We start from the raw sequence: 57671 nt of genomic DNA, 5'->3' as shown, positions 1-57671 counted from the left end.
CGAGAGGCCGGTCGGGCCCGACACGGCGCGGTGGTCGTGCTCGTACCGACCGAGATCGACCTGCGCCGTCTTCTCGAACCCGGCGTGGCCGAACGCCTCGCCGAGCGTGCCGACCTCCAGCCCCCAGTTGCGCTCGACGCGGAGCGAGCGCGCGAGGTCGGCGGTCAGCCCGAACTCCCCCGCGAGCGCGTACCGGAACGCCGCGAGGTAGTCCAGCACCGCCGCGTCCGGGTGGGCGTCCGCCAGCGCGCGCACGAGCGGGGCGTAGAACAGCCGACACAGCCGACCGTACAGCCGGCCGTTCTCGACCCGGGCGTAGTAGCCCTTCGTGAACTCGTAGTCGCCCGCGAGCGGCGAGAGGAGTCGCGCCACGTCGGCCGACTCGTACGTCTCGGCGTCGGCGTCGTGGACGACCACGTACTCGCGTCGCGCCGCGGCGACCCCGAGCGCGAGCCAGACGTCCCGGCCCTTCCCCGCGTCGCCGTTCAGGCCGTGGCCGTCGAGCAGGTCGGACACCCCCGGGCCGTTGCACCAGACGACCGACAGCGGAAGGTCGAATCCGGAGAGCCACTCGCGGAAGTCGCCGACCTTCCCGGCGGGCGCGCGCAGCGGAACCACCACTTCCCCGGGTGCGAGCGTCTCCAGTGCCGAGAGGACGCGCTCGGCTGCGAGCCCGGCGTACTCGCGCTCGGTCATCGGAACCACCACGGCCGCGCGGTCGGTCGGCGCGTCGGGCACGTGACCCGCCAGGTCGTGGAGGGTGGCGATTCGCTCCTGTCCGTACTCCATCGACTCGGGGTTGGGAGCGCGAGATTGAAAAGGACGCGGAAGTGCCACTGCAAGGGAGCCGTCGAGGTCAGGGCCTGAATCCGAACAAGATGGCGATTATCGGAAGGAGGAACACCTGCACCACGCCGAGTAGCACGACGATGATGGCTGCACTCCCCAACTCCACGAGTGACAGATCCGGAAACGCGAGCAGTCTCGGAAGGACGTACCCGAAACCCAGCCCTCCAAGCAACATCAGGTCCGCAAGAACGAACGTCGACCCCATGAGGCGGGCTACGTGCCGAGCACCGGCCTCCTGGGACGCCTCTACGTTGCTCATGTCTGTTCGACCTCTCTTCGTCTGACTCGTGGTAATATTCCCATCATGTTAGTTCTGTTCCTCCGTTTCGTCCGACGCGTCGGACCCGTGGCGAAATCGTTCGCGAATCTCGACAGTTGCACTGGCCGCAACGCCGACAAGAGACGCCAAGAGGCCTCTCGCAGGCTTCAGCAGATTTCGCGACGCGAGAACGATCATCACCGGTAGCTGAACGCCGAGTAGCGTGATCGTTCCCAGCGCCATTGCCAGCAACAGCGGCATCGAGTTCGCGTCGATCAAGTACACCGCTACGAGAACGAACGAGACTGACAGCAGCATCAAGAGCCCCATTCCGGTGACCAGCCCCTGCAGTGCTAACTCCTCGGCGTCCACCGCCCGGTGCTGTAGCTGGAGCAACAGCGCCACCACCGGGAACAGGAGCGCGATGAGTTCGAGCAGCCGAAACGCCGCGAGCGAGGTGTCGACCATGCCTTCGGGACTCTTTCGTCCCGTCCTCGCATTTCAACATTTGGACGAATGGAGCGTCGTGCTCCGGAGTTCAGTCCCCGCGGACTACGCTCGGGTCCCGGCCGCCCTCCGGCAGCAGGTCGGCCAGCCAGAGCATCACCAGCACGCCGAGGATGACCACCAGACCGACACCGAACGTCCGGAACACCGCGTCGTACGCGTAGTCGGCCGCGACCAGTTCGCCGAGGACCACGCTGCCCAGCGCCTGCACGATCATCACCACGCCGCTGTACAGCGCGTAGGCGCTCGCGCGGTTCTCGTCCGGGAGCGAGTCGAGCAGGTAGGTGTCGATGGCGGGGAAGATGCTGTGGACGACGTAGCCCAAGATCGCGCTGACGACAGCGACGACGAGCAGTCCCTGCGCGGCGGTCAGCGCGAACAGCGATATCACGAATCCCAGCAGGATGGCCAGCAGGAGCGGGACGTGGGGGACCCGGTCGGCGAGTCGGCCGGTGAGCCAGAACGCGGGCATCCCGGCCGCGAAGATCACCGTCAGGAGGTTCCGACCGGTCGCGGGGTCGAGCCCCTTCGTCGCGGTCACGTAGTTGACGTAGAAGTTGAACAGGCCGTTCCAGACGAACCCCGTCGCGCCGAGGATAGCGACGCCGCTCAGGATGATGGGCCACTGGCGGCGCGCCGCCGCGACGAAGTCGCGGTCCTCGCTCCCCGCGTCGGGGAGTTCGGTCCGGCGCGCGGTCCGGTAGAACAGCGCGGTCGTGACGGCCGCGACGAGCGCGACGATCACGAACACCGAGCGCCACGAGGACGTGAACAGTACCGCGCCCACGAACAGCGGCGCGACCACGGAGGCCAACTGGCTCGCCGCGCCGTGGATGCCGATGGCCCGCCCGACGCGCTCGGGGTACAACTCGGTGACGAGCGGGTTCGCGGCGATGAAGTACGCGCCGCTGGCGGTCCCCATCAGGAACGCGCCCGCGCCGAGCATCACCACGGAGTCGGCGAACGCGGTGAACGTCGCCGCGCCGGTCAGCACCGCGCCGGTCCCGAGGACGACCCGGTGGCGCGCGAGCCGGGTCAGCAGGTAGCCGACCGGGATCCGCGGCAGGGCGCTGCCCAGCCACGCCAACGTCGCGACGAGTCCGATGGTCCCCTCGTCGATGGCGAACGCGGCCGACAGCGGGTCCAAAAGCGGCGCGAACACGATTCTGGCGAGGTTCACCAGAAACACCATCGAGCTCAACGACGCGAGGAGCCGGCCACGTGACACGAGCGGGGCTACTCTGGGGGTACAGTCAAACCTTCCGAAACCGGCGGAATGGAACCTGTGGCCCACTTTCGATCTAAGTGACCTTTCGGAACAGAGCTGAGGGCGACCCTCGCTACTCGAACACCGCGTCGAAGGCGTCCGCGCCGAGCGGATCGAACCGACCGGCCGCGACGTTCTCTTCGACGTGTTCGGGCCGGCTCATCCCCACCAGCGCGCTCGTGACGCCGGGCGCGCTCCGTGCGAAGTTGATGGCGCGCTGGACCGGCGAGTCGCCCTGTAGCTGGTCGCTCACGTCGGCCGGAATCTCACCGGTGAGGTCGCCCTGCGCGATGCTGGCGCTGGTGAACACGTTCAGGCCCGCCTCGCGGGCGAACCAGAGCGCGCTCTGTGGTCCGTCTGGCCCCTCGTGGACTTCGGCGGTGAACGCGTCGGCCATGAAGACGTTGAACGGCAACTGGATCGCCCGGAGATGCGTCGCGGTGTTGCCGGCGGCCTTGGCGGCCTTGCGGGCGCGCGAGGCGACCTCCGGGAGCGCGAGGTAGTCGTCGGCTCCCTCCGCGACGCGGAACGCGTTCCACGTCGCGACGCCGTAGGCTCCGACGTCGCCGTCGGCGACGCGCTCTTCGAGCCGGGTGAACGCGGCTTCGAGTTGGTCGTACACGTCCTCGCGCGAGCGGGCGTGGAGCTGCGTCTCGGGGTTGTGGACGTAATAAAGGTCGATCTGGTCGACAGCGAGGTTGTCGAGCGACCTGTCCAACTGGTCGTCGAGGAAGTCCGGTGCGATGGCGTGCTGGCCGCGAGCGAGGTCCTCGCGCGCGACGAGCCCCGAATCCACGAACTCGCGCGTGACGTACTCGCCGGGATTTTCGGGGCGCTCGCCGTCGAACGGAACGAACCCGCCCTTGGTCGCGACGAACACCGCGTCGCGGTCCACGTCGGCGTCATCGATGGCCTTCCCGACCGCGCGCTCGCTGCGCTGGTTGCGGTAGTTGATGGCCGTGTCCACGACGTTGACGCCGCTTTCGAGCGCGGTGGCAACGGCGTCGCGGTACCGCGCGTCGACCGCGTCGGTGGGGTCGCCGAGGTAGCTGCCGAGACCGAGGGAGGAGACCGCGAGCCCGTCGAACCGCCGGAAGTAGGTCCGACCGAAGTCGTCGCCGTGCTGAAGCTTGTACTCGTAGGTGCCCTCGTCGGTGGCCATGCGCGAAAATTGGTCTGGCGTCGGGATAAGGTCGCGGGATTCGGGTGTATCGGGCGAGTGATGAAAATGCTGAGTCGAACGATTCTGCACGCACTGGACTGGTGTTCTATCCTGCGTGAATTGGCTCGACTCTCCACTCTGCTCGTACTCGCTTTACTTTCCACACTGGCGCGTGCTGGCGCGAGTTTATCTCGCGCCAAATCGCGCGAGGTCTTCGAGAGCGAAGCGACCGAAGGCTCGGAGGACGCGGTTTGTCCGCCGGTGGCTGAGGACCGCAGGCCTCTGGCCGAGGACCGCAAGAGGCTGGGGAGGTCTGAGGCCCGCGGTCGCGGTGCGGTGCGGTCACGCCGAGGCTCAAGCAGTAGCTAGCTTCGTCGCTGCAACTCCGTTGGCTCTGAGAACATTCGAGCTAGCTACTGCTTGAGCCTAGGAGACACCGCAACCGCACAGCACCGCATCCTCGAACCTCCCCAGCCTCCTGCGTTACTCACTCCGCTTCGCTCCGTTGCGTTACTCGTCCCTCGCGCGCGTTGCTCGCGCGCGCCAACGTTCTAAAATTAGATTTCTCCAACGAATCGAAGACAGGGTTTCTCTAACGACTAGTGTCACACGTCACCCGTGAGCGCCGCGAACACGTCGTCGGTGAGTTCGGCTTGCGACCACATCGCGGCCTCGCCGCCGCTGGCGTAGGCCGCGCCGTCGACCGGCACCTGCCCGCCGCCCATCCGAGCGTGACCTCCCGCGCTGGCACCCGGAATCTCGTCGACCGCGGTTTCGAGCGCCTTGCCCATGTGGACCCGGTCGTCGCGCGACCGGCCCGAGAGGTGGACCGTGTCCTCGCGGCGGCCGTACACTACCACCGCGGTCACCCCCTCCAACTGGAGGAGTTCGTCGGCGGCCTGCGGGATGGCGTCGGCGTTGCCGATCCGGCCCACGTCGCTGACCGCGAACGAGCCCCGGACGTCCCGGTTGGAGATGGCCTTCGACTTGACCTCCAGGACCTCGGCGCTCATCTGCGGGTTGGCGATTCGGTCGAGCTGATCCTCGTCGATGCCGCCGTAGAGGTACGACGCGGCCTCGAACTCGGCCGCGGTGCAGCCGCTGGTAAGGTGCTTGGTGTCCGATTGGATGCCGTAGAGGAGTCCGGTGGCGATCTCCGAGGGCACGACGAGGCCGTCGGTCTCCGCCTGTGCGTCCGAGTCCTCCGGGCCGACCGGGGTCCCGCCCACGTCGTCGAGGTACTCGGCGATGATGGTCGCGCAGGCTCCGTAGTCGGTCCGCTGGTCGGTGAAGCGCTCGCCGGTGCCGTTGCCCGGGTGGTGGTCGACGACCGCGTAGGGTTCGAGTCGCTCGGCCCCCTCGAACCCCCGCGGCGTGTTGTGGTCGACCAGCACCACGTCGTCGGCCGCCACCTCGTCGACGTGCTCGATCTTCCCGAGGTCGAGGTCGAGCACCGCGCGGAACGCCCGGTTCTCCTGATGGCGGATCTGGCCGGGGAACTGGAGCGTGGAGTCGGTGTCGACCTCGCCGGCAAGATGCGCGACCCCGATAGCGCACGCCATGGCGTCGGGGTCCGGATTGGGGTGCATCAGGATGGCGATCTCGTCGCGCTTGGCGAGCGCGCGCCTGAGTCGGGCGCCCATCGGTCGCCGGATCCACCGGACGACCAGCCACAGCGACGCGACCAGCGCGAGCGCACCGAGGAGGAGGGCTCCCGCGAGTTCGGGCGAGTCGAGGCCGTACGCTTCGGCCGACTGTAGCAGGTCCCGAACCTGCAGTTCCGGGAGGACCGGGAGTTGCATGATTTCCTATGACTACCCGCACGAACAAGAAATTTTCCCGATACGAACCGTGATGGGGACGGACTGAACGAGGCGACGAACCCTGCGAGTCCTCAGTCCCGCTCGCCGAGATACGCCTCGATGGCGCTCCGGTACCCCTCTCGAAACGTCGGGTAGGCGAACTCGTAGCCGAGGTCCCGCAGTTTGTCGTTCGAGCATCGCTTGCTCGTCAGAAGTCGCCGCGTGACTCGCTCGGAAGCAGAGTCCGAGTCCGAGTCAGAGTCCGAGGCCGCATCGGCATCGGCCGCGTCCTCCAGCCGCTCCGCGACGGTCTGCTTGGGCGGGTGCTCGACTCCGCACTGGTCGGCCAGCCAGTCGGCGAACGCGTGCTTCGAGACGGGTTCGTCGTCGACGACCAAGACGACCTCTCCGCCCGCAGTAGTCCCGCGAGCGAGGTCCTCGTCGAGCAGGAACCGGATCGCGCCGGCGGCGTCGTCGCGGTGGACCATGTTGAGATACCCCTCGGTGACCGGCCCCGCCAGATAGCGCTCCAGTCGGGTCCGGCCCGGACCGTAGAGGCCAGCGAATCGCGCGACGGTGCCGTCGATGCCCCGCTCCGGAGCATCTTCGAGCGCCACGCGCTCGGCTTCCGCCAGCACCGCGGCCTTCTCCGTCGCGGGGTCGAGCGGCGTCTCCTCGTCGACCCAGTCGCCGCCGTGGTCGCCGTAGACGCCCGTGCTGGAGGTGTAGACCAGTCGCTCGGGAGGCGACTCGCGCGCCGCGAAGTGGTCGACCGCGCTCCGAAGCCCCTCGACGTACACCTCGCGTGCGGCCGCCGCATCTCGACCGCCCGAGCTCGCCGCGAAGACGACCGCGTCCGCGTCCGGTACGGCGTCCAGCGAGTCCGCGTCGGTCACGTCGGCCCGGACCGCGTCGAAGCCGGCGTCCCTGATGGCGTCGAGGCCGGCGTCCGAGCGCCGGACGCCCACCACCGAGTGGCCCCGCTCGGTCAACTGGCGGCCGAGTTCCAGTCCGACGTATCCACAGCCGAGTATCGCCACGTCCATACTCGGTGATTGGCTCGGGGGCGGATAACTCCCGCGACGGCGGCGAAGGTGGTGTTCAAATAAGCGCAACTAGTCCCCAGCTTCGCTCGGTGGAACAACCATGCCCTGGCGGACTGAAAGGGCGAGGTCGCTCGACGAACCCCGACGAGGCAAGCACTACAGCGACCGGAGGGAGCGAAGCGCGCAGCGAGTCGCGGGAGTCGAGCGACCGAGGGCTTTCGGAAACGTCTCGTCAATTTCAGTTGCGTTCTGAACGTCACCCAGTGATCAACGCAAGTGTTCTTCACTTCACTGTACTCTCCGTCGGTGCTACACCTCGTCGCGGTCGGTGTACGTCCAGCGGGCGACGATCTCGCCCTCGTCGTCGAACCGGTGGAAGTCCGCGAAGCCGAACGAGACTTCCTCGCCGTCCTGCACGCCGGAGAACTCCCCGCGGACCGCGACGGTGTCGCCCTCAGCGACCACGTCGTGGACCTCGTGGCTTCCGTCTTCGAGCGGTCGATTTTCGAGGTAGAACTCGCGGAACTCGGCCATCCCCGAGAGGCTCGACTGCCCCGGACGCTCGTAGGTCACGTCGTCGGCGAAGAGTTCAAATACTGCGTCGTAGTCCTCGGCGTCGATGTACTCGTAGTAGTCGCGAACGCGTCGTGGATCTGCGGTTCCCATGCGCTCGTCAACGTGGTCGAGGGTGTAGTTTGTTTTGACGGTGACAGTCGTTACGATGTGAAATAACAGTCATTTTTCCGTTTGTCACGCGGTTTTTGACGAGGGAAGCTAACCATTGCCGAGGTATCGGAGAAGCCGCACTGCATCCGCAACCGCGACAGCGAGCCTCAGACCTCCCCAACCTCCTGCGTTGCTCGGCCTTCGGCCTGCGCTACTCGTCCCTCGCACGCGTTGCTCGCGCGCGCCGGGTCGAATATCTGTAATCTACATTTCGAGTTCGCACTTGGAATCCAACACCATCGACTCGGCGGCTATCGCAGACGAGAGTGACCGAAACGAGTCCGAAATCGAGCCGATTTGGGGGCAACAGTCGCCGTGGTGCGAAAGAAAGACCTGTTCGCGGCGCAACCGTCCGGGCATGGACTACGACACGCCGCTGTTCTTCCACGTGATGCAGTACGCGGCCGATGCCGACCGAGACGTCGTCGACATGGTGAGCGGCAACCCCGACTGGGGTGCGCCCGACGCCATCAGCGAGGGCCTGCACGAGTACGCCGACCTCGGCGGCGCGGACTTCCAGTACCCGCCAAGCGAGGGCCTGCGGGAGCTCCGCGAGGAGATCGCCGAGCGCCGGAACGTCGACCCATCGCAGGTCATCGTGACCAACGGCGGCGGAGAGGCCAACTACCTCGCGATGGCCCGCGCGCTAGAGCGCGAGGAGGGCTCGGAGTTCGTCCTCACCGACCCGGTCTATCCGTACTACCCCGGGAAGACGACGATGCTCGGCGCGAGCGCGCGGTACGTCCCCGCCGCGGACGACGGCTCGCTCGACCCCGCGGACGTGCGCGAAGCCGCGAGCGAGGAGACCGCCGCCATCCTCGTCAACTCGCCGAACAACCCCACCGGCGCGGTGTACGACGAGGAGACGATGCGCGAGCTCCTCGCGGTCGCCGAGGACAACGACGCGCTGCTGATCAGCGACGAGGTGTACGACCACTTCGACTTCTCCGGCAAGTTCACCTCCGCGCTGTCGTTCGACGCCGACAACCGCGTGGTCACCGACTCGTACTCGAAGACGTTCGCCATCACGGGCTTTCGCGTGGGGTACGCTATCTTCCCGGAATCGCTGGTCGACGTGGCCAAGACGCGCCACATGCTGACCAACGTCGCGACGACCCGGCCCGGCCAGTACGCGGTGCTCCACGCGCTCCGGAACACCGACCCCGCCTACTACGAGGCCAACCGCGAACTCCTCCGCGAGCGCATCGAGACGTTCACCGGCGCGCTCGACGCCGCGGGCGCGGACTACACCAGCCCGGACGGCGGCTTCTACGTGATGGCCCGCTTCCCCGACTTCCCGGGCACGCTTGAGAACGTCGAGCGACTCGTCGACGAGGCCGGCGTCGCGGGGATGCCCGGCGAGGCGTTCGGCGAGTCCCGGAGCGACTGGCTCCGCTTCGCGCTGGTGAGCCCGCACGTCGAGGAGGCCGCCGACAGGCTCGCCGACTACTTCGGCTGAATTCAGTCTCTGCTTCGAGCGAGTCGCATCTGTGGTCGTGTTCAGATACGCGTGACCAGTTTGCGACGTTCCTCGGTGGATCAATCCACATCCCTGGTGGACTGAAAGGGCGAGGCCGGTTCCGGGAACCCCGGCGACGTAAGCACTGCAGCGACCGCAGGGAGCGAGGCGCGCAGCGAGCCGCGGGACCGGAACCGGCCGAGGGCTTTCGAAGACCCCCTGGTGGTCCGACTGGCGTATCTGAACACGACTCAGTCAATGTCCCGAACAACTAAGCCCCGGCCGCGACCCCTATCCCGTAACGAATGGCCGACACGACAGACGAACTCGCCGGGGTGGTCGACCTCTTCGGGGGGCTCACCCGCGCGGAACTCGAACAGGCGCTGGTCGAACTCGCGTTCAAGCAGGGCAAGGACGTCGACCGCGACGCGTTCGCGGCCGAAATCGAGCGCGCGGTCGAGGACTACTATCTCGTGGAGACAGAGGTCGAGTCCGAGCGGGCCGATACCGCCGCGGACGACACGGAATCAGTCCTCGTCGCCGGTCCCGCGGCGTTCCCCACGGTCCCGGAGAACGGCGAGGACCTGCCGCACATCCTGGACGCGCCGGACCGGAAGATCGACCGCGAGGGGATGGGCGAGGCGGTCGCCGAGCGACTGCGTGATGACGCCCGCACCGTCGCCGCGGCGGGCGACGCCGAGCGCGCGCAGGAACTGCTCGACGTGAGCTACGACCTCGAAGCGTGGGCTCCCGTCGATACCGACGACGTGCGCGAGACGCTCGACCGGGCGTTCGAGTGAGCGACGGGATTTGTCGCACGGGTGAGCACACGTGGTCGGACGACCGGAAATGCGTGGGGAGGCTCGACTTTCTGGGGTACTGCTCGGCCAAATAGCTACTTCCTGGTGGACTGAAAGGGCGAGGCGGCTCGCGCAACGCTTGGTCGTCTCAGCGACCGCTATCCGAGCGAGCGGCAGCGAGCGAGGATATGTCGCTGAGCGACCGCGAGCCGCCGAGGGCTTTCAAGACCACAGTTACGGTTGCTGTGTGGTCGCACACGTCTATTGTCTTCCACCGACGAATCCCCGCATCGCGTTTCCGTAGTCGAGAAAATTAAGGTCGCGGGGGACGACGATAGCGGTATGGAACTCGGGCGCGTGGCCAACCACGTCCCGCGGGAGATCACCGACGAGGAACACGACGCGGCGGTGCTGGCGGCGGTGGTCGAGCGGGACGGGGAGGACCACTTGCTGTTCACCAAGCGGGCCGACCACCTCGGAGAGCACGCCGGCCAGATGAGCTACCCCGGCGGCGGTCGCGAACCCGGCGACGAGGACCTGCGCGCGACCGCGCTCCGCGAGGCCAACGAGGAGATCGGCCTTCGCCCCGAGGAGGCCGAGGTGGTGGGTCGGCTCGACGACATCCGGACGACGAGTCAGTACTCGATCACGCCGTACGTCGCGCGGGTGCCCGACCGGGAGTACGTCCCGGACGAGCGCGAGGTGGCCGAGATCGCGATACTGCCGCTATCGGAGTTTTTGAATCCCGACAACTACGAGAGCGAGCGCCGCGAGCATCCCCAGTACGGCGAGGCCGTGGTCCACTTCTTCCATGTCGGCGGCTACACCGTGTGGGGCGCGACCGGCCGGATTCTGGTCCAGTTCCTCGAACTGACGACCGGCTGGGAGGTCCCCGAGCGAGTCGACCGCGTGGTGGACCCGGACGCGGACGTTCGACAGAACTGAGAACGAGACGGTGAGCGGTGAGAAGGAGCTACGACGGTGAACGGTGAGACGAAGCTAGCTACTGCCGAGGCATCGGCGTGACCGCACCGCGACCGCATAGCACCGCACTGCACCGCACCGCGACCGCGGGCCTCGGGCCTCCCCAGCCTCCTGCGATGCTCGCTGCGCTTCGCTCCGCTGCGCTTCTCGTCCCTCGCGCGCTTTGCGCGGCGCACGAGAGCGCCGCGCAGCACGCACCGGGTGGAATGTGGAGATCATCGCGGAAACCGTCGAACGCCGACCGCTCGGGCAGAAAACACTTACCGCGGCTCCCGGAACTTCCGGCGGCATGGTACACTGCCCTGAATGCGACGGCGAGATAGCCGAGGAGTCCGACGTGGAGTTCCTCGACCTCGACGCGAAGATGGCGGGACTGTTCCGGTCCTCGAAGCGATTCTACGTGGTCGCCTGCAACGATTGCGGCGCGGCCATCGGCAGCGGCGTCGCGGGCGGCGGCGGATAACGGCCGGGTGGTCGGCCCCGACGCGTAGACGGGCCGCTCGGTCCGCGACGGTCCCCGAACCACAATTTTAAGGCAGATAGCGCGCCAGTCCCGACCATGCCGAATCGGGAGCCAGCAGACGCCACACAGACGGCGTCGCGGAACGCCTTTAGGCGCCGCACGCCAACCACGAACCGATGACACGGGTGATACACACGGGGGACACCCACCTCGGGTACCGCCAGTACCACTCCCCCGAGCGACGGGCGGACTTCCGCCGGGCGTTCGAGCAGGTCGTCGACGACGCCATCGCGGCGGACGTCGACGCCGTAATCCACGCCGGCGACCTGTTCCACGACCGTCGCCCCGACCTCGACGCTCTCCACGGCACCATCTCCATCTTGAGCAAACTCCGGGACGCCGACGTCCCGTTTCTCGCCATCGTCGGCAATCACGAGGGCACGCGAGGCAGGCAGTGGCTCGACCTGTTCGAGATGCTCGGCCTGGCCACGCGCCTCGGCGACGACCCCGTGCGCGTCGGCGAAACTGCGTTCTACGGGCTCGACCACGTTGCCAAGTCCAAGCGCGGGGATCTGGACTACGAGTTCGCGCCACACGACGCCGACCACGCGGCGCTGGTGAGCCACGGCCTGTTCCAGCCGTTCGACCTCGGCGACTGGGACGCAGAGGAGGTGCTGACCGAGTCGAACCGCGACTTCGACGCAATGTTGCTCGGCGACAACCACAAGCCGGGGAAGAAGCGCGTCGCCGACGCGTGGGTCACCTACTGCGGGTCGACCGAGCGCTGTAGCTCGGACGAGCGAGAGGATCGCGGCTACAACATCGTGGAGTTCGACGGCGAGGTCGCCATCAGCCGCCGTGGTCTCGACGCCACCCGCGAGTTCGCGTTCGTGGAGGCGGACCTCGGCGAGGGCGAGGGAATCGACCGCGTGCGCGAGGCGCTCCGCGAGCACGACCTCGACGACGAGGTCGCCATCGTCGAGATAACCGGCGAGGGCGAGCAGGTCACGCCCGCCCGCGTCGAGGAGTTCGCGCTGGAGCAGGGCGCGCTGGTCGCCCGCGTGAAGGACCGCCGCGAGGCCGACGACGAGGAGGAGGACGTGGACGTGTCGTTCGCCGACCCGGACGAGGCCGTGCGCGAGCGCGTCCGCGACCTCGGCCTGAGCGAGGCCGCGCGGGGCATCGACGGGACCGTCCGCGAGAGCAAGATCGCGGACGCGAACGTCCGAGAGTCGGTTCAGGGCCGCGTGAGCGACCTGATCGAGGACGGCGACAGATCGGCGTTCGAGCCCGCGCCGGACGACGCGGAACCCCTGCACGTGGACGACGCGACCGCAGACGGCGCGACCGCCGACAGCGGAACGTCCGACGACGCAACCGCCGACGGCGAAATGTCCGGCGACGCGGCCACCGACGACGCCGCCGAGTCGACTGCCGATTCCGAAGCGACGGAGTCGACCGCGACCACCGAGGCTGTGGCCGATGCTGCGACCGCTGACGACGCCACCGGCAACGACGCCGCCGCTGACGACGCAACCGCCGCCGAGGCAGCGGCCGACGACGCAACCGCTGACGGATCAACCGAAACGACCGAAACTACCGACAGCAGCGACAAGACCCTGGAGGAGTACCTGTGAAGTTCGACCGCGTCCGCCTCCGGAACTTCAAGTGCTACGCCGGCGCAGACCTCGAACTCGACGCCGGCGTGACCGTCATTCACGGACTGAACGGGAGCGGGAAGTCCTCGTTACTGGAGGCCTGCTTCTTCGGGCTGTACGGCGCGACGGCGCTCGACCGCACGCTCGACGACGTGGTGACCATCGGCGAGGAGGAGGCCATCGTCGAACTTTGGTTCACTCACGACGGCGGGGAGTACCACGTCCGCAGGCGCATCCGGGCGACCGGCGAGCGCGCCAAGACCGCCGAGTGCGTGCTGGAGACGCCCGACGACACGGTCGAGGGCGCGCGCGACGTTCGCGAGACCGTTACGAAGCTGTTCCGCATGGACTCGGAGGCGTTCGTCAACTGCGCGTACGTCCGGCAGGGCGAGGTCAACAAGCTCATCAACGCCACGCCGGGCCAGCGACAGGACATGATCGACGACCTGCTCCAGCTCGGCAAGCTGGAGGAGTACCGCGAGCGCGCCAGCGACGCCCGACTCGGGGTGAAGAGCGTGCTCGACGACAAGCGCGGGAAGCTCTCGGGCATCGAAGAACAGGTCGAGCAGAAGGAGGAGAAGAACCTCCACGAGCGCCTGAACAACCTCGAGTCGAAGCGCAAGGAGACCGCGGGCGAGATCGACCGCTTCGAGGACAACCGGGAGACCGCCGAGAAGACCCGCGAGCAGGCCGTCGAGGTGCTGGAGAGCTACGAGGAGAAGCGCGAGGAGCTGGAGTCGCTGAACGAGGACATCGAGCAGCTTGAGACCGAGATCAGCGAGACCGAACAGGTCCGGACCGACCACCGCGAGCGAATCGGGGAGCTACGCGAGCGAGTCGAGGACCGCGAGGCGGCGGTCGAAGAGCTACTGGCCAAGACCGACCTCGACTCGGCCGACGAGGACGCCATCGAGGCGCGACTCGACGAACTCGACGCCGAGGACGACGAGGTGGCCGAGGAGTTGAACGAGGCGAAGACGGAGGCCCAGATGTTCGGCAATCAGGCCGAGAATCTAGCCGAGCGGGCCGACGAGTTGGAATCCGACGCGAGCGACAAGCGCGAGGCGGCCGACGACCGCGAGGCCGAGGCCGACGAGGCCGAGGCCGACCTCGAAGCCCGCCGCGAACGCGTGGCGGAGTTAGACGACCAGATCGAGACCGAGCGCGGGAAGTTCGAGGACGCCCCCGTCGAGTTCGGTCAGGCCGAATCGGTCCTCGACGACCGCCGCGAGGAGACGGCCGACCTTCGGAGCCGGATCGAAGACGCGAAGGCCGACCTCCAGAGCGCCCGCGACAGCGTGGCCGAGGCCGAGGAACTGCTCGAAGCGGGCAAGTGTCCCGAGTGCGGGCAGCCGGTCGAGGACTCCCCGCACGTCGATACGCTGGCAAATGACCGCCAGCGCGTAGCCGAGTTGGCGGACGAGCTGGCCGACCTGCGCGAGGAACGCGAGGAAGTCGAGCGAGCGGTCGAGCGCGCCGAAACCCTCGTGGCGGCCGAGCGTGAGGTCCGGAATCTCCGGGAGAACCGCGAGCTGGCCGAGGAGTCGGTAGCCGACCGCGAGGAGACCGTCGAGGAGAAGCGCGAGGAGGCCGAGACGCTCCGCGAGGAGGCCGACGAGCTCGAAGCCGACGCTGTGGACAAGCGCGAGGACGCCCGAAACCTCCGCGAGAAGGCCGACGACCGGCGCGAGACGGTCGAAGAACTCGAAGCCGAGCGCGAGGAGATCGCGGCCAGGCAGGACCGACTGGCGGAGATTCAGTCGCTCCAGAGCGAGGTCGAGGACGCCGAGGACGACGTCGAAAATCACCGCCAGCAACGCGAGAGCCTCGAACAGCAGAACGACCTGCGCCGCGACCGCCTGGAAGACAAGCGCGAGCGTCGGCGCGACCTCCGAGAGAGCTACGACGAGGGGAAGGTCGAGTCGGCACGCGAGGACAGGAAGGAGGCCGATGCGTATCTGGAGAAGGTAGAGGTGAAGTTGGAAGAACTCGAAGACCGGCGGAACAACCTCCAGAACGCGATCGGCGGCGTCGAGAACGAGATCGAGGAGCTGGAGAACCTTCGGGACCGCCGGGAGGAACTCGCCGAGCGCGTCGAAGCGCTGGAGTCGCTCCGCGACGAAGCCGCACAGCTCCAGCAGCTGTACGGCGACCTCCGAGCCGAACTCCGCCAGCGCAACGTCGACCAGCTGGAGGGGATGCTCAACGAGGTGTTCGATCTCGTCTACCAGAACGACTCGTACGCGCGCATCGAACTCGACGGCGAGTACGAACTCACGGTGTACCAGAAGGACGGCGAACCGCTCGACCCACAGCAGCTGTCGGGCGGCGAGCGCGCGCTGTTCAACCTCAGCCTGCGGTGTGCCATCTACCGACTGCTCTCGGAGGGCATCGAGGGCGGCGCGCCGATGCCGACCCTCATCCTCGACGAGCCGACCGTCTTCCTCGACTCGGGCCACGTATCCCAACTCGCGGAGCTCATCGAGTCGATGCGGGAGCTCGGCGTCGAGCAGATCGTGGTCGTGAGCCACGACGACGAACTGGTCGCGGCCGCCGACGACGTGGTCTACGTCGAGAAGGACGCGGTGTCGAACCGCTCGACGGTCGAACGGCGCGAGCGGCTGCTGGAAGCCGCGGACTGAGCACGTTCGGTCGTCCTCGTACTACGGAGAACAGTTCGTCGCTCTACAGCTCACAGAGCTATCAATTTTCAGCACAGATTGCCTGTACACGGCAATTCTTTTGTACCGGAGACAGCCCCTATCGGGTATGCGACCAGTCTCGGCGGCGATTATTCTCCTTCTCGTCAGTTCGCTCGTCGCGACGGCGGGGAGCGCCGGTGTCGTCGCGTCCACCGGCAGCACTGACAATGTCGAGCACGCGGGAATCACCGACACCGTCGTCCCCGCGGAGAGCGAAGGCAACTCGACGGTCGTCCGGTCGCAGGCCGCGCCGGGCGAACTGTTCGTTCGAACGACCTTCTCGCTCCGCGACACCGGTCCCGACCAGATCCGGGTGATAAAAGAGTATCACGTCGGGAGCGGCGTCGACCACCTCACGAAGACCGTACACCACCCGATTCAGGACGTTTCGACATCCCGCATGAGCCAGAGCGGGGGCGGGTCCGAGACAACGTTCCGCTGGACCGGGAGCGGCGGCGTCGCCCGCATCGAGTACGTCGCCGACGCCGAACACCTCGGCAGGCCGGGCAACGAGTACGTGGGCCCCCAGCGCGCGGCGCGCGGCGACGGCTACGCCGTCGTCGGCGCGACGTACGACGGCCTTCGCTCTGACGCGAACGAGTGGACGGGCGAGATCGCAGTCGAGGGGCAGGGCACCGCGGGCGAGACCTTCGCGGTTCTCGGGCCGTACGACGAGTACGTCGCGGAGGTCGAGGAGGGCGCGGTCAGGCTGGTCGTCCCCGACCACGTGCGGTTTGACGTGAACCGGACCGAGGTTGTGGAGGCCATCCGGGAGACCGATGCAGGCATCGACGCCGGTGTCTCGCTCGATCCGAACGCCACCTTCCTCGCGGTGGGCCACGACATCGGTGAGGTAGTCGGGATTACCTACTCCAAAGCGGTCGACTCCGAGGAGTGGGCCAGCGACGTCATCGTCCACAACAGCGCCACCGGCTCACGGTCCTTCACGTGGAGGCACGAGGCGGTCCACCAGCGCAAGCAGTCCTACGAGACCGACGCCTCTGCGGAGTGGACCGTCGAGGGGAACGCCGAGTACTACCCATCCCTAATTTCGTGGCACCAGGGCGAGATGACGTTCGACCAGTTCAGGCGCGAGTGGGACATTCTGGACCGACACCGGAACGTCCGACTCTCCGAACCCGACACGTGGAAGGGCGACCCCATCTCGCTCTCGAACTACCGCAAGGGCGGGCTCGTGACCGCGTGGCTCGACGCCGCCATCCGGAACGCGACCGACGGTGAACGCAGCTACGACGACGTGTTGCGACGGATGAACGACCACTCCGGAGAACTCACCCACGAGGAGTTCGTCGACATCGTGGCCGAGGTGGGCGGCTCCGACCTCGAACCCAGGGTGGAGCGGTACGTGACGACCGATGCCGTGCCGCCGAAACCGCCCGAGAATCCGTACCTGTACACCGACTCGGGCATCGACTCGGACCTCTCGGTCGAACCGGCCGACGCGAACGGGAGCCTCGAGATGCATCCCGGCGGTCGGCTGTCGATACCGGTCGAGGTGACGAACCACGGCACGGACGCGAGCGTGGCCCTCGGGTTCGAGTCACCCCGGCCCGGCAACTGGACGTTCTTCGCCGGCGGCCAGTACGTCGACTTCCAGGCGGTCGACGGGGCCGAAGCGGGCTACTTCCAGGTTCCTCCGGGCGAGACGAAGACCGTCCGGCTCTACTTGGTCGTGCCGGAGAACGCCTCGCTGGGCGAGTACGACTACGAGGTCACGGCCCGCGACCTCTCTGGCACGCAGGGAGCGTTCGCGGGGACAATCGAGGTCGTGGAGCAAACGTTCCAGGGCGAGTCCGAGGAATCCGAAGAGTCGGCCGAGCCTGAATCCCTCCCGCCGGCGTCGACCGTCGGCGTCCAGTTCGACGCCACCTCGCAGCTTGCGACCACGGGTGCGAACGGGACGGTTCCGGTCTATCCGGCGAAGCAGGACTTCAACGTCTCTCCGACGTTCGACTACACCAACTACAGCGTGGATTACGTCAAGGTGTTGGTCAACGGCTCGGAGGTCCAGGTTCGCGGGGGGAACTACTACGCGGCTTCCGAGGCGAACGTAACGTACGACCTGATCGACCCGTATCAGGGATACAGGAACGTGACCGTCAGGGTGGCCTTGGAGAACGGTGGGGTCGTCCAGCGCGACTGGCTCGTGTTGTTCACCGCCGAACCGGAAGTCGACGTATTCGGGCAGGAGACCGGCCGAATCGGCGAGACCGAGACACTCGAAGCCGACGTGGACAAGGACTACGGCGAGTACGAGATCCGCTGGCTGGTCGACGGCGAACGGGTCGGAACCGGGACGACCTACGAGTACGAGTACGTCGACGGCACGCAGAACGTCACCGCCGTCGTCCGTGACGAGTTCGGGGCGACCGCCCACGAGTCGGTTACGTTTCGGGGGAGCGAAGGCCCGGTGACGCTCGTAATCGAATCGGTTCGCTCGATACCGGTCCCGGTGTTGGCTGGAGCCATGCTGGCTGTGCTCGCGGTCGGCCTGCTCAAGCGGCGTCTGCGCTAGCGTTTCGGATTCCGCCCTCCTACTCACCGGTCGTCAGCCGTGTATCCCCGCCGGTCGTCAGTCGAGCAGACTAGCGAGTCCGTCTTCGGCGAGTTCTGTCGTCCCATAGCCGCGCTCGCCAGCGACCGTGGCTTCCTCGACGAGTCCCGCGGCGCGGAACTCCGTCAGGATTCCGAGCAGGTCGCTCTCGCAGAGGTCGGTGGCGTCGAGCAGGTACCGGACAGAGTGGGGCCCGCGCTCGCGAAGGTCCACGAGCAGGCCGAGCGCGCGCTCGTCCGGAGTCGCGGTGAGGACTCGCCGGACCGGTTCTGGGACTGCCTGTGCTGTGGTTGTCAGCGGCGACTCGCCCGCGACCGGTTCGAGTGCGGCGGCGTCCCGGTAGGTCTCCTCGCCGGTTTCGGGGTCCCGGAGCTTGCACGAGTCGCTTGACTCCTTGAGAAGCACGAACGTGTCGCCGGCCTCGTCCCGGACGGTTCGCATGCGAGGTCGTTGGGACGGGCGGTGGTTAGCAGTTCCGGATGCTGAGGGTTCTCCAACCGCTACCGCGACAGCAACCGCCGCCGCTACGGCGACAGCGACGGCCACCGCGACATCTCAGCGATTCTGCGTGAGCCTATGAGAACCGCCACCGCGACCGCACCCGCCACCGCGAATCATTCATCCGGGGCCGCGCGCTTGTACCCGCGCCAGCCGCGGACGAACGCGACGGTCCCGACCGCGAACAGCGCGCCACCGACTCGCCAGCGCCCCTCGAAGCCGACCAGCATCACGCCGAGCGCCATCCCGAACAGCGCGACGTTGAACAGCAGGACGAGCGACCAGAACTGCCGCCGGAGCTCCGGGTCCGCGTCGATCTCGTCGGGGTCGGGTACCCCCGGAACCTCCGGTCCGAGTCCCTCCGAAGGGTCGGTCACGGTGGGCGCGTCGGGGGCGAGGTCCTCCGAGGGGTCGTCGGGCCGAAGCTCGGCCTCCGCCTCGTCCGCGCCGTCGGGAATCGGGTCGTCTATCGGATCGTCACCAGCCACTACCCGACAGTCGAGAGGGAACCAGCAAAAGGGCTTCGTCCGCGGTGCGGGTCTGGGCGGCTCGGTGCACTCCGGAGTAATTTGAGCGATTCGGTGCAGTTCGGCGCGGATCGGGCAGTCCGGAGCGGGCCGACCCCGTTCAGAGCTGCTCGCTGAGCGCGAGCGGCTCGCCGGCCTTCAACCACGCCAGTGGATTCTCCGCGTCGTAAAATACGATGCCGTCCTCCGTGTCGTAGGACTCGATGGCGGCTTCCGACTCGTCGGTTTCGGGAAGCGCCGCTTCCGCACGGTCCAGCTCGTCACCTGAGTTGGCGTGGTCGGACATTGGCGTCACCTCGGGATGTGGTAAGTGTTAACACATTATATGTCTTTCCCTCCGGCAAGGATTTCCGGAACCCGACGAGGGGAGCGGGATAGCTCCATCCGAAATCGACTCTGAAGCCGCTCGACCGCCCCGTCGTCGGTCGAGACGGCTGCGTTCCGGTCGAACCGACGACCCCTCGAACCCCGGGAAAAGAAGGGGTTTTATCCCGAACGCACCAAATCGCCACACATGAGCAATTCGGGGTCCGAGGAGCGCCAGTTCGACCTCTCCGACTTTTCGGAGGGCGGGGACGCCGACCGCGACGTCGAAGCCGAGGCCCAGGCCGTCGCCGGCGGCGACAACCAGCCCGCCGCTTCCGTGGTCGACGCCGCCGACTGGCTGCCAGACGCCGACGGCGAGGTGGAGCTGTCGGTGGTGCAGGTCGACTACACCGTCGAGGGATCGGGCGACGACGAGGAGCCCGTCGTCCACGTGTTCGGGCGCACCGAGGACCAAGAACTCGAACACGTCCACGTCCACGGGTTCGAGCCGTACTTCTACGCGCCCGTCGGGACCGTGGACGACGAGCGCATCGCCCAGTACGACGGGCTGATCGACTACCGCGAGACCGACGAGAACGGCGAGCCCTTCGAGTCCATCCGTGGCGAGCGACTGGTCAAGATCATCGGTCGGACGCCCCGCGACGTCGGGCAGGTCCGCGACGAGTTCGACCACTACGAGGCCGACATCCTGTTCCCGAACCGGCTCCTCATCGACAAGGACATCAAGAGTGGCGTCCGGGTGCCCGAGCGCCGCGCCGACGACGGCGACATCCACGTTCCCCACGAGGAGATCGAACCGGTCGAGTCGAACGTCACGCCGCGAGTCAACACCTTCGACATCGAGGTCGACGACCGGCAGGGGTTCCCCGAGGACGGCGAGGAGAAAATCGTCTGTCTCACCTCCCACGACTCGTACCGCGACGAGTACGTCAACTGGCTCTACCAGTCGCCAGACGGCGTCGACGGTCCCGCGGCGCTGGAGCGCTACGACCCCATCGAGGACGACTTCGAGGCCGACCTCCGGGTGTTCGAGTCCGAGGAGGAGATGCTCGAATCGTTCGTGGAGTACATCCGAGAGACTGACCCGGACATCCTCACGGGCTGGAACTTCGCGGACTTCGACGCCCCCTACCTCCTCGACCGGATGGAGGAGCTTCAGGGACCTCACCACGACTACGATCTGGACATCGACAAGCTGTCGCGCGTGAACGAGGTCTGGCGCTCGGACTGGAACGGCCCCGACGTCAAGGGCCGCGTCGTCTTCGACCTGCTACGGGCGTACAAGAGCACCCAGCGCACCGAACTGGAGTCCTACAGGCTCGACGCGGTCGGCGAGGTCGAACTCGGCGTGGGCAAGGAACGCTACAGCGGCGACATCGGCGACCTCTGGGAGGACGACCCCGAGCGCCTGCTGGAGTACAACCTCCGGGACGTGGAGCTGTGCGTCGAACTCGACCGCAAGCAGGACATCGTCGCCTTCTTCGAGGAGGTGGCGTCGTTCGTCGGCTGCAAGCTCGAAGACGCCCCGACCGCGGGCGACGCGGTCGACATGTACGTGCTCCACAAGGCCTACGGCGAGTTCGCGCTCCCCTCGAAGGGGACCGTCGAGTCCGGCGAGGAGTTCGAGGGCGGCGCGGTCTTCGAACCCATCACGGGCGTCCGCGAGAACGTCTCGGTGCTCGACCTGAAGTCGCTCTACCCGATGTGCATGTGGACGGTCAACGCCTCTCCCGAGACCAAGGTCGACCCCGACGAGTACGACGGCGAGACCTACCGCACCCCGACGGGCCAGCACTTCAAGACGGAGCCTGCGGGGATGATGCGGGAGATGATCGACGAGCTGTTGACCGAGCGCGAGGAGAAGAAGACCCTGCGCGACCAGCACGAACCCGGAACGGAGCCGTACGACCGCTACGACAACCAGCAAGCTTCTGTCAAAGTCGTGATGAATTCTTTATATGGGGTGTCGGGATGGGATCGCTTCCGACTCTACGACAAGGACAACGCGGCGGCCGTCACGGCGACCGGCCGGGAGGTCATCAACTACACGGAGGAGACGGTCACCGATTTCGGCTACGACGTGATATATGGCGACACCGACTCCGTCATGTTAGAATTCGGTCAAATAGGCCCAGAGGACGTGGAGGATAACGCCGGTTTGACAAATGAATTGGAAGAGAACTACCCAGAGATGGACCCCGAGGAGTTAAAAACCATCGTGGCAAGTATCAACAAAGGGTTCGAATTAGAGAAACAGATCAACGAGTCGTACGACGCCTTTGCGGAAGAGCGGTTGAATGCAACTGAACATCGCTTTGAGATCGAGTTCGAGAAACTCTATCGACGCTTCTTCCAAGCGGGCACGAAAAAGCGTTACGCAGGACTGAAAAGCTGGATTAGATAAAATGACCAAATTTCAGTGTCCTGTCGAAGGTTGTGGCAAAGTGCTATCGAAGCTACAGGTGATGCACTTTCGAGCGAGCCACGATTGCGATCCCGTCGAGTGGGTCGAGCAACAATATAGCTCGGAAATCCAAGACAAATACACGTATGGCTGGGGATGTTATGCCATCGCAGAGGAGTACGAGTGGCTGTCGTCAGACATGGTGGACGAAATTGTCGACACTCGGACACACCGTGAGTCCGTTACCGGCGAGAACAATCCGATGAAACGCCACGAGGTCGCCGACCAGTTTGCTGGCGAAACCAATCCAGCAAAACGACAAGCCGTTCGGGAGAAAATTCGTCAGGCAAACACTGGTCGTACGATGAGCGAAGAAGCGAAGCGGAAAATATCGATAAAGAATACTGGGAACGAAATAAGTAAAGACCACCGGAAAGCGATTTCAGAGTCGTCCTCTAACATGGACCGGTCCTATATGCAGACAGACATGTATAGTCAAGCTCTATCAGAAAGTTTGAAAGGAAGAGAACCGACGTATCCATCGCCTTACGAAGTCGACGAGTTGTCCCACAAGGTGAGATCAAGTTGGGAAGAGGAAATCGGTCGGCTGTTAGTACAACAGGGCATTCAATACGACTACGAACTGGAGTTCGAACTATCCATAGGCTCTTATTACCCTGATTTTGTCGTTGAGACATGTATCATCGAAGTTAAGGGCTGGTCGAACGAACGTTCTATTCGAAAAGCAGAGCGTTTCACAAGTGAATTCCCGTCGTACACGTACATCGTGGTTGGAGAAAAGATTCCCTGTGATATCCACATTCCGTGGGACCGACGAGATGAACTACTGGAGTTGATAGACGATGAATGAACTACCAGGAACGATACTGCGCCCGCCGGAAGTCGACATCACCGGGTTCGAGTACAAGCGCTCGGACATTGCGCCCATCACCAAGGAGGTCCAGAAGCGCGTCATCGAGATGATCGTCCACGGCGAGGAGTTGGCGGACGTCGAGCAGTACGTCCACGAAGTCATCGAAGACTACCAGCGCGGGAACGTGAACCTCGACGACGTGGGCATCCCCGGCGGCATCGGCAAGCGCCTCGACAACTACGACACCGACACCGCGCAGGTCCGTGGCGCGAAGTACGCCAACCTCCTGCTGGGGACCAACTTCCAGCGCGGGAGCAAGCCAAAGCGCCTCTACCTCGACGGGGTCCACCCGGACTTCTGGCAGCGGATGGAGAACGAGCGCGGCTTCGACCCGAGCGGCAATTCGAAGGAGGACCGACTCTACTGCGAGTTCAAGCGCGAACCGGACGTGATCTGCTTCGAGTTCGCCGACCAGATCCCCGAGGAGTTCGACGTCGACTGGGACCGGATGCTCGACAAGACCCTCAAGGGACCCATCGAGCGCATCCTCGAAGCCCTCGACGTGTCGTGGGAGGAGGTCAAGACCGGCCAGGAGCAGACCGGACTCGGCAGTTTCGTCTAACGAACGCGGTACTTCCCGCCCGTCGGAGGGCGTGCCACGTTTTCCCATTCGCGAAAGTTATTTTCCGCATTAGAAAACCAACTTCGTGGGAATGCGAAAGCATTATGGGTCGGTCACCCCTTTCTCCGAACGACCTAGGTGAACCTAACAATGGCAACGCTACAACTCAACAACCTACACGCTGAGGTCGTCGAGGCCGACGAGAAGATCCTCGACGGCGTCGATCTGACGGTCGAGTCCGGCGAGATCCACGCCCTGATGGGCCCCAACGGGAGCGGGAAGTCCACCACGGCGAAGGTCATCGCGGGCCACCCGGCCTACGAAGTGACCGAGGGCGAAGTACTGCTCGAACTCGACGACGAGGAGTGGGGCGAGGAGCTACCCGAGGAGAAGCTGACGTGGAACCTGCTCGACCTCGAACCCAACGAGCGCGCCGCGCTCGGCGTCTTCCTCGGCTTCCAGTACCCCGCCGAGATCGAGGGCGTCACGATGGTGAACTTCCTCCGACAGGCGCTCAACGCCAAGCTCGAGGAGCGCGAAGAACTCTTCGAGGACGAGGCTGACGCCGCGGAGGACGAAGACGACGACGCCGGCTACGAGACCAGCCCGATGGAGGGCCCCGCCGACGAGGGCGAGGTCGACGTCGCCGAGTTCCAGCAGATCCTGAGCGAGAAGATGGAACTCCTCGACATCGACGAGGAGTTCGCCCAGCGGTACCTCAACGCCGGCTTCTCGGGCGGCGAGAAGAAGCAGAACGAGGTGCTGCAGGCCGCCATCCTCGAACCGTCCATCGCGGTGCTCGACGAGATCGACTCCGGGCTGGACATCGACCGCCTGCAGGACGTCTCGGACGGCATCAACGCCCTCCGCGACGAGCAGGGAACGGGCATCCTCCAGATCACACACTACCAGCGCATCCTCGACTACGTCGAGCCCGACCACGTGCACGTGATGCTCGACGGCCAGATCGCCAAGAGCGGCGGTCCGGAACTTGCCGAGAAGCTGGAGGACGAGGGGTACGACTGGGTCCGCGACGAAGCGTACGAGGCCGCGTAAGGTGATACAATGAGTTCGGAACAAGATCAACTGAAGCAGACGAACACCGAGGAGCGCTTCGAGTTCAAGAAGGAAGAGCGCTCGGCGGTCAGGTCCGACAAGGGGCTGACCGAGGAGGTCGTCCGCCTCATCAGCGACGACAAGGACGAGCCCGACTGGATGCTCGACCGGCGTCTTCGGGCACTCGAACACTGGCAGGAGATGCCGATGCCGACCGACTGGCCCGGCCAGCCCGACCTGACCGAGCTGAACGTCGAGGAGATCGTGCCGTACATCCGGCCGGACGTCGACAAGCGCTCCGGGGCGGACAGCTGGGAGGATCTCCCGGACGAGATCCAGGACACCTTCGAGAAACTGGGCATCCCGGACGCCGAGCGCGAGGCGCTGTCGGGCGTCGGTGCCCAGTACGAGTCCGAAGTCGTCTACCAGAATATGCAGGAGCGCTGGGAGGAGAAGGGCGTCGTCTTCATGAACATGGACAAGGCCGTCCAGGAGCACCCCGACCTCGTGAAGGAACACTTCATGACGTCGTGCGTGCCGCCGAGCGACAACAAGTTCGCTGCGCTCCACGGCGCGGTCTGGTCGGGCGGCAGCTTCGTCTACGTCCCCGAAGACGTGACGGTCAACATGCCAGTTCAGGCGTACTTCCGCATGAACTCCGAGGGCATGGGCCAGTTCGAGCACACCCTCATCATCGCGGAACCCGGCAGCGAGGTTCACTACATCGAGGGTTGCAGCGCGCCCAAGTACGGCACCCACAACCTGCACTCGGGCGGCGTCGAGGTGTTCGTGGGCGAGGACGCCCACGTTCAGTACAGCACGGTCCAGAACTGGTCGAAGAACACGTTCAACCTCAACACCAAACGCGCCATCGTCGAGAAGGGTGGCCGCATGGAGTGGATCTCCGGCAGCATGGGCTCGAAAGCCACCATGCTCTACCCCTGCTCCATCCTGAAGGGCCGGGAAGCGTCCGCGAACAACATCACCATTGCGTTCGCTGGCGAGGGCCAGAACATCGACACCGGCGCGAAAGTGTACCACAACGCGCCCAACACCAAATCCACTATCGAGTCCAAATCCATCTCGAAGGACGGCGGCCGCACCAACTACCGCGGCCTCGTCCACATCTCCGAAGGCGCCGAGAACTCCAGTACGAGCGTGGAGTGTGACGCGCTGATGTTCGACAACGAGTCCACGTCGGACACCATGCCGTACATGGAGATCGACGAGAGCAAAGTCGACGTCGCCCACGAGGCGACCGTCGGCAAGATCGGCGACGAGGACGTCTTCTACCTCCAGTCCCGTGGCCTCGACGACGACGACGCCAAGCAGATGATCGTCTCGGGCTTCATCGAGCCGATTACGGAGGAGCTACCCATCGAGTACGCCGTCGAACTCAATCGACTCATCGAACTCGAAATGGAGGGGAGCCTCGGATGACCGCGGCACAAGTCCACGAGACCATCTCGGAGGAGACCGTCCGCCAGATATCCGACGAACTCGACGAGCCCGACTGGCTGCTCGAGACCCGCCTCGACGCGCTCGCGGCGTTGGACGACCTCGAGATGCCCGACGTGATCCGCACGCCGGGCCGCGACTGGACCAACCTCCACGCGCTCGACTTCGAGGAGTTCGTCGACCCGCTGAACGCCGCCGAGGACAAGGATCAGATCGGCCCGGACGAGGTCGAGGTTCTGCCGTTCGCCGAGGCCGTCGCCGAGCGCGAGGACCTCCTGCGCGAGCAGTTCGGGTCCGTAATCGACCCGGAGGAGAACTACCTCGTCGCTCTGTCGACCGCGCTGTTCAGCACCGGAACGGTCGTCTACGTCCCGGAGAACGTCGACGCAGAGGACGTGACCATCCGGACCACGCAGAACTCTCGGTCGCTGTTCAACTACACGCTGGTCGTCACCGAGCAGTCCTCCTCGGTCACCATCCTCGAACGACAGGACACCGGCGAATCGGTCGACGGCGAGCGCTACTACAGCGGCGTCGTCGAGATCGCCGCCGGCGAGAACAGCCACGTCCAGTACGGCTCGCTGCAGGACCTCGACGAGGAGACGTACAACTACGCCTTGAAGCGCGGTGACGCGGCCGATTACGCCACGGTCAACTGGGTCGACGGCAACCTCGGCTCGCGACTCACGAAGTCCTCGGTCGAGACGAACCTCGACGGCGAGGGCTCCGAGACCAAGACGGTCGGGGCCTTCTTCGGTCACGACGACCAGCACTTCGACATCGCGGCGCGCGTGTGGCACAACACCGCCCACACCACGGCGGACCTCGTGACCCGCGGCGTGCTCGACGACGAGGCGCGCTCGGTGTACGAGGGCGTCCAGGACGTCGGCCGCGAGGCGTGGGACACCAACTCCTACCAGCGCGAGAACACCCTGATGCTGAGCGACGAGAGCGAGGCCGACGCCTCCCCGAAGCTCATCATCAACAACCACGACACCGAGGCGAGCCACTCCGCCACGGTCGGCCAGATCGACGAGGAGGACATGTTCTACATGACTTCCCGCGCGCTCGGCGACGAGACCGCGCGCAACATGCTGGTCGAGGGCTTCTTCGTCCCGGTCCTCGAGGAGATCGAGGTCGAGGAACTCCGCGACGACCTCGCGGCTCGCGTCCGGGAACGGCTGCAGTAGCCACTCCCGGCGTTCTTCTCGTTTCGTGCTTCCCGTCTCGTATTTCTCGTTTTCCGCAGTGTTGGAACGGGCGTCTCGCGATTCCGGAACAGATGTTTCGCGGCTACGGAACAGGTGTGGTTGGCCAGCGGACCGCGGTCCGCTGGCCAACCACACCTGTTAAGTTCCCGACCCCCCGACGTACTTCCAATGACAGTCGTCTCGCGCCACGAGCGCAGGTGGTCGGCGTGAGCGTCGGCCACCGCGTCTCGACCGACCACCAGCTCGCCCGCTTGCTCCAGATCGGGATCGTCCTGGAGGAGGTCGTGGAGGTCCGGGCGGCCCGCCACTACGACACGCTGTCGCCCGACGAGCGCGACGCCGAGATCGAGGCGCTGCTCGAAGAGGCCCGCGAGGAGTCGGCCGACCATCGCGAGCGCCTCGAATCGCTCATCGAGGAGCTCGACGCCGAGGCGGTCCCCCTCGACGAGATCGAGGCGCTGGTCGAGTCCACCTACGCCCAGACCGGGCCGGAGAGCTTCGACGGCGTGCTGTACGACCAGCTCCACGGCGAGGAGACCGCTTACAAGTTCTACGACGACCTGATCGAGGCCGTCGAGGCCAGCGACGCCGCGTTCGCGCTCGACCGCGAGCGCTTGCTGACGACGTTGACGGAGATCCGCGACGAGGAGGCCGAGGGCGTGGAGGAAGTGACCGCGATCATGGAGGCCCGAGAATGAACACGGCAGACCAGTACCTGAAGGCGATCTACCTCGTGCAGAAGATGGAGAACGGCCCAGCTTCGACAGGCGCGCTGGCCGAGCGACTCGACGTGAGCCCCGCCAGCGTCAACGAGATGATCGGCAAGCTTCAGGACCGCGGGCTGGCCGACCACGAGAAGTACAAGGGAGTCAGCCTCACCGACGAGGGCATCGAGCAGGCCCGCGAGGCGCTCCAGACGTACTGCATCATCGAGCGCTTCCTCCACAACGTCCTGGAGGTCGAGGAGTTCCCGAGCGAAGCGAAAGCCTTGGAGAGCGTCATCGACGAGACGGTCGCGGAGCGACTGGACACCATCATCGAGCGCGAACCGCAGTGCCCGGACTGCTTCGACGCCGAGGCGGACATGTGCGCCGAGCTAGTCTCCGAGGGCGAGGCGGACTGAGATAGGCTGACTTCCGATATTCGTCTGAATCCCCGTCGCTGTCCCGATAGCACCATCGTTGAGTGCCAGAATTTAAACTGATATAGTCACAATAACCTCCATGGACTGCCCGACGTGCGGAGAGTCGTTCGACTCCGAACAGGGGATGCGGATCCACCACAGTCATAAACACAGCGAGAGGCTACCGAATCGGACCTGCAAGGGATGCGAAGCGGAGTTCTACGATCCGAAGTCGAGACTGGAGTTCTGCGACGAGTGTGACCCGAATTCGGGAGAGAACAACGGGAATTGGAAAGGAGCAAAGGAGAAGTCGGAGTGTAAACTCTGCGAGTCAGAGTTCTCCTACTATCCCTCGGACAAAGACGGCATCTACTGTCCGGAGTGTGTCGACTCGGCCTCTGGCTTACTACCGGAGAATCCAGCTATTCGTGAACGGATTGTAACAGACTGTTTGCATTGTGGTTCCGAGATAGAAGCGTGTCCATCGCGGACGAAGGATCGAAAACGTGGCGTTTTCTGCGATCTGGAGTGCTACGGCGCATGGCTCTCGGAGAACGTCGTCGGCGAAACCCATCACCAGTGGGAAGGCGGTACGCTGGACTACGGGCGGAAGTGGTGGCAAGTTCGGCGGGAAGCCCTCGAGCGCGATAACTACGCCTGTCAGAACTGCGGTAAAACTGCGGATGAAATCGGGCGTAATCCCGACGTTCACCACCTCGAGCGCGTTCGAGACTTCGACCGTCCGCAGGAGGCACATGCACTGAAAAACGTGATTGCGCTCTGTCGGAGCTGTCATCGGAACGCGGAAGCAGGGAACATCGAAGTCGCTGTCCCATCGGCCGAAAAGTAACACTATTGTACGAGGAACGGCTATGCCCTGATGCGTTCCATCACAGTCCCGTGGTGTAGTGGCCAATCATATGGGCCTTTGGACGTGACGGGTTACGAGCCGTTACGAAAGAGAGCCTATGACGGCGGTTCGAATCCGCCCGGGACTACTAATTATATTGTTATTTTCTCGGGGTGGACTACCCTTCGTTAACAGCAATACCGGGGTTCACCATCTCCAGACCCACCCGACTCTCAAGCGTCGTTTCGTTCCCCTCCTCGGACTCCTGAATCACGTACCGCTGGCCGAGCATGGGTTCTAGCAGCGCGTCCACGGGAGCGTCGTCGTCCCGGAGCACCGGAACGCCGCGCGTATTCTCGTCGCGCCGATAGGACTCGATCTCCTCGGACAGGTCGATACCGACGTCGCGCGCCTCGTTCCGGCGCTGGAGTTTGGCCTGCGAAATCGGCTCCGAGTTCTTGGTCGCCACGACCTCGATGTTCTGGACCACGCCGCCGCCCGCGGTCGGGAACGCGTACACCTGCGGGAACACCTGCTGCATGGTCTTGTACTCGGCGCGGTAGAACTTCGAAGCCGGACCCTGCGGCGCGGAGATGAGGTTCGAGACGACCACGCCGTCCGCCGAGAGCCGATTGCTGGCGAGTTGCATGAACTCCACGGTGGTCAACTGGAACGGCACCTTGTCGCGCTTGTAGGCGTCGAGTACGATGAGGTCGTACTCGTGGTCGGTCTCGCGGAGGAATCGTCGGCCGTCCTCGTTGTGGACGTTCAACCGGGGCGACTCCTCGACGCCGAAGTAGCGCTTCGCGGCGTCGATGACCTCCGGGTCGATCTCGGCCACGTCGACGGTCACGTTCTCGTACTCCGAGACGAACTGCTTCGGGCCGGTGAACCCGCCGCCGCCGACGAACAGCACGCGGTCGATCTCGTCGGAATCGCCGGCGAACAGGTACGGCAGGTGGAAGTAACGCGTGTAGTCGAACACGTGGCGGTCGGGGTCGGACGTGTCCATCGCGCTGTGGCGCTGGCCGTCGAGGTACAGCGTCCGGGTGTCCCCGAGATCCGCGACCTCCAGCTCTTGGTACGGCGTCTGGGTGTGGTAGACGACCTCCCCGCCGGTCGAGACGCCGAGCGAACTACTGGAGACCGCCGCCGTCAGCAGCAGCGCGACCACGACCGAGGCGACCACCTGTCGTCGACGGAACGTGGGCGCGGACAGCGCGAGTGCGGTCGCGACCAGCAGCAGGCCGAAGGCGAGTTCGATCTGCTGGATGCCCAGTTCGGGCACGAGGAAGAACGTCGTCCCGAACGCGCCGACGATGCTGCCGACGGTCCCCACGGCGTACACCCGCCCGGACGCCTCGCCGACGCCCTCCGTGCCCGAGAGTTCCGCGGCGTACGGGCTGATGAATCCGAGCAGATACGTCGGCGGCCCGAACAGCAGTATCACCGCCGGCAGCGAGGCGAACCGTGGCGGGAGCGGGAACGCGGCCGCCGCGGTCAGCAGCAGGTCGCCCGCGAAGATGAGCACCGCGACGTACGCCGCAGTGGCGAGCAGCAGCTTGATCACGAGGTGGTTGGTCGCCCGCGCGGACGCCCGCTTGCCGCCGAGGTAGTAGCCGAGGCTGAGCGCCGCGAGGAAGACGGCGATGATGCTGCCCCACGTGTAGATGCTGCTGCCGTACTGCGGCGCGACGATGCGCCCGGCGAGTATCTCGAGTCCCATGCTCGCCACGCCCGAGACGAACACCGCCAACTCGGGCTTGGTCACGCGGGACAGCGTGCCCTCTCGCGGAGTCTCCATTCGGGAACGGGTAGGGCCAGCCGCGTATTAATCGTTGGCACGGAAGGCGACGCCGACACGGACGGCGAATCGGCGTTCGGACTGGAGTTCCTCCCGGCTCGCTTCCCGAGTCAGCGACCGGTAGAAATGCGGTCGGATATATAAGTATGCCATCGAGGGACACGGAGATTCCGAAAACCGCACGCGGGCAGTACGATGGCTCGCAGTCGGTGTACGCCGAGACTAGCAAGGCTTAAAAGTCAGAACGCGCAAATAACGACCAAGATGGCGAGCAACAAGATTCTGGGCATCGACCTCGGTACCACGAACAGCGCGTTCGCGGTGATGGAGGGTGGCGACCCGGAGATCATCGTCAACGGCGAGGGCGACCGCACGACGCCCTCGGTCGTCGCGTTCGACGACGGGGAGCGCCTCGTCGGCAAACCGGCGAAGAATCAGGCGGTCCAGAACCCAGAGCGCACGATCCAATCGATCAAGCGCCACATGGGCGAAGACGACTACACCGTCGAGATCGACGGCGAGGAGTACACCCCCGAGCAGATCTCGGCGATGATCCTCCAGAAGATCAAGCGCGACGCCGAGGAGTACCTCGGCGACGACGTGGAGAAGGCGGTCATCACCGTCCCCGCGTACTTCAACGACAAGCAGCGCCAGGCCACGAAGGACGCCGGCGAGATCGCCGGCTTCGAGGTCGAGCGCATCGTCAACGAGCCGACCGCGGCGTCGATGGCGTACGGCCTCGACGACGAATCGGACCAGACCGTCCTCGTCTACGACCTCGGCGGAGGCACCTTCGACGTCTCCATCCTCGATCTGGGCGGCGGCGTCTACGAGGTCGTCGCGACGAACGGCGACAACGACCTCGGCGGCGACGACTGGGACGAGGCCATCATCGACTACCTCGCCGACGAGTTCGAGAACGACCACAACATCGACCTCCGCGAGGACCGCCAGGCCCTCCAGCGCCTGAAGGACGCGGCCGAGGAGGCCAAGATCGAACTCTCCTCGCGCAAGGAGGCCGACGTCAACCTCCCGTTCATCACGGCGACCGACGAGGGGCCGGTCCACCTCGAGGACAGCATCACTCGCGCGAAGTTCGAGAGTCTGACCAGCGACCTCATCGAGCGGACGGTCGGCCCGACCGAGCAGGCCCTCCAGGACGCCGACAAGAAGAAGAGCGACATCGACGAGGTCATCCTCGTGGGCGGTTCGACCCGGATGCCGCAGGTCCAGGAGAAGGTCGAAGAGATGACCGGTCAGGAGCCCCAAAAGAACGTCAACCCCGACGAGGCGGTCGGGCTGGGTGCAGCCATCCAGGGGGGCGTCCTCTCGGGCGACGTGGACGACATCGTGCTGCTCGACGTGACGCCGCTCTCGCTCGGCATCGAGGTCAAGGGCGGCCTGTTCGAGCGACTCATCGACAAGAACACCACGATTCCGACCGAGGAGAGTAAAGTGTTCACCACCGCGGCGGACAACCAGACGTCGGTGCAGGTCCGCGTGTTCCAAGGTGAGCGCGAGATCGCCGAGGAGAACGAACTGCTTGGCGAGTTCCAGCTGACGGGCATCCCGCCCGCGCCCGCCGGAACGCCCCAGATCGAGGTGGCGTTCAACATCGACGAGAACGGCATCGTCAACGTCTCGGCGGAGGATCAGGGCTCGGGCAACTCCGAGGAGATCACCATCGAGGGCGGTGCCGGCCTCTCGGACGAGGAGATCGAGCAGATGCAGGACGAAGCCGAGGAGCACGCCGAGGAGGACGAGAAGCGCCGCGAGCGCATCGAGGCCCGCAACGCGGCCGAGAGTGCGGTCCAGCGCGCCCACACCCTGCTCGACGAGAACGAGGAGAACGTCGACGACGACCTCCGTGAGGAGATCGAGTCGGAGATCGAGTCGGTCGAGGAGGTCCTCGAAGACGAGGACGCCTCCAAGGAGGAGATCGAGGAGGCAACCGAGAGCCTGAGCGAGGAACTCCAGGAGATCGGCAAGCAGATGTACCAGCAGCAGGCCCAGGCCGGTGCCGGCGGCGCTGGCGCGGGGCCGGGCGGCGCAGCAGGCGGTCCCGGCGGCGCGGCTGGCGGCCCCGGCGGGATGGGCGGACAGGCCGGTCCCGGCGGTGCGGGCGGCGCGGAGCCCGGCGACGACGAGTACGTCGACGCCGACTTCGAGGACGTCGACGACGAGGAAGACAGCGAATCGTAAGCGCCCGACCGTCGCCGCAACGGACCCTTGAAGTAACTCCGTCATTTATCGACTGACAACGAATGAGCGAGGACTTCTACGACGTACTCGGCGTGAGCAGGGACGCCGACGAGGACGAGATCAAATCGGCCTATCGCGACAAGGCGACCGAGTACCACCCCGACGTGAGCGACGACCCCGACGCCGAGGAGAAGTTCAAGAAGCTCCAGAAGGCCAAGGAGGTGCTGACCGACGAGGAGAAGCGCCAAGCGTACGACCAGTTGGGCCACGACCGGTTCGAGCAGGCCGAGAAGCGCGGCGGCTTCGACGGCGGCGCTGGCGGAGCCGGCGGCATGGGCGGCGGTCCGTTCGGCGGCGGCGGTGGTGGCCCCTTCGGCGGCGGCGGTGGCGGCGGCATGGGCGACATTTTCGAGCAGTTCTTCGGCGGCGGCGGCCGCCAGTCGTCTCGTCCGCAGAAGGGCCAGGACCTCCGCACTCGGCTGACCATCGACCTCGAAGACGCCTACGAGGGCGTCCAGAAGCAGGTCAGCGTCCGCCGGCCCGAGCGCTGTGACACCTGCGACGGCGAGGGCCACCCGCCGGGCACCGATTCGCGGACCTGTCGGGAGTGCGACGGTCGCGGGCAGGTCACGCAGGTCCAGCAGACACCGCTGGGCCGGGTCCAGCAGACCCAGACCTGCCGTCGCTGCGGCGGCGAGGGCGAGATCTACGACGAGACCTGCTCGGACTGCGGCGGCGACGGAACGGTCCGGCGCGAGGCCACCCTCTCGGTCGAAGTGCCGGCCGGCATCCAGTCGGGCCAGACCCTCCAGATGGAACGCGAGGGCGCGCCCGGCCCCAACGGCGGGCCAAAGGGCGACCTGCTCATCGAGGTCGAGGTCGAGGACCACCCGGACTTCGAGCGCGACGGCGACGACCTCCGACACCAGCACGCCATCTCGGTCCCGCAGGCCACCTTCGGCGACACGGTCGAGATTCCCACCCTCGACGGGACGGTCGAGATGGACGTGCCGGCCGGCACCCAGAGCGGCGAGACGTTCCGCCTGCAGGGCAAGGGGATGCCCCGCCTGCGGCGACGCGGACAGGGCGACCTCTACGTGCAGGTGCAGGTCGTCACGCCCAGCGACCTCAACGAAGAACAGCAGGAAGCCCTCGAACGGTTCGCCGAGGCCGGCGGCGAGGAGGTCGAGGTCGAGAAAGGGTTCTTCGAGAAGATCAAGAACTCATTCTGAAACGACCTTTTGCTGCGGTCGCGGGGCGCGCGACGAGACGCGCGCCCGGCTCCCTGGCAAAAGCTCGACCAAAACCACGGCGTCACCCCCTAGGCTCGCGCCTGGGCGCGAGCCTTCGAGGGTTCCTTGGGCCGCTCGCTCGTCGCTTGCGCTCCTCGCTCGCGGTACAGTTGCTGGTGCGCTCGCTCACTCGCTTCGCGCGTTCGCTCGCTGTGAATTGTAGGTCGAGTAGTCGTTTGCAGGGTCATCGGGTCACGGCTCGCGGAACCACCGATTTTTGTCCCCGGACTCCCTACTCGTGACCGATGTCGCCCGCGCCGATGTACCCGTCGTTCGCCGGAGTGACCCTGCTCGTCCTCGGACTTCTCATCCTCCTCGCGCGGGCCTCGCAGGCCATGTTCGACGACCGCGGGGACGACGACGAGCGTGCGGGAGATGGAGACGCGGGCGAGAGCGCCGACGCCGGTATTCCCGCGACCGGTGCAGCCCGCATCGAGCGCCACGCCGACACCGGACTGACCCGGGCCGAACGAATCGAGCGCGAGGTTCTGGAGGAAGGGGAAGCTGACGACGATAACTCGACCCCCTGGCAACGCGACTCTGGCGGGGAGACACCCGACGAGAACGCCGAGAGCCCGTGGGGCGAGAATCCGGCCGAGGACCGCGCCCCCAAATCGGAAGAGCGCGTCCGGAGGCCCGACCAGATCGAGTTCACGACAGGCGCGCTGCTGGTGAACGTGGCATTCAGTCAGGGCGTGTTCGGCGCGGCGCTGGTCGGCGCGGCGTGGCTCGCTGACCTCCCACCCGATGCGCTCGGAATCGTCCCGGCCGACCCGTGGAACCTCGGCGTGCCGGCGGTCGCGCTCGGCGTGGCTGTCGGCGTCGCGCTGTACGTCGCCAACGAACTCGCCGCGGCAGTCGCCGACGCCGCGGGCGTCGAGTACACCGAGGGCGTGCGCGAGTCGCTCGCGCCAGACTCGCCCACCGGCTGGGCAGTCCTGCTCGGGGTCGTACTCCCGGTCATCGCGGGCTTCGAGGAACTGCTCTTTCGCGCGGCGCTGATCGGCGCGTTCTCGGCCGGCTTCGGCCTCTCGCCGTGGCTGCTCGCCGTGCTCTCGACGCTGGCGTTCGCGGCGGGCCACGGCGCGCAGGGACCGGGCGGCGTCGCCGTGACCGGGGTACTGGGGTTCGCGCTGGCCGCGGCGTTCGTCGTCTCCGGGAGCCTGCTGGTCGTGGTCGTCGCCCACTACGTTGTCAACGCGCTGGAGTTCGTGATCCACGAGGAGTTCGGTATCGAGTGGGTGTGAGATGAAACAGGTTGCGCAAAAAATGGAAACGGGACCTCGAAAGCCCTCGGCGCGCTCGCGGTCGTTCAGCGACATATCCTCGCTCGCTTCGCTCGCTCGGATAGTGGTCGCTGAGACGACCACGGGCCTCCGGCCCGCGAGCCCGCCTCGCACTTTCAGTCCACCAGGACCGGAGGTTGACTCACTAACCCCAATCCGTGGTTGGTCACGCCAGTCGGAACACCGCGGGATATTAGGCGAACGTTTTTGCGCCGTCGCGGTCGAACAGTACGTAGGATGTCACTCGAAACCGACCGCGAGCGAGTCGCCGACGCCGCCTCGCTCGACGGCACCGACGGCTTCTTCGGGTTCCTCGCGGGGCTGTACGCCGCGGTGCTGGTCGCGCCCGCGGTCGTCACCGCGCTCGCGCTCCGAGTGACGACCGACGGGGGAACGCTGTACGTCAGCCTGCTCGCGACCGTCGTCGCGGTCGTGGCGGCCGTGGGCTACCTCGCGCGCTCCGAGCGCCTCGCGGTTCGCCTCGGCGGAACCCGGTGGGTCTGGCTCGCCCCGGTCGTCCCCTTCGGCTACGCCGGGGGATTCGTCCTCGGCGCGGCGAGCGACAGCGTCTCCGGCGCGGTCGTGGGCGTCTCGATGCTGGGGATGCTCGCGGGCGCGTTCGCGGGTCTGGGGCTGGCGGTCGCCGCCCGCAATCGCCACGCGAAGGCGGTGCTGGCGACCGCCGAGGAGTACGCCCGGTTCACGGCGCGCGGGCCGGAGCGCGACCGCCGGCTGGTGACGTGGAGCGTCGCGCTCTTGATGGGCGCGGGCGCGGTCGGCTTCCTCGCGACGCTGGTCGTCGGCCGGCTCGAATCGTCCCAGTGGCTGTTCAACCTCGCCATCGCGGCCGGGGCCGGGCTGATGGGCGCGACCGCCGAGCGCACCGTCGCGGTGACTGACGCCGGACTGCTGGTCGGCAATCCGGTCTCGAAGCGCGTCCGGCCGTGGTCGGCGTTCGAGAGCTACGCGATGACCGACGACGCGGTGGTCGTCCGTCGGGCGGGCTGGTCGCCGTGGGGGCTTCGGGACGTGCGCCGCGACCCCGAGGAGGTCGAGGACCCCGACGCGGTTGCGGCTGCGCTCGGACGAGTCCTGCCGCGGAGATAGGACGGCGAATCCGAGGGACGTTCGGTAAATTACTTTGTACTGGTGGACAATTCTTGCCGCAAGGAGGAGTTCAGCAGATGGATACACTACAGGACGTCGACGAGATCGTCCACGAGCCGAGCGAGGAGTTCGTGGAGTCGACGAACGTCTACCAGTTCATGCAGGAGTACGGCATCGACGACTACGAGGAGCTCGTCGAGCGCACCACCTCGGCGGTGCCGAGCGAGGAGGCGTCGGGCGTCGAGTGGTTCTGGGACGAACTCGTCGACTACCTCGACATCGACTTCTACGAGGCGTACGACGCGGTCCGAGACGACAGCGAGGGGCCGCAGTTTTCCGAGTGGTACCCCGGCGGGAAGTTGAACGTCGCGCACAACGTGGTCGACCGCCACGCGCGGCCCGACAGCGAGACGCGCAACAAGGTCGCCACCATCTGGGAGGGCGAGGACGGCGAGGTCCGGGAGATCACCTACCACGAACTCGCTCGCCAGTCGAACAAGGTCGCGAACGCGCTCGAAGAGCGCGGAATCGGAAAAGGCGACGCTGTCGGGCTGTACATGCCGATGGTCCCCGAAGTCGTCTCCATCCTCTACGGCGCGTTCAAGGTCGGGGCCATCGCGGTACCCATCTTCTCGGGCTTCGGCGTCGACGCCACCGCGACCCGCATCGAGGACCCGGAGTGTTCGGTGCTGTTCACCGGCGACGGCTTCTACCGGCGGGGCGACGAGGTGTTCCTCAAAGGGACCGCCGACGAGGCCATCGAGCAGGCGGGTCACGTCGAGCACACCATCGTCTACGACAGATTAGGATCCAGCGACAGTGAGAACAACGCCGAGATCCCGTGGAACGACGACCGCGACGAGTGGTGGGCCGACGCGGTCGAGACCCAGTCCGACGAGTACGACACCGCATCGCTCGACTCGTCGGACGAGTCGATGCTGCTGTACTCCTCGGGCACCACGGGCAAGCCGAAGGGCATCGTCCACACCCACGCCGGGGCCCTGATGCAGGCCGCCAAGGAGATCTACTTCGGGTTCGACCACGAGCCCAGCGACCGGTTCTTCTGGGTGAGCGACATCGGCTGGATGATGGGGCCGTGGACGCTCATCGGCAACCACGCGTTCGGCGGCACGGTGTTCATGTACGAGGGCGCGCCCGACCACCCCGACCCCGACCGCTTCTGGGAGATGATCGACCGTCACAAGCTGTCGGTGTTCGGCATCTCGCCGACCGCGATTCGGGCGCTCCGGAAGTACGGCGACGAGTGGCTGGAGGGCCACGACCTCTCGACGCTCCGCCTGCTGGGTTCGACCGGCGAGCCGTGGGACCCCGAGAGCTGGCGGTGGTTCCACGAGAAGGTCGGCGGGGGCGACGCGCCCATCATCAACATCTCGGGCGGCACGGAGATCATGGGCTGTTTCCTGATGCCGATGCCCATCCAGTCGCTCAAGCCCTGCACGCTCGGCGGGCCGGGGCTCGGAATGGACATCGACATCGTGGACTCGCAGGGCGAGTCCATCGCCGACACCCACGAGCGGGGCTTCCTCGTGGCGCGCGACTCCTGTCCGTCGATGACCAAGAGCCTCTGGTCGGGCGACGAGCGCTACCTCGACGAGTACTGGTCGACGTTCCGCGACCCGCCGATGTGGGACCACGGCGACTGGGCCCAGAAGGACGAGGACGGCTTCTGGTTCCTTCACGGCCGCGCCGACGACGCCATCAACGTGGCCGGCCGGAAGGTCGGCCCCGCCGAGGTCGAGGGCGCGCTCATCGACCACGACGCGGCGAATCAGGCCGCAGCTGTCGGGGTTCCGGACGACACCACCGGACAGGCCGTGGTCGCGTACGTCATCCTCGAAGACGGCTACGACGCGAGCGACGACCTGCGCGAGGAACTCCGCGGACAGGTCGGCGAGGAGCTCGGCAAGCCGTTCCGGCCCCGCGAGGTGCTGTTCGTCGACGAGTTCCCCAAGACCCAGAGCGGGAAGATCATCCGGCGGGCCATCGAGGCGACCTACACCGGCGAGGATCTGGGCGACATGAGCAGCATCGAGAATCCCGAGGCGCTGGACGAACTGGAAGACGCGAAGTAACGGAGTGATTCGGACCAGAACCCATCGATTCAGGCACAACTGGTTCCCGTCTCGACGGTCGCGTTCGCGTCGATTCGGACTTCTATGGTACACAGGTCGTCGGGACCCTCCACGTCGAACGACCGCCGGTCGCTGTCGTCGACTGTCACGACGAGACGGTACGCCCGACCGCGCTCGGTCGCCGCGTCGAACGACCGGCGTTCGTCCGGGCCGAGGTCGAGACGCGCCGAGAGGGCGGCCGTCGACTCGTTCGCCGCGACGAGTTCGAGTCGGACGGAGTGGTTCGCGCCGTCCGCGTTGTGGAGGTGGAGGCTGTCCATCGACGGCGGAGACTGTCCGACGCCGAGGAAGCCGAACGCGACCACGCCGCCGACGAGAGCCGCGAGGACCGCGAATCCGCCGAACCACAGCAAGAGTCCGCGGAGGAACGCCGAGTCAGTCATCAGTTCTCACCGGATATCTCACCCGACCCACTCCTCGCGGAGCAGGCCGTACACGTACTCGTCGCGGTACGCGCCCTCCACGAAGTTGGCCTCGCGGAGTTTACCCTCGCGCTCGAATCCGAGCCGGTCGAACAGGGCCTGCGAGGCGTCGTTGTGCGAGAACACCCGCGCCTCCACGCCGCGGGTCTCGCGGGCGTCGAACAGGTGGTCGAGAAACAGCCCCATCGCCTCGGTGGCGTACCCCTCGCCGTGGTACTCCTGGAGCAGCCAGTAGGAGACCTGACCGCGCGGCCGGCCGAGGTCCCACGCGTTCACGGCACCGATGGGAGTCGGGGCGGCGTCATCGCTCTCCGGACCCGCGTCCCTGCTCTCGTCCGAGGCGTCCGGGGGAAGGCAGACGAGCAGATTCGCGGTGTCGTCGCGCTCGACCCCGTCCTCGATGGACTCCTCGACCTGTGCGACGTTCGTCGGGTCGGCCAGTCCCATCGGATCACGGAGTTCGGGGTGGTTGCGGCCGCGCTGGTAGAACGCCGCGTCGTCGCGTTCGGCCGTGTGGAGGGTGACGCGCTCGCCGCGCGCGAAAGTGACGCCGGGCATGCCTCCGGGAACGGCCGACCGGCCTAAACCAGTTTCCATCCAGTTCGTTCGGTTACAGTTCCACCCGGTCGGCCAGTTACAGGACGCTCGACGCCGCCAGACTCCGGGACTCGGGGGCGGAGTCCCCATCGTGCCCCGCTACGACAGCGAAATCGCCGGTCGCGTCCCCATCCGGGAACAGGATCGCCGCGCCCGCGAGCAGGGGTGCGAGCACGCCCGCGACGACCGCACCCGGGCGCGCGAGCGAGGCGTGGACCGCCACCTCGTCGCCCGGGCCGAGGTCCCAGTCGTCGGCGAGCCTGCGGGCGGCCGTCAGGAGGTCGGCGTGCGAGAACTGGCGTGGGGAATTGCCAGTCCCGCTGTCGGCGCGGTCGCGCTCGTCGCACGCGCGTGCGACGAGCGCGACTGCGCCGGGATCGACCGGGGTGTCGGGAAACGCCGGGTTCTCGCTCCACACGTCGCGCTCGAAGTGGGCGACGCTCGGGTCGCCGGGCGGCCCGCCGTAGGCGACCCGCTTGCTCCCGGGCGCGACCTCGTACTGGTCGATCTCGTCGCAGTGCGCGACCACGACGCGGGCGTCGGGGCCGGGGTCGGAATCGGAGTCGGAGTCACGGCCGGGCGCTCGCGCCGCGGCGCGAGCGCCCGGGGGTTCGAACCGGGTCCGCGCGCCGAGGAGGGCCGCCCCGAGAAAGGAGAAGACGGCCTCCGGCTGTCGGTCGGCGGCGACCGCCACGGTGGCGTCGGCGTGGACACCGATGCGCCGCCAGAAGTTGCCCGTCTTCCACGCGGTGGTGCAGAACCGCCGGTAGTCGTAGCGCCGGCCCGCGCCGGAGGCGACCAGCGTGGGGTGGTCCGAGCGCCGTTCGCGGGTGACGAGGTCGCCGAGCGCGTCCATGTCCGGCGGTTGGACCGGCGCTGGAAAAGAGCCGTCGGTTCGGGAGAGCGGTCCGAAGTCGAACGGCGAGTATTTATCTGATCTTTTTCTCAAACTTTTATACTTGTTGGATAGATTTTTCCAAGAAATGAAGGTTTCGAGGACAGTTGCGAGACTCGCACGCCAGTCATTCGACCGGTCGGTCGCCTACGCCCGGGAGTTGGTCCTCGTCGCCATCTACGCCGCCATCTGCGTAGTCGTCACGGTTCCGGTGCTGGTCGCGACCGGAGCGTCCATCTTCTGGCTCCTCGCCACGCTCGGCCTCGAAGGCCACATCAGGACCGTCTATCTACTCGGCGGCGTGGTCGTCGTCATGTTCGAGTTCGCATGCTCTACCGGTTCGCGATGGGGCTCGGCTACGCGATGCTCGGAGCGACGCGGTCGCGGAGGGTCTGAGAAGGGGAGAGCGGTCGGTTCGCTACTCGGCGACGCTGGCTTCGTCCTCGAACTCGATGTCCGCTTCGACGTCGTCGCCGGACAGCCACGTGCTCACGGCGACGGAACCGCCGGTCAGCAGGCCGATGCGGGTGGCGAGGCGGTCCCCGCTCAGTTTGCGCGCGACCAGCGTTGCGACGGCGAACGCGAGCAGTCCCTTCAGGAGTGACTTTTTGAGTGCCATAACGTTCGAAGGACAGGTCGCGGAGAAGATATGTCTATCGCTTCGGGCAGCGAATTGGGATCGGAAAGTGCGGAAAACGAGACTCGAAAATTCGGAGAACGGGACCGCGCGATTGCGCTACTGCGGGCTCGGACTACCGGTGCCCGAGTGGCCGACCTGCCGGTCAAGCGCCGACCCGGTGATGTTCTTCAGCCGGTCGACGAGGCTGTCCTTCTCGGCCTCGCCCGTCAGCGCGACCTCCAGCACTTCGCTGATGTGGCTGACTGGGATGATCTCGATCTGGTCCTTGTACTCCTCCTCGATCATCACGTCGTCCTCGTTGGCGGCCGGGATGATGACCCGGCCCACTCCCGCCTTCGCGGCGGCCTCGATCTTGTGCGTGACGCCGCCGACCGGGAGCACGTCGCCCCGGACCGACAGCGAGCCGGTCATCGCCAGGTCCTGTCCGACCGGCATGTCCTCCAGCGCGCTTATCACGGCGGTCGCGACCGTGATGGAGGCCGAGTCGCCGTCGACGCCCTGCTGGCCCGCCTGCACGAACTGAATGTGAACGTCCTTCTGGGAGATGTCCTCGTCGGAGAACTTCTTGATGATGGCAGAGACGTTCTGGACGGACTCCTCGGCCATCTCCTTGAGCTGTCCCGTGGCGATGACGTTGCCGGGCCCCTGCGACGGCGTGACCTCGGCCATCACCGGGAGGACGATGCCGCTGTCCTCGCCCATCACGGCGAGACCGTTGACCCGGCCGACCACGTCGCCCTGGTTGACGGTGAGCTCGTAGTCCTTCCGGCGCTCGATGTAGTCGTCGGCGACCTGCTGCTCGATGGACCGCGAGCGGCGCTTGGCCTGCAGCACGTCCTCGCGCTCGGTCTGGTCCTTGTTCGCGGCGCGAGCGATGTCGCCCGCGACACGGACGAGCCCGCCGAGGTCACGCAGCTTGAGCGTGAGGTGGTCCTTCCGGCCGGAGCGACGCTGGGCTTCGAGGATGATCTCCTCGACAGCCTCCTCGTTGAAGTGGGGCAGCCGGCCGTCCTTCTCGACCTCCTGAGCGATGAACCGGGTGTACTTCCGGCGCATCTCCGGGGTGTCGTCGATGGTGTCGTCCATGTACACCTCGTAACCGTACCCCTTGATGCGCGAGCGCAGGGCGGGGTGCATGTTCTCCATCGCGTCCATGTTCCCCGCTGCGATCATGATGAAGTCACAGGGGACGGGTTCGGTCTGGACCATCGCACCGGACGAGCGTTCGCTCTGGCCGGTGATGGAGAACTCGCCCTCCTGGATCGCGGTCATCAGCTTCTGCTGGGACCGGATGTCGAGCGTGTTGATCTCGTCGACGAACAGCACGCCCTTGTTCGCCTTGTGGATGGCCCCGGGTTCGACGCGGTCGTGGCTCGGGGTCTCCATCCCGCCGGACTGGAACGGGTCGTGGCGCACGTCGCCCAGCAGCGCGCCGGCGTGGGCGCCCGTGGCGTCCTCGAACGGCGCGGTGGTCTGGTCGGCGTGGTTGACCAGCAGGTTCGGGATCACCGCGTCGCTGCCCCGCGAGCCGTAGCGGAACGCGAGGTAGATGACGCCGGCCGCGAGGATGCCCAACAGCGGGCGACCCGCGATGAGGAGCGCGTAGCCCGCCACGATGGCGATGATGACCCACATCAGGAACGACCGCATCTGGTTGCGCTTGCGGGCTTCCTCCTTGTGGGCGTCGATGATCTGCTCGCCCTTCCCCGCGGGGACGGTCCGAACCTTGGGTTCGTTGCCGTCATCGGGGTTGTGGTAGACCAGCACGTCCTGGAGGTCCTCCTTCGGGAGGAGTTCGCTCATCGCCTTCGCCAGCATCGACTTCCCGGTACCGGGCGTGCCGATCATCATCACGTGGCGGCGCTGCTTGGCCGCCTTCTGGACCACGTCCCGCGCGTGGTCCTGCCCGATGACCTGATCGACCAGCCGGTCGGGGATCTCGATGTCGTCGGTCGTCTCTATGTCCAACCCGCCGAGCAGGTCGGCCGCGAGCGCCTCCTCGTCCTCGAGGTCGGGCTCGACGTCGCTCCCGAGATCCTCGAACGGCGACCCGTCTTCCCCGGCCGCTTCGCCGGTCTCACGGGCCTGCTCGCTGGGCTCGTTCGCGCGCTCACGGACGTCGTCCGCTCGCTCGCGAGTCTGCTTTGACGGTGGAGCCTCGTTGTCGGTGTCCTTACTCATAGAACTGTCCTTTACGTGTACGAATGGAGGGCTGGAGAACTGATATACTTTCTCCCTCGAATCGCCAGCGGTCGTCGCGGCCAACCCCCGCAGAGAGGGCTTGAAATGGGCGTTTCGGCCGGAAGGGGCGACTCGCCACCCTTATAAAACCTCACGGCGGAACGATAGGTATGACCCGCGGGTTCTACATCGGTCGCTTCCAGCCGTACCACAACGGCCACCACAACGTGGTCCAGAGCATCGCCGAGGAAGTCGACGAACTCGTCCTCGGCATCGGGAGCGCAGGGGATTCGCACTCCCAGCACGACCCCTTCACGGCGGGCGAGCGCATCATGATGATCACCAAGTCGCTGGTCGACCTCGATCTGGTGACCTACGCGGTGCCTATCGAGGACCTCGACCGGAACTCGGTGTGGGTCAGCCACGTACAGAGCATGAGCCCGGACTTCGAGGTGGCGTACTCGAACAACCCGCTCGTGATACAACTCTTCACGGAGGCGGGCGTCGATGTGCGCCAGTCGCCGATGTACAACCGCGAGGTGCTGGAGGGGACCGAGGTCCGCGAGCGCATGATCGAGGGCGAGAACTGGGAGAAGCTGGTTCCGGACGCAGTGGCCGAAGTGCTCGACGAGATCGACGGCATCGAGCGCATCCAGCGGGTCAGCGACTCGGACTCGAACGGCGTGTAGAACGGGTTTTGGTCTATTTTCCACTCAGGCGCGCGAGGTCTGTGAAACCATGCATCGCCGGGTGGATGGGGTAATCGAGCGCAATCTGAGGCCCCGGAAATCGAACGTTTTCCCCGACCTCAACACTTTACACGAACCGAGCACCACGGTTTGCCCATGATAACCCTCAGCTCGGACTTCGGCACGCCCTACCCAGCCGCGATGAAGGGCGTCATGCTCCAGCGCACCGACGCGCGACTGGTCGACGTGGCCCACGACTTCCCGCGCCAGGACGTGCGGACCGCCGCGTTCTGGCTCCGCGAGGTCCTGCCGTACGTCCCGCCCGCGGTCCACCTCGTGGTGGTCGATCCCGGCGTCGGCACCGAGCGCGCGGCGCTGGCCGTCCGCGCGGGCGACCACGCGCTCGTCGGGCCAGACAACGGCGTCCTGCTCCCCGCGGCGCGCGAGCTGGCGGAGCGAGACGACGCCACGGAGATCGAGGTCTTCGAGGTCGAGTACGCCGACCCCGAAAGCTCGACCTTCCACGGCCGGGACGTGTTCGCGCCCGCCGCCGCGGAGATCCACGAGGAGGGGGTCGAGAACTTTCACGAGCGCGACGACGTGGTGGCGACCGACGAGTACGAGGACCTCCACTTCCCGGAGCCGGAACTCCGAGAAAACACCGCCGTCGGCGAAATCCTCGTGGTCGACGACTTCGGCAACGCAGTAACGAATCTGCCCGGCAACCTGCTCGACGGCCGCGAGTCGGTGCAGGTGAACGACGCGCAGGCACCCGTCGCGCGAGCCTACGCCGAAGTCGCGCCGGGCGAGCGCCTCGTCACGGTCGGGAGCCACGGTAACGTCGAACTCGCGGTGAATCGCGGCCGCGGCGACGAGGCGTTCGGCCTCGCGGTCGGCGACGAGGTCCGGGTGGCGTAGCGTGGCGCTCGACGCTTTCGGCGTGATGAACGTCGTCGGCCTGCTGGCGTTCGCGGTCGTCGGTTCGCTCCGCGGGGTCGACGCCGACCTCGACCTGCTCGGCGTGAGCGTCCTCGGCGTGATGACCGCGCTCGGTGGCGGCGTCACCCGCGACCTGCTGGTCAACAGCGTGCCGGTCGCGCTCCGGACGACGACCGACGTGAGCGTCGCGCTGCTGGGCGTCGTCGTGGGACTCGCAATCGGACGCGTCCTCGGCGACGTGACCGACCACTCGTTCGTGCAAGTCTCGGACGCGGTCGGACTGTCGGCGTTCGCCACCACCGGCGCGCTCGTCGCCGTCGACGCCGGACTCTCGGCGTTCGGCGTCGTGGTACTCGCCACCGTCACCGGCGTCGGCGGCGGGCTCATCAGCGACGTACTCCTGCGGAAGGTCCCGTTCGTTCTCGTCGAGGACTTCTACGCCACGTGTGCGGTGGTCGGGGGCGTCGTCTTCTGGCTGGCGACGACTGCCGGCCTCGACGCCGGGGTGAGCGCGTCGGTGTGCGCGGCCGCGGTGTTCGGCCTCCGATTGGCCGCCATCCGGTACGACTGGGAACTCCCGACGGTCTGACTTACACCCGCTTCCCGACCGTCCGGATGCCCTCCTCGACGGTCTCGCGCTCGAAGTACAGCAGTTCGACAGCCAGCACTGCGACGGCGACCGTCAGCACCGAGTAGAGCACGCCGCGCTCGGCGGTGTAGAGGTGCCACAGCATCAGTGGCAGGAACAGGGCGGTCCCGACGAAGCCGACCGCCGGAACGGCCGGATGGACCGCCTCGTGATCGCGCTGCCGGAACGCCAGATAGCTCATCCCGCCGAACACGAGGATGAACGAGAGCGACGCGAACGAGGTGATACCCTGGAGGCTACCGTACGCCGTGAACGCGGCGGTCAGTCCGCCGAGGACGAACACGATTCTCGTCGGGGTCTCACCGTCGCCGGTCTCGAACCGGTCGGGCAGGAGTCCGTCTGAGATCATCCCCTCGGAGAACTGGGCGGTGCTGAACAGCGTGGCGTTGATCGCGCTCGCGGTCGAGAACAGCGCCGACAGCGAGACGACGAGATAGCCGAGGTGGCCACCGAACCGCCGCGCGGCGACCGCGAGCGCGGTCTCGGGGTGCGCCGAGACGAACCCGACGTTCACCAGGCTCGTCGTAACGACCGCCACGCCGACGTAGATCGCGACTGCGGTCGGTATCGCGACGTAGATCGACCGTCGGATGGTTGCGGCGGAGTTCCGGATGGTGGCCTGATCGTACATCAGCAACTGCCAGCCCTGGAAGGCGACGAACGACACGGCCGCCGCCATGACCGGGCCGACGCCCAACCCGGAGACGCCGGTCCGGAGCTGCCCCCGGCGAAACCCTGCGTAGAGGCCGAGGACGACGAACCCCGCCAGGATGGCGACCTTGGCGACGACGAGCACGACCTCGACGGTGCCGGTCTCCTCGACGCCGACCGCGTTGAGACCGACGAACCCCGCGATGGCGAACACGGAGACCACCGGTCGGAGGGGGAGCCCGCCGACCTGCGAGACCCCGGCGATGTCGGTGAAGTAACTCCCAAACGCGAACGCGTACATCGCCATCGAGCCGACGTAGCCGAACAACAGCGTCCAGCCGGCCATCCCTGCGAGCGTCGAACTGTCCGCGAACGTCTCGATGTACGTCGGCGACCCGCCGTCGTCGTCGCTGAGTTCGTTGAGCTTCACGTACGAGTAGCCCGCGCACGCCGCAACCACGCCGGCGAGCGCGAAGGCGAGCCACGCCAGCGCGCCGCTCACCTGTACGACGACCCCCAGAACGGCGTAGATGCCGCCGCCGATCATCCCGCCGAGCGCTATCGAGATCGATTCCCTGAGTCCGAGTTGCTCGGGCACGTTCTCACCGTCGGTTCTGACACGCTTGAAGCTTGACGGTAACGTGGGAGCCACGGCTGGTCGCCCGGCGCGGGGTCTCACAGCGGTCGCGGACTTCGCGCGGCTCGGGTCTCGCTTCGGGCTCGCCCGTTCCCGCGATCCGGCTCGCGATCGGCGAACAGGTCTACCGGCTGGTACTCGGCTCGTCGTGCCGCGACGCGACGCTGACGAGTCCGAACAGCAGCGCCAGCGTCCCGCCGGCAAACAGCACGCCGAACGCCGCCATCGAGACCGGCGTCATCCCGAACGAGACAACGCCGAACAGGTCGAGCGCGACGTCTCGCTCCTGCCCGGACGCGCCGACTATCGCGCCGAGGCCGGCGGCGAGGAAGACGACGATCACGGCACCAGCCGCGAAGATCGGCCGTCCGGAGATGGTTCCGTCGGTACTCACTACTTTTGTGTTGGGCTTCGTCGTGATTAGGACTGTCGATAGAACTCGGGAAGCACGTTGAGTTCCGAGTCGGTCCCCTGTGAGTAGTTGTTTCTTCGGACCCACTCTGAAGGGCACCGCTGGACAGCAGTGATCCGGTCGAGGAACGTCCAGAAAGCCCGTCCGCCCAGACCGTGAATGGTTCACCGGGCGCATTCTGGCAGAAGGTTCCCGGGCGCTTCCAGTGAAGGTTCCACCGAGCGCATTCCGGCAGATGATCCACCGAGCGCATTCCGGCAGATGATCCACCGAGCGCATTCCGGCAGATGATCCACCGAGCGCATTCCGGCAGATGATCCACCGAGCGCACGCCCTCAGAAGGCCAGAAATCGCGTCCCCGATTTCGAAGCCGGTCAGCGATACTCGTCGAGTCGCTCTTTCAGGTCCCGAGCCGCCTCGCCCGCGGCCTCGTCGAACGGCCGATCCTCGTCTTCGCCCGCGAAGATGATGCCCCGCGTGGAGTTGACCAGTCCCGCGCCGTTCGCCGCGGTCGCGCAGGTCGCCGCGGCCTCCGCGTCGCCGCCCTGCGCACCCACGCCCGGCACGAGGAACGGGAGGTCCGGCACGCGCTCGCGGACCGCGCGGAGTTCGTCCGGCGTGGTCGCGCCGACCACGAGCCCGACGTTGCCGTGCCCCTCGTCGCTCCACTCGCTGGCGAGGTCGGCCACGCGCTCGTACACGAGGTCGCCGTCCGCGAGTTCGAGGTCCTGCACGTCCGCGCCGCCGGGGTTCGAGGTTCGACAGAGCAGGAAGCAGCCCGCGTCCTCGCGGTCGAGGAACGGCGCGAGCGCGTCCCGACCGAGGAACGGGTTGAGCGTGATGGCGTCGACCGAGTCCAGAACGCTGGCGTACTGCCGCGAGGTGTTGCCGATGTCGGCGCGCTTGGCGTCGAGCAGCACCGGCACGCCGGCGTCGCTGGCGTATTCGGCGGTCTTCTCCAGCGCCCGCCAGCCGTCCGGGTCCTCGTAGAACGCGGCGTTGGGCTTGAACGCGGCGGCGTGGTCGGCCGTGGCGTCGACGATGCGGCGGTTGAACTCCCAGCGCGGCAGGTCGGCGTCCCGGACTGCGTCGGGGAGTCGGTCCGGGTCGGGGTCGAGGCCGACCGAGACGATGCTGTCGGTCTCGGCGATGCGGTCGGCGAGGCGGTCGAAGAACGCGGTCATTGACTGGTCGACCCTTCCCCCGGCGGCGATACAAAGGTTGTTACTTCCGGGGCAAACGGGGTCGGTGCTGTTCCTGCGTCGCGCCACAGCTTTTTACCCGCAGCCCTCCAACTCTCGGTCATGTACGTCCGGGACGCGAAAAACAGGGAGGAGGTGTGGCTGCTCGACCACATCGAGGCGATGGGTCTCGACGAAACCGCGTTCCGTTCCCGCGACTACGTCGTCGCCGTCGACGAGGCGTCGAGCGAGAAGGCGGGGTTCGGCCGCATCCGCATCCACAAGACCGAGGAGAGCGATCGCTGCGAGCTGACCAGCATCGGCGTGCTAGAGCCGTGGCGTCGACAGGGCGTCGGTGGGCACGTGGTCGAGCGACTGGTCGAGAAGGCGGGCGATCAGGGGTTCGAGACGGTGTACGCGCTGACCAGCGCTGCCGACTACCTCTCGCAGTTCGGCTTCCGCGGGGTCACCACTGACGACCTGCCCGAGAAGCTTCGGGAACGCCTCGACGCCAAGCGCGAGAACATCGACCCCGAGGCGGTCGGGATGACCGTCGGCGTCGACGCGTTCTCGATGCCCGACCGGCTCCGCGAGCGTTTCAAGCACGCCCGGGCCCAGGAGCCCGAGCCCGAACCCGACGAGTCGGCCGAGGACTTCGGCATCGACACCGAGAGTGCGACCTACAAGTACGACACCGGGAGCTGAGCCAGCCCCCTCGACGCCGATTCCGCGCTCGAATCCGCCAATTGTTAAGACCGCCCCAGCCGTTGGTCCACACAATGTTCGACGCCGAGGACCTCGAAGAGATACGCGAGGCGCGCGAGGAGTGGGAGGAAGAGACGGTCGGTCCCACGGTCGAGCGGTTCGGCGAGCGCAAGGAGGAGTTCAAGACCGACACGGGCGGCCAGACGGTCGACCGCCTGTACACCCCGGAGGACGTGGCCGACCTCGACTACGAGGAGGATCTGGGCTTCCCCGGTGAAGAGCCGTACACGCGCGGTCCCTACTCCACGATGCACCGCGGCCGGTTCTGGACCATGCGCCAGTACGCCGGGTTCAGCACGCCCGAGGAGACCAACGAGCGGTACAAGTACCTCATCGAGAACGGGTCGTCGGGGCTCTCGATGGCGTTCGACCTGCCGACCCAGATGGGGTACGACTCGGACGCCGGGATGGCCGCGGGCGAGGTCGGCAAGTCCGGGGTCGCCATCGACTCGCTGCACGACATGGAGACCGTCTTCGACGGCATCCCGCTCGACGAGGTGAGTACGTCGATGACCATCAACGCGCCCGCGTCGGTCCTGCTGGCGATGTACGTCGCGGTCGGCGACGAGCAGGGCGTCGACCGCGAGGAACTGCGGGGCACCATCCAGAACGACCTCCTGAAGGAGTACGTCGCGCGCAACACCTACATCTACCCGCCCGAGCCCTCGATGCGCATCATCACCGACATCTTCGAGTTCTGCGCCGACCAGACCCCGAACTTCAACACCATCTCCATCTCGGGCTATCACGTCCGCGAGGCGGGCGCGACCGCCGCACAGGAACTCGCCTTTACCCTCGGCAACGGCATCGAGTACGTCGAGGCCGCGATGGACGCGGGCCTCGACGTCGACGAGTTCGCGCCCCAGCTTTCCTTCTTCTTCAACGCGCACAACAACATCCTGGAGGAAGTCTCGAAGTTCCGCGCGGCTCGCCGGATGTGGGCCACGATCATGGACGAGCGCTTCGACGCCGAGAATCCCAAGTCCAAGCAGCTGAAGTTCCACACCCAGACCGCTGGCTCGACCCTGACCGCCCAGCAGGTCGACAACAACATCGTTCGCGTGGCGTATCAGGCGCTCGCGGCGGTGCTCGGCGGGACCCAGAGCCTCCATACCAACGGGAAGGACGAGGCGCTCGCGCTTCCCACCGAGGAGAGCGTTCGGACCGCGCTGCGGACCCAGCAGATTCTCGCTCACGAGTCGGGTGCTGCGGACACCATCGACCCGCTGGCGGGCAGCTACTACGTCGAGAGCCTGACCGACGACATCGAGGACGAGGCGTTCGACATCCTCGACACCGTCGACGAGAAGGGCGGCATGCTTCAGGCCATCGAGGACCAGTGGGTCCAGCGCCAGATACAGGACGTCGCCTACGAACGCCAGCGCGAGATCGAGCAGGGCGACCGGGTCATCGTCGGCGTCAACGAGTTCGAGGTCGACGAGGAGCCGGAGGTCGACATCCAGGAGGTCACCGAGGAGGACGAGCAGCGCCAGATCGACCGCCTCGACTCCGTGAAGGCCGACCGCGACGACGAGGACGTAGAAGCCAAACTGGCGGCGCTCCGCGAGGCAGCCGAAGGCGACGACAACGTGATGCCGTACATCGTCGACGCCGTGAAGGCGTACGCGACGGTGGGCGAGATCTGCGGCGTCCTGCGCGAGACGTTCGGGGAGTACCAGCCCGGCGCGGCGGTGTAGGAGGTTTAATATAAGTAATCAGGAGGCTAGTTTTATTTTCATTCTACTTGTGGAAAATTATGGAGTGAGAAAGATGCAACTACTGTCCGGGTTCAACCCGCTCCGATACTGTCGTCCCCCCCTCACGGGTGTTGAAATCGCGCGTTAGCAGTATCGCCTGCCGACCACCATCCATCGCGAGCGTACTATCGTTCCTGTCTGAGTGCATCGCCGTTCTTCGTTCGAGATTGGAAAGGACGTGACAGCCATGTAGACTCGGCGGCGCGAACGTAGCCATATAATACCCACATTTTAGAATAAATTTTTGTTCTTTCGCCCACGACGTTCAGGCGGAGGTGAGAAACGATGTTCGGATTCTTCCCGTTGCAAGTTTGTGACGGCCGCATAGACAACGGTTGCTGACGGAGCCAACGCGGCGAGCACGGCGACTCGATTTCGGAGTCGAATCGTGACTCGCCGACTTACAATTGCGCGACCAGTTCCTCTACGTCGTCCTCGGTATTGAAGACGTGAACAGAAGCCCGCACCGCCCCGTCCGGATTCGGAAGCGAGCGGATCTGCACGCCGTCGTCGGCGAGGTCCTCGACGAACGCCTCGGGGTCGGGGTCCTCGACCGCGAAGGAGACGAGTCCCGTCTCGTACTCGCGGGGGCTCAACAGGCGGGCGGTCTCCGAGTCCGCGATACCCTCCTTCAGGCGGTCGGTCAGGCCCTCGACGCGACGCTGGATTGTGTCGTATCCCAGTTCCTCGATGGTTCGGACGGCTTCCGAAAGGCCCGCGTACGGCGCGGGCGAGACGGTGCCGACTTCGAGGCGGTGCGCGCCTGGCTCGTAGGCGTAGTCCTCGGCGTTGGGGTCCTCGACGCTCCGGTAGCCGATGTGGGCCGGTTCGAGGTGGGTCTCCGCGCCGGGACTCACGTGGACGAATCCCGCGCCGAAGGGGCCGAGCAGCCACTTGTGGCCCGCGCCCGCCACGAAGTCGGCGTCCCACTCGCGCACGTCCACCGGAACCTGTCCGGGCGACTGGACCGCGTCCACGAGCACCAGCGCGCCGGCGTCGTGGGCCATCTCCGCGACTTCCGGGATAGGAAGGCGAGTGCCGTGGGTCCACGTCACCGAACTCAGCACGACCAGTTTCGCGTCACGGACCGCCTCGGCCATCGCGTCCACGTCGAGGCGTCCGCCCTCCGTGCCGACGACCTCCACGTCGACGCCCCGCCCGCGGAGGCGCTTCCACGGCAGGATACCCGAGGAGTGTTCGAGGTCGGTCCGGACCACCGTGTCGCCGTCCTCCCAGTCGAGCGCCGCGGCCACGCGGTTGATGCCGTCGGTCGTGCTCTGGGTCAGCGCGATCTCCGCAGCGTTCGCGCCGAGGTGATCCGCCACGGTCTGGCGCGTCTCGTCGAACACGTCGAACGCGAAGGGGTACATCCCCTCGGCGGCCGGCGATTCGTACTCGTGGCGCTCCAGACAGTCTTCTATCGCGTCGGTGACGCAGGTCGGACTCGGCCCCGCCGCCCCGGTGTTGAAGTAGGTCGTGCGGTCGAGCGCGGGGATGTCGTTTCGGAGATCGGTGGGGTTCACGTCGAGAAACACGGCTATCGGGCTGATAAAGGCTGTCGAAGCGGCAGTGGCCCGCGTGACTGATCGGCGCCGACTGTCATGAACAGAAAATCTAGCCCCGTCATATATACAACAGTAACTGTGCAAAATACATAAGTATGAATAGTAGGATGATTATCGATGGAGGTGAGAAAATGATCGATATCATCCCATTCGACGAGGTCTGTGCAATGCCCTTCGAATCGTGCACCGGAGCAGGAATATAGCTGTAGCGCAGCCATCGGCTTCCAATCAATTTCTCGCGTCGATACCGCCGACAGTTCCACTCGTCAGCCAGCGATTCGAGTGCCAGAGTTCGCTAAATTCGAGCGAAATCCGAGAGCGGTGCGCTTCTACGGGAGGCAACCGAGTCCGGACCACGAGAATTATAAGACGGTAACCGGAGGTACCGTACATGCACATCGACCACGTCGGCATCGCCACCGACGACGCCGCGGACCTCGCGGACATGTACGCCGACCTGTTCGACGCGCCCGTGGCACACGAGGAGGAGTTCGACGGCATGCGGGTCGTCTTCCTCGAGTTCGGCGACAGTTACTTCGAACTGCTCGAACCGCTCGAAGACGGCACTATCTCGCAATTTCTCGACCGGAACGGACCGGGCATCCACCACGTCGCGCTGGAAACCGACGACATCGATGGCGCGCTCGACGTTGCGCGCGAGCACGGGGTCGAACTGATCGACGACGAGCCCCGTCCCGGTGCGTGGGGCCACGAGGTCGCCTTCCTCCATCCCAAATCGACCGGCGGTGTGCTGATCGAGTTCGTCGAGCACTGACGGGTCTGTACGGCCCGTTGATGGATTGACTCGCTATTCGTCGAAGTCGGTAGGTAGAATACGTAGCTAACTACTGCTTGCGCCTCGGCGTGACCGCACAGTACCGCCGACCACACCGCACAGCACCGCGAAACCGCAGTCCGCCCCGCGGCGATTCAGTCCTCCGAGTCCGGCGCGGGACCGAAGTTCTCGGTCTTGGCGTCGCCGACGTCGACGTTCGCAGCGTCGAGCGCCGCGGTGGCCGCGTCGAGGAAGTCCGCAAAGCCGTAGATGAACAGTTGTCCGTGCGCGTCCGCGAGAATCTCCAGCACGTCCTCGTCGCTCACGTCGTCAGTGATGACGATTCGTGCGCCCGCGTCCGCGAGCGCGCCCAACCGCTCCTGATGAACCGGGTCGGCGTCCTCGTAGACGATAGTGACCTCGACCCCGTCCGCCGAAGCACGCTCGCCGATTCCCACCGCAGGGCCGACGCCGGGGCCGCCCGCGAGGACGACCACCGCGTCCTCGTCCTCGTAGTAGGCGTCGCCGAAGGGACCGGCGACCTCGACCACGTCGCCGGATTCGAGGCCGGCGAGGTACGGGCTGAGCGACCCCTCGGGGTCGACCTCCACCGTGACCTCGAACGTCTCGACCGCGTCCGGCGACGAGAGGGTGTAGTGGCGCGTGACCTGCTCGCCGTCTACTTCCGCGCCGACCTGCACGAACTGTCCGGGCCGCGCGTCGAAGCTCGCCGGCGCTTCCAGCGTCAGCGCGACCGTCTCCGTTCCGACCGTCTCGACGCCGCGAACCGCGACTTCGGTTCCGTCCATGACTGGTGGTTGCGTCGGAGAGACCAAAGAGTCTGCGACTGCGGAACGGTAGAGACTGCACCTATCGACCGACAGAGACGCCCTGCACTGCACGACCAAACCCCGTGTCGTCGGGGCGACGGCACCGTCCCGGTAGAACTTGCCGAGAAGGGCGCTTCAGAAGGCTTTTGATTTGGCACGGGCTACCTCACGACTAGGAATGCCAGACGACCTGAACTGGGCCATCGGCGGCGAAGCCGGCGATGGCATCGATTCGACGGGGAAGATCTTCGCACAGGCTCTTTCCCGAGCGGGACGGCACGTCTTCACCTCGAAGGACTTCGCGTCGCGCATCCGGGGTGGGTACACGGCGTACAAGATCCGGAGCGCCGTCGACCGCGTCGAGAGCGTCGTCGACCGGCTCGACATCCTCGTGGCGCTGACCGAGCGGACCATCCACGAGAACGAGGACGAACTCCACGACGGTAGCGTCATCATCTACGACGGCGAGCGCACCGAGATGGAGGACGTCGAGATCCCCGAGGGAGTGATCGGCCTGTCGGTGCCGCTCAAGCGCCTTGCCGAGGAGGCCGGCGGCGCCATCATGCAGAACATCGTCGCGCTCGGCGCGGCCTGTGAGGTCACCAACTTCCCCATCGAGAACCTCGACTCCGCGCTGGAGAAGAAGTTCGGGAGCAAGGGCGAGTCCATCGTCGGCAACAACAAGGAGGCCGCCCGGAAGGGCCAGGAGTACGTCGACGAGGAGTACGACCACGAGTTCGACTACGACCTCGACACGACCGACAACGACTACGTCCTGCTGAACGGCGACGAGGCCATCGGCATGGGCGCAATCGCGGCGGGCTGTCGGTTCTACGCCGGCTACCCCATCACCCCGGCGACCGACGTGATGGAGTACCTCACCGGCCGCATCGAGCAGTACGGCGGCGAGGTCGTCCAGGCCGAGGACGAACTGTCGGCCATCAACATGGCGCTGGGCGCGGCCCGCGCCGGAGCCCGCGCGATGACGGCGACCTCCGGGCCGGGTATCGACCTGATGACCGAGACGTTCGGCCTCGTGGCGACCAGCGAGACGCCGCTGGTCATCGCCGACGTGATGCGCTCGGGTCCCTCCACGGGGATGCCGACCAAGCAGGAGCAGGGCGACCTCAACATGACCCTCTACGGCGGTCACGGCGAGGTGCCTCGGTTCGTGGTCGCGCCGACGAACATCGCGGAGTGCTTCCACCGGACCGTCGAGGCGTTCAACCTCGCCGAGAAGTACCAGATTCCGGTGTTCCTGCTCGCTGACCTCTCGCTGGCGGTGACCGAGCAGACGTTCGAGCCCGAGGAGTTCGACATGGACGCCGTCGAGGTCGACCGCGGCAAGATCGTCGACGACGACGAGGTCGAGGCGTGGACCGACGAGAAGGATCGGTTCCAGCCCCACTTCCCGACCGCCGACGGCGTGAGCCCGCGGGCGCTGCCCGGCACGACCAACGCCGCGCACATGTCCACCGGCCTCGAGCACAACTCGCTCGGCCGGCGGACCGAGGACACCGACGTCCGCGTCGAGCAGGTCGACAAGCGCAACCGGAAGGTCGACACCGCGCGCGAGAACGAGGAGTTCGACGTCCGGGAGTTCGGCGATTCGGACTCGGACAACCTCGTCATCTCGTGGGGATCGAACGAGGGCGCGATGCGCGAAGCCCTCGACTACCTCGACGAGGAGGGCGTCGACGTGCGCTTCCTCTCGGTGCCCTACATCTTCCCGCGGCCCGACCTCGGCGACGAGATCGAGGCGGCCGACGAGGTAATCGTGGTCGAGTGCAACGAGCAGGGGCAGTTCGCCGACCTGCTCGAACACGACGCGCTGGCCCGGCTCAAGCGGGTCAACAAGTACAACGGCGTGCGGTTCAAGGCCGACGAACTGGCCGAGGACATCCAGGCGGCCCTCGAGGCCGAGGAGGTTACAGCATGAGTTCCGACGTTAGATTCACCGACTTCAAGTCCGACAAGCAGCCGACGTGGTGCCCCGGATGCGGGGACTTCGGCACGATGAACGGCATGATGAAGGCGCTCGCGGAGACGGGCAACGACCCCGACAACACCTTCGTCGTGGCGGGCATCGGCTGTTCCGGCAAGATCGGCACCTACATGCACAGCTACGCGCTCCACGGCGTCCACGGCCGCGCACTCCCCGTGGGCACGGGTGTCAAACTCGCCAACCCCGACCTCGAAGTGATGGTCGCGGGCGGCGACGGCGACGGCTACTCCATCGGCGCGGGCCACTTCGTCCACGCCGTCCGGCGGAACGTCGACATGACCTACGTCGTCATGGACAACCGCATCTACGGCCTGACGAAGGGCCAGGCCTCGCCGACCTCCCGGGAGGACTTCGAGACCTCTACCACGCCCGAGGGTCCGAAGCAGCCGCCGGTCAACCCCCTCGCGCTCGCGCTCTCGGCGGGCGGGAGCTTCATCGCCCAGTCGTTCTCGACCGACGCCCAGCGTCACACCGAGATCGTCCAGAAGGCCATCGAGCACGACGGCTTCGGCTTCGTCAACGTGTTCAGCCCGTGCGTGACCTTCAACGACGTGGACACGTACGACTACTTCCGGGACTCCATCGTGGACCTGGCCGACGAGGACTACGACCCGACCGACCGCGAGGCCGCGAAGGAGAGGATCCTCGACGCCGACAAGGAGTACCAGGGCATCCTCTACCAGAACGAGGAGAGCGTGCCGTACTCGGACCTCCACGGTCTCGACTCGAACATGGCCGACATTCCGGACGGCGCGCCCGAGAACGCGACCGACCTCGTGCGCGAGTTCTACTGACGGCAACGACTGATTCTTCTACTGACAGCCGGCGATTGTTATTCCCCGAACGCTCCGACGGTTACTGACCGCTCGCTGACCGTTTCGGACTTTTGCCCGCGAGGCCCCGACAGAATACCCGGTTGAGCGCGTTTGCGTCCGTTTTTTAAGGGAGTGGTGACTACCCGCAGACGAGATGACTGCGGACGAATACGACGCTCTCGGGGGCACGGCGGGGAGCACCGCCGCCCGCCT

Annotated in this window: 50 protein-coding genes, 1 tRNA gene and 2 pseudogenes (1 of these 53 only partly in view); 30 read left to right on the top strand and 23 right to left on the bottom strand. The window is 66.2% G+C overall.

The window, feature by feature from the left end; all coding sequences use genetic code 11:
- The 8 genes from DPQ64_RS02700 to DPQ64_RS02665 all read right to left on the bottom strand — a co-directional run.
- Positions 1-789, bottom strand: partial view of a glycosyltransferase family protein gene (locus DPQ64_RS02700; RefSeq protein WP_115862814.1) — the 5' portion only. Its footprint begins 318 nt before the window's first position; 789 of the gene's 1107 nt are visible here — the first part of the coding sequence; the start codon lies at positions 787-789; its stop codon lies beyond the left edge, outside the window.
- A 67-nt stretch (positions 790-856) separates the two neighbouring features.
- Positions 857-1108, bottom strand: coding sequence for a hypothetical protein (locus tag DPQ64_RS02695; RefSeq protein WP_115862813.1), 252 nt, complete (start codon positions 1106-1108; stop codon positions 857-859).
- Between the two features lie 48 nt (positions 1109-1156).
- Positions 1157-1576: a hypothetical protein gene (locus DPQ64_RS02690; RefSeq protein WP_115862812.1), complete on the bottom strand. Its 420-nt coding sequence runs from the start codon at positions 1574-1576 to the stop codon at positions 1157-1159.
- 70 nt (positions 1577-1646) lie between these two features.
- Positions 1647-2807 (bottom strand): MFS transporter, encoded by a 1161-nt coding sequence (locus DPQ64_RS02685; RefSeq protein WP_115862811.1) that lies wholly within the window; start codon positions 2805-2807, stop codon positions 1647-1649.
- Positions 2808-2955: 148 nt separating this feature from the next.
- Positions 2956-4044: an aldo/keto reductase gene (locus DPQ64_RS02680; RefSeq protein ID WP_115862810.1), complete on the bottom strand. Its 1089-nt coding sequence runs from the start codon at positions 4042-4044 to the stop codon at positions 2956-2958.
- 605 nt (positions 4045-4649) lie between these two features.
- Positions 4650-5846, bottom strand: a complete 1197-nt coding sequence (locus tag DPQ64_RS02675) for a DHH family phosphoesterase (RefSeq protein ID WP_115862809.1) — start codon at positions 5844-5846, stop codon at positions 4650-4652.
- 92 nt (positions 5847-5938) lie between these two features.
- On the bottom strand, positions 5939-6892 hold the full coding sequence (locus DPQ64_RS02670) for an SDR family oxidoreductase (RefSeq protein WP_115862808.1): 954 nt from the start codon (positions 6890-6892) through the stop codon (positions 5939-5941).
- Between the two features lie 309 nt (positions 6893-7201).
- Positions 7202-7558 carry an ester cyclase gene (locus DPQ64_RS02665; RefSeq protein WP_115862807.1) on the bottom strand — a complete coding sequence of 119 codons (357 nt, stop codon included), beginning with the start codon at positions 7556-7558 and terminating at the stop codon, positions 7202-7204.
- Between the two features lie 418 nt (positions 7559-7976).
- Between DPQ64_RS02665 and DPQ64_RS02660 the strand changes: the two genes are divergently transcribed.
- The 7 genes from DPQ64_RS02660 to DPQ64_RS02635 all read left to right on the top strand — a co-directional run bounded on the left by DPQ64_RS02660 (position 7977) and on the right by DPQ64_RS02635 (position 18220).
- Positions 7977-9077 carry a pyridoxal phosphate-dependent aminotransferase gene (locus tag DPQ64_RS02660; RefSeq protein WP_115862861.1) on the top strand — a complete coding sequence of 367 codons (1101 nt, stop codon included), beginning with the start codon at positions 7977-7979 and terminating at the stop codon, positions 9075-9077.
- Positions 9078-9382: 305 nt separating this feature from the next.
- Positions 9383-9877 carry a DUF7109 family protein gene (locus DPQ64_RS02655; protein WP_115862806.1) on the top strand — a complete coding sequence of 165 codons (495 nt, stop codon included), beginning with the start codon at positions 9383-9385 and terminating at the stop codon, positions 9875-9877.
- A 342-nt stretch (positions 9878-10219) separates the two neighbouring features.
- The gene (locus DPQ64_RS02650; RefSeq protein ID WP_115862805.1) at positions 10220-10822 is read left to right on the top strand and encodes an NUDIX hydrolase; all 603 of its coding nucleotides are present in this window, start codon (positions 10220-10222) and stop codon (positions 10820-10822) included.
- A 328-nt stretch (positions 10823-11150) separates the two neighbouring features.
- Positions 11151-11324, top strand: coding sequence for a hypothetical protein (locus DPQ64_RS19070; protein WP_167599492.1), 174 nt, complete (start codon positions 11151-11153; stop codon positions 11322-11324).
- A 176-nt stretch (positions 11325-11500) separates the two neighbouring features.
- Positions 11501-12961, top strand: coding sequence for a DNA double-strand break repair protein Mre11 (mre11, locus tag DPQ64_RS02645; protein WP_115862804.1), 1461 nt, complete (start codon positions 11501-11503; stop codon positions 12959-12961).
- Positions 12958-15624: a DNA double-strand break repair ATPase Rad50 gene (rad50, locus tag DPQ64_RS02640; RefSeq protein ID WP_115862803.1), complete on the top strand. Its 2667-nt coding sequence runs from the start codon at positions 12958-12960 to the stop codon at positions 15622-15624. The genes mre11 and rad50 overlap by 4 nt, the downstream gene beginning before the upstream one ends.
- A gap of 127 nt (positions 15625-15751) precedes the next feature.
- Positions 15752-18220, top strand: a complete 2469-nt coding sequence (locus DPQ64_RS02635; protein WP_115862802.1) for a M61 metallopeptidase family protein — start codon at positions 15752-15754, stop codon at positions 18218-18220.
- A 57-nt stretch (positions 18221-18277) separates the two neighbouring features.
- On the opposite strand, the gene DPQ64_RS02630 is transcribed toward DPQ64_RS02635, so the two are convergent.
- From DPQ64_RS02630 to DPQ64_RS02620, 3 genes are all read right to left on the bottom strand, one after another.
- Positions 18278-18700, bottom strand: a complete 423-nt coding sequence (locus tag DPQ64_RS02630; protein ID WP_115862801.1) for a DUF7346 family protein — start codon at positions 18698-18700, stop codon at positions 18278-18280.
- Between the two features lie 173 nt (positions 18701-18873).
- Positions 18874-19245 (bottom strand): DUF7322 domain-containing protein, encoded by a 372-nt coding sequence (locus tag DPQ64_RS02625; protein WP_232820463.1) that lies wholly within the window; start codon positions 19243-19245, stop codon positions 18874-18876.
- A gap of 139 nt (positions 19246-19384) precedes the next feature.
- Complete coding sequence (locus tag DPQ64_RS02620; RefSeq protein WP_115862800.1) at positions 19385-19570, bottom strand: DUF7331 family protein; 186 nt, start codon at positions 19568-19570, stop codon at positions 19385-19387.
- A gap of 228 nt (positions 19571-19798) precedes the next feature.
- Here DPQ64_RS02620 and DPQ64_RS02615 point away from each other — a divergent pair.
- The 10 genes and pseudogenes from DPQ64_RS02615 to DPQ64_RS02570 form a co-directional block, all read left to right on the top strand.
- Positions 19799-22006, top strand: a pseudogene (locus DPQ64_RS02615) (DNA polymerase domain-containing protein); the annotation flags it as partial.
- 10 nt (positions 22007-22016) lie between these two features.
- On the top strand, positions 22017-22886 hold the full coding sequence (locus DPQ64_RS02610; RefSeq protein WP_115862798.1) for a PDDEXK family nuclease: 870 nt from the start codon (positions 22017-22019) through the stop codon (positions 22884-22886).
- Between the two features lie 28 nt (positions 22887-22914).
- Positions 22915-23511: pseudogene (locus DPQ64_RS02605) on the top strand (DNA-directed DNA polymerase); the annotation flags it as partial.
- Positions 23512-23661: 150 nt separating this feature from the next.
- Positions 23662-24567 (top strand): ABC transporter ATP-binding protein, encoded by a 906-nt coding sequence (locus tag DPQ64_RS02600; RefSeq protein ID WP_115862797.1) that lies wholly within the window; start codon positions 23662-23664, stop codon positions 24565-24567.
- Between the two features lie 9 nt (positions 24568-24576).
- Complete coding sequence (gene sufB, locus DPQ64_RS02595) at positions 24577-26007, top strand: Fe-S cluster assembly protein SufB (RefSeq protein WP_115862796.1); 1431 nt, start codon at positions 24577-24579, stop codon at positions 26005-26007.
- Positions 26004-27215 carry a Fe-S cluster assembly protein SufD gene (gene sufD / locus DPQ64_RS02590; RefSeq protein ID WP_115862795.1) on the top strand — a complete coding sequence of 404 codons (1212 nt, stop codon included), beginning with the start codon at positions 26004-26006 and terminating at the stop codon, positions 27213-27215. The genes sufB and sufD overlap by 4 nt, the downstream gene beginning before the upstream one ends.
- 227 nt (positions 27216-27442) lie before the next feature.
- Complete coding sequence (locus DPQ64_RS02585; RefSeq protein ID WP_115862859.1) at positions 27443-27934, top strand: ferritin-like domain-containing protein; 492 nt, start codon at positions 27443-27445, stop codon at positions 27932-27934.
- Positions 27931-28359, top strand: a complete 429-nt coding sequence (locus tag DPQ64_RS02580; protein WP_115862794.1) for a metal-dependent transcriptional regulator — start codon at positions 27931-27933, stop codon at positions 28357-28359. The genes DPQ64_RS02585 and DPQ64_RS02580 overlap by 4 nt, the downstream gene beginning before the upstream one ends.
- 100 nt (positions 28360-28459) lie before the next feature.
- Positions 28460-29209 (top strand): HNH endonuclease, encoded by a 750-nt coding sequence (locus tag DPQ64_RS02575; RefSeq protein WP_115862793.1) that lies wholly within the window; start codon positions 28460-28462, stop codon positions 29207-29209.
- A gap of 44 nt (positions 29210-29253) precedes the next feature.
- Positions 29254-29357: transfer RNA gene (locus tag DPQ64_RS02570), tRNA-Gln, on the top strand.
- Between the two features lie 30 nt (positions 29358-29387).
- Here DPQ64_RS02570 and DPQ64_RS02565 read toward each other — a convergent pair.
- Positions 29388-31013, bottom strand: a complete 1626-nt coding sequence (locus DPQ64_RS02565) for a spermidine synthase (protein WP_115862792.1) — start codon at positions 31011-31013, stop codon at positions 29388-29390.
- 264 nt (positions 31014-31277) lie between these two features.
- On the opposite strand from DPQ64_RS02565, the gene dnaK reads away from it, so the two are divergent.
- From dnaK to DPQ64_RS02540, 5 genes are all read left to right on the top strand, one after another.
- Positions 31278-33215 carry a molecular chaperone DnaK gene (dnaK, locus tag DPQ64_RS02560; RefSeq protein WP_115862791.1) on the top strand — a complete coding sequence of 646 codons (1938 nt, stop codon included), beginning with the start codon at positions 31278-31280 and terminating at the stop codon, positions 33213-33215.
- A 62-nt stretch (positions 33216-33277) separates the two neighbouring features.
- Positions 33278-34447 (top strand): molecular chaperone DnaJ, encoded by a 1170-nt coding sequence (gene dnaJ, locus DPQ64_RS02555; RefSeq protein WP_115862790.1) that lies wholly within the window; start codon positions 33278-33280, stop codon positions 34445-34447.
- Positions 34448-34752: 305 nt separating this feature from the next.
- Positions 34753-35754 (top strand): CPBP family intramembrane glutamic endopeptidase, encoded by a 1002-nt coding sequence (locus DPQ64_RS02550; protein ID WP_232820462.1) that lies wholly within the window; start codon positions 34753-34755, stop codon positions 35752-35754.
- A 276-nt stretch (positions 35755-36030) separates the two neighbouring features.
- A complete protein-coding gene (locus DPQ64_RS02545) occupies positions 36031-36900 on the top strand; it encodes a hypothetical protein (protein WP_115862789.1) in 870 nt (289 codons plus the stop codon).
- A 77-nt stretch (positions 36901-36977) separates the two neighbouring features.
- Positions 36978-38993 carry an AMP-binding protein gene (locus DPQ64_RS02540; protein WP_115862788.1) on the top strand — a complete coding sequence of 672 codons (2016 nt, stop codon included), beginning with the start codon at positions 36978-36980 and terminating at the stop codon, positions 38991-38993.
- 29 nt (positions 38994-39022) lie between these two features.
- On the opposite strand, the gene DPQ64_RS02535 is transcribed toward DPQ64_RS02540, so the two are convergent.
- The 6 genes from DPQ64_RS02535 to lonB all read right to left on the bottom strand — a co-directional run bounded on the left by DPQ64_RS02535 (position 39023) and on the right by lonB (position 43788).
- Positions 39023-39436, bottom strand: a complete 414-nt coding sequence (locus tag DPQ64_RS02535; protein ID WP_115862787.1) for a hypothetical protein — start codon at positions 39434-39436, stop codon at positions 39023-39025.
- 18 nt (positions 39437-39454) lie between these two features.
- Positions 39455-40033, bottom strand: a complete 579-nt coding sequence (locus DPQ64_RS02530) for a GNAT family N-acetyltransferase (RefSeq protein WP_115862786.1) — start codon at positions 40031-40033, stop codon at positions 39455-39457.
- A gap of 76 nt (positions 40034-40109) precedes the next feature.
- Positions 40110-40928, bottom strand: coding sequence for an acyl-CoA synthetase family protein (locus DPQ64_RS02525; RefSeq protein WP_198661982.1), 819 nt, complete (start codon positions 40926-40928; stop codon positions 40110-40112).
- A 166-nt stretch (positions 40929-41094) separates the two neighbouring features.
- Positions 41095-41241: a hypothetical protein gene (locus DPQ64_RS19465; RefSeq protein ID WP_232820461.1), complete on the bottom strand. Its 147-nt coding sequence runs from the start codon at positions 41239-41241 to the stop codon at positions 41095-41097.
- A 144-nt stretch (positions 41242-41385) separates the two neighbouring features.
- On the bottom strand, positions 41386-41586 hold the full coding sequence (locus DPQ64_RS02520; RefSeq protein WP_115862785.1) for a hypothetical protein: 201 nt from the start codon (positions 41584-41586) through the stop codon (positions 41386-41388).
- A 117-nt stretch (positions 41587-41703) separates the two neighbouring features.
- Entirely contained in the window at positions 41704-43788 is a 2085-nt protein-coding gene (gene lonB, locus DPQ64_RS02515) for an ATP-dependent protease LonB (RefSeq protein WP_115862784.1), read from the bottom strand.
- Positions 43789-43958: 170 nt separating this feature from the next.
- Here lonB and DPQ64_RS02510 point away from each other — a divergent pair, with 170 nt between their 5' ends.
- The 3 genes from DPQ64_RS02510 (at position 43959) to DPQ64_RS02500 (ending at position 46005) form a co-directional block, all read left to right on the top strand.
- Complete coding sequence (locus DPQ64_RS02510) at positions 43959-44477, top strand: nicotinamide-nucleotide adenylyltransferase (RefSeq protein WP_115862783.1); 519 nt, start codon at positions 43959-43961, stop codon at positions 44475-44477.
- Positions 44478-44633: 156 nt separating this feature from the next.
- Positions 44634-45395, top strand: coding sequence for an SAM hydrolase/SAM-dependent halogenase family protein (locus tag DPQ64_RS02505; protein ID WP_115862782.1), 762 nt, complete (start codon positions 44634-44636; stop codon positions 45393-45395).
- 25 nt (positions 45396-45420) lie between these two features.
- On the top strand, positions 45421-46005 hold the full coding sequence (locus DPQ64_RS02500) for a trimeric intracellular cation channel family protein (RefSeq protein ID WP_115862857.1): 585 nt from the start codon (positions 45421-45423) through the stop codon (positions 46003-46005).
- Position 46006: 1 nt separating this feature from the next.
- Here the strand turns inward: DPQ64_RS02500 and DPQ64_RS02495 are convergent, their stop codons facing one another.
- From DPQ64_RS02495 to pyrF, 3 genes are all read right to left on the bottom strand, one after another.
- On the bottom strand, positions 46007-47314 hold the full coding sequence (locus tag DPQ64_RS02495) for an APC family permease (RefSeq protein ID WP_115862781.1): 1308 nt from the start codon (positions 47312-47314) through the stop codon (positions 46007-46009).
- A gap of 163 nt (positions 47315-47477) precedes the next feature.
- Positions 47478-47747 carry a DUF7520 family protein gene (locus tag DPQ64_RS02490; protein ID WP_115862780.1) on the bottom strand — a complete coding sequence of 90 codons (270 nt, stop codon included), beginning with the start codon at positions 47745-47747 and terminating at the stop codon, positions 47478-47480.
- Positions 47748-48139: 392 nt separating this feature from the next.
- Positions 48140-48949, bottom strand: a complete 810-nt coding sequence (gene pyrF / locus DPQ64_RS02485) for an orotidine-5'-phosphate decarboxylase (RefSeq protein ID WP_115862779.1) — start codon at positions 48947-48949, stop codon at positions 48140-48142.
- Between the two features lie 120 nt (positions 48950-49069).
- Here pyrF and DPQ64_RS02480 point away from each other — a divergent pair, with 120 nt between their 5' ends.
- Both DPQ64_RS02480 and DPQ64_RS02475 read left to right on the top strand, forming a co-directional pair.
- A complete protein-coding gene (locus DPQ64_RS02480) occupies positions 49070-49651 on the top strand; it encodes a GNAT family N-acetyltransferase (RefSeq protein WP_115862778.1) in 582 nt (193 codons plus the stop codon).
- Positions 49652-49725: 74 nt separating this feature from the next.
- On the top strand, positions 49726-51408 hold the full coding sequence (locus DPQ64_RS02475; RefSeq protein ID WP_115862777.1) for an acyl-CoA mutase large subunit family protein: 1683 nt from the start codon (positions 49726-49728) through the stop codon (positions 51406-51408).
- Positions 51409-51869: 461 nt separating this feature from the next.
- Here DPQ64_RS02475 and DPQ64_RS02470 read toward each other — a convergent pair whose 3' ends face one another.
- Complete coding sequence (locus DPQ64_RS02470) at positions 51870-52991, bottom strand: aminotransferase class V-fold PLP-dependent enzyme (protein ID WP_115862856.1); 1122 nt, start codon at positions 52989-52991, stop codon at positions 51870-51872.
- 433 nt (positions 52992-53424) lie between these two features.
- On the opposite strand from DPQ64_RS02470, the gene mce reads away from it, so the two are divergent.
- Entirely contained in the window at positions 53425-53808 is a 384-nt protein-coding gene (gene mce, locus DPQ64_RS02465) for a methylmalonyl-CoA epimerase (protein WP_115862776.1), read from the top strand.
- 155 nt (positions 53809-53963) lie between these two features.
- On the opposite strand, the gene DPQ64_RS02460 is transcribed toward mce, so the two are convergent.
- Complete coding sequence (locus DPQ64_RS02460; protein ID WP_115862775.1) at positions 53964-54617, bottom strand: ferredoxin--NADP reductase; 654 nt, start codon at positions 54615-54617, stop codon at positions 53964-53966.
- Between the two features lie 199 nt (positions 54618-54816).
- Here DPQ64_RS02460 and DPQ64_RS02455 point away from each other — a divergent pair, with 199 nt between their 5' ends.
- Positions 54817-56577, top strand: a complete 1761-nt coding sequence (locus DPQ64_RS02455) for a 2-oxoacid:acceptor oxidoreductase subunit alpha (RefSeq protein ID WP_115862774.1) — start codon at positions 54817-54819, stop codon at positions 56575-56577.
- Complete coding sequence (locus DPQ64_RS02450; protein WP_115862773.1) at positions 56574-57437, top strand: 2-oxoacid:ferredoxin oxidoreductase subunit beta; 864 nt, start codon at positions 56574-56576, stop codon at positions 57435-57437. The genes DPQ64_RS02455 and DPQ64_RS02450 overlap by 4 nt, the downstream gene beginning before the upstream one ends.
- The last annotated feature ends 234 nt before the right edge of the window (positions 57438-57671 follow it).

The organism is Halorussus litoreus (assembly GCF_003382685.1).
GTDB classification, from domain to species: Archaea; Halobacteriota; Halobacteria; order Halobacteriales; family Haladaptataceae; genus Halorussus; species Halorussus litoreus.
The sequence above is the reverse complement of the archived record's forward strand: the minus strand, read 5'-3'. Positions and strand labels throughout refer to the sequence as shown.

Excerpts from the sequence above, each read along its gene's own strand:
- sufB (WP_115862796.1), top strand. The coding sequence starts at position 24,577 with ATGAGTTCGGAACAAGATCAACTGAAGCAGACGAACACCGAGGAGCGC.
- DPQ64_RS02665 (WP_115862807.1), bottom strand. The coding sequence starts at position 7,558 with ATGGGAACCGCAGATCCACGACGCGTTCGCGACTACTACGAGTACATC.
- DPQ64_RS02650 (WP_115862805.1), top strand. The coding sequence starts at position 10,220 with ATGGAACTCGGGCGCGTGGCCAACCACGTCCCGCGGGAGATCACCGAC.
- DPQ64_RS02600 (WP_115862797.1), top strand. The coding sequence starts at position 23,662 with ATGGCAACGCTACAACTCAACAACCTACACGCTGAGGTCGTCGAGGCC.
- DPQ64_RS02475 (WP_115862777.1), top strand. The coding sequence starts at position 49,726 with ATGTTCGACGCCGAGGACCTCGAAGAGATACGCGAGGCGCGCGAGGAG.
- DPQ64_RS02455 (WP_115862774.1), top strand. The coding sequence starts at position 54,817 with ATGCCAGACGACCTGAACTGGGCCATCGGCGGCGAAGCCGGCGATGGC.
- DPQ64_RS02680 (WP_115862810.1), bottom strand. The coding sequence starts at position 4,044 with ATGGCCACCGACGAGGGCACCTACGAGTACAAGCTTCAGCACGGCGAC.
- DPQ64_RS02505 (WP_115862782.1), top strand. The coding sequence starts at position 44,634 with ATGATAACCCTCAGCTCGGACTTCGGCACGCCCTACCCAGCCGCGATG.
- DPQ64_RS02670 (WP_115862808.1), bottom strand. The coding sequence starts at position 6,892 with ATGGACGTGGCGATACTCGGCTGTGGATACGTCGGACTGGAACTCGGC.
- dnaK (WP_115862791.1), top strand. The coding sequence starts at position 31,278 with ATGGCGAGCAACAAGATTCTGGGCATCGACCTCGGTACCACGAACAGC.
- DPQ64_RS02565 (WP_115862792.1), bottom strand. The coding sequence starts at position 31,013 with ATGGAGACTCCGCGAGAGGGCACGCTGTCCCGCGTGACCAAGCCCGAG.
- DPQ64_RS02575 (WP_115862793.1), top strand. The coding sequence starts at position 28,460 with ATGGACTGCCCGACGTGCGGAGAGTCGTTCGACTCCGAACAGGGGATG.
- DPQ64_RS02460 (WP_115862775.1), bottom strand. The coding sequence starts at position 54,617 with ATGGACGGAACCGAAGTCGCGGTTCGCGGCGTCGAGACGGTCGGAACG.
- DPQ64_RS02525 (WP_198661982.1), bottom strand. The coding sequence starts at position 40,928 with ATGGACGCGCTCGGCGACCTCGTCACCCGCGAACGGCGCTCGGACCAC.
- DPQ64_RS02540 (WP_115862788.1), top strand. The coding sequence starts at position 36,978 with ATGGATACACTACAGGACGTCGACGAGATCGTCCACGAGCCGAGCGAG.
- DPQ64_RS02480 (WP_115862778.1), top strand. The coding sequence starts at position 49,070 with ATGTACGTCCGGGACGCGAAAAACAGGGAGGAGGTGTGGCTGCTCGAC.
- mce (WP_115862776.1), top strand. The coding sequence starts at position 53,425 with ATGCACATCGACCACGTCGGCATCGCCACCGACGACGCCGCGGACCTC.
- DPQ64_RS02660 (WP_115862861.1), top strand. The coding sequence starts at position 7,977 with ATGGACTACGACACGCCGCTGTTCTTCCACGTGATGCAGTACGCGGCC.
- DPQ64_RS02530 (WP_115862786.1), bottom strand. The coding sequence starts at position 40,033 with ATGCCCGGCGTCACTTTCGCGCGCGGCGAGCGCGTCACCCTCCACACG.
- DPQ64_RS02630 (WP_115862801.1), bottom strand. The coding sequence starts at position 18,700 with ATGCGAACCGTCCGGGACGAGGCCGGCGACACGTTCGTGCTTCTCAAG.
- DPQ64_RS02610 (WP_115862798.1), top strand. The coding sequence starts at position 22,017 with ATGACCAAATTTCAGTGTCCTGTCGAAGGTTGTGGCAAAGTGCTATCG.
- DPQ64_RS02695 (WP_115862813.1), bottom strand. The coding sequence starts at position 1,108 with ATGAGCAACGTAGAGGCGTCCCAGGAGGCCGGTGCTCGGCACGTAGCC.
- DPQ64_RS02690 (WP_115862812.1), bottom strand. The coding sequence starts at position 1,576 with ATGGTCGACACCTCGCTCGCGGCGTTTCGGCTGCTCGAACTCATCGCG.
- DPQ64_RS02520 (WP_115862785.1), bottom strand. The coding sequence starts at position 41,586 with ATGGCACTCAAAAAGTCACTCCTGAAGGGACTGCTCGCGTTCGCCGTC.
- DPQ64_RS02500 (WP_115862857.1), top strand. The coding sequence starts at position 45,421 with ATGAACGTCGTCGGCCTGCTGGCGTTCGCGGTCGTCGGTTCGCTCCGC.
- DPQ64_RS19070 (WP_167599492.1), top strand. The coding sequence starts at position 11,151 with ATGGTACACTGCCCTGAATGCGACGGCGAGATAGCCGAGGAGTCCGAC.
- DPQ64_RS02635 (WP_115862802.1), top strand. The coding sequence starts at position 15,752 with ATGCGACCAGTCTCGGCGGCGATTATTCTCCTTCTCGTCAGTTCGCTC.
- DPQ64_RS02620 (WP_115862800.1), bottom strand. The coding sequence starts at position 19,570 with ATGTCCGACCACGCCAACTCAGGTGACGAGCTGGACCGTGCGGAAGCG.
- DPQ64_RS02685 (WP_115862811.1), bottom strand. The coding sequence starts at position 2,807 with ATGGTGTTTCTGGTGAACCTCGCCAGAATCGTGTTCGCGCCGCTTTTG.
- sufD (WP_115862795.1), top strand. The coding sequence starts at position 26,004 with ATGACCGCGGCACAAGTCCACGAGACCATCTCGGAGGAGACCGTCCGC.
- DPQ64_RS02510 (WP_115862783.1), top strand. The coding sequence starts at position 43,959 with ATGACCCGCGGGTTCTACATCGGTCGCTTCCAGCCGTACCACAACGGC.
- DPQ64_RS02545 (WP_115862789.1), top strand. The coding sequence starts at position 36,031 with ATGTCACTCGAAACCGACCGCGAGCGAGTCGCCGACGCCGCCTCGCTC.
- DPQ64_RS02450 (WP_115862773.1), top strand. The coding sequence starts at position 56,574 with ATGAGTTCCGACGTTAGATTCACCGACTTCAAGTCCGACAAGCAGCCG.
- dnaJ (WP_115862790.1), top strand. The coding sequence starts at position 33,278 with ATGAGCGAGGACTTCTACGACGTACTCGGCGTGAGCAGGGACGCCGAC.
- DPQ64_RS02580 (WP_115862794.1), top strand. The coding sequence starts at position 27,931 with ATGAACACGGCAGACCAGTACCTGAAGGCGATCTACCTCGTGCAGAAG.
- DPQ64_RS02535 (WP_115862787.1), bottom strand. The coding sequence starts at position 39,436 with ATGACTGACTCGGCGTTCCTCCGCGGACTCTTGCTGTGGTTCGGCGGA.
- pyrF (WP_115862779.1), bottom strand. The coding sequence starts at position 48,949 with ATGACCGCGTTCTTCGACCGCCTCGCCGACCGCATCGCCGAGACCGAC.
- DPQ64_RS02655 (WP_115862806.1), top strand. The coding sequence starts at position 9,383 with ATGGCCGACACGACAGACGAACTCGCCGGGGTGGTCGACCTCTTCGGG.
- lonB (WP_115862784.1), bottom strand. The coding sequence starts at position 43,788 with ATGAGTAAGGACACCGACAACGAGGCTCCACCGTCAAAGCAGACTCGC.
- mre11 (WP_115862804.1), top strand. The coding sequence starts at position 11,501 with ATGACACGGGTGATACACACGGGGGACACCCACCTCGGGTACCGCCAG.
- DPQ64_RS02675 (WP_115862809.1), bottom strand. The coding sequence starts at position 5,846 with ATGCAACTCCCGGTCCTCCCGGAACTGCAGGTTCGGGACCTGCTACAG.
- DPQ64_RS02550 (WP_232820462.1), top strand. The coding sequence starts at position 34,753 with ATGTCGCCCGCGCCGATGTACCCGTCGTTCGCCGGAGTGACCCTGCTC.